At 74.1% G+C, this 56,607-nt stretch carries 53 protein-coding genes, 1 pseudogene and 2 riboswitches (1 of these 56 running past the window's edge); of the genes and pseudogenes, 26 read left to right on the forward strand and 28 right to left on the reverse strand.

Annotation, left to right across the window (positions count from 1 at the left end):
- Positions 1–824: 824 nt before the first annotated feature.
- Genes qcrB through ctaE form a run of 4 tightly spaced genes read right to left on the reverse strand, consistent with a single transcriptional unit; the run spans position 825 to position 5,089 of the window.
- On the reverse strand, positions 825–2,507 hold the full coding sequence (gene qcrB / locus ACFSHS_RS11325; protein ID WP_376875510.1) for a cytochrome bc1 complex cytochrome b subunit: 1,683 nt from the start codon (positions 2,505–2,507) through the stop codon (positions 825–827).
- Positions 2,507–3,619 carry a cytochrome bc1 complex Rieske iron-sulfur subunit gene (qcrA, locus tag ACFSHS_RS11330; protein ID WP_376875513.1) on the reverse strand — a complete coding sequence of 371 codons (1,113 nt, stop codon included), beginning with the start codon at positions 3,617–3,619 and terminating at the stop codon, positions 2,507–2,509. The genes qcrB and qcrA overlap by 1 nt, the downstream gene beginning before the upstream one ends.
- Positions 3,616–4,437 carry a cytochrome bc1 complex diheme cytochrome c subunit gene (gene qcrC / locus ACFSHS_RS11335; RefSeq protein ID WP_376875516.1) on the reverse strand — a complete coding sequence of 274 codons (822 nt, stop codon included), beginning with the start codon at positions 4,435–4,437 and terminating at the stop codon, positions 3,616–3,618. Before qcrC ends, qcrA begins: the two co-directional genes overlap by 4 nt.
- Before the next feature lie 37 nt (positions 4,438–4,474).
- Positions 4,475–5,089 (reverse strand): aa3-type cytochrome oxidase subunit III, encoded by a 615-nt coding sequence (gene ctaE / locus ACFSHS_RS11340; protein WP_458199714.1) that lies wholly within the window; start codon positions 5,087–5,089, stop codon positions 4,475–4,477.
- A 134-nt stretch (positions 5,090–5,223) separates the two neighbouring features.
- On the opposite strand from ctaE, the gene ACFSHS_RS11345 reads away from it, so the two are divergent.
- Entirely contained in the window at positions 5,224–5,655 is a 432-nt protein-coding gene (locus tag ACFSHS_RS11345) for a hypothetical protein (RefSeq protein ID WP_376875522.1), read from the forward strand.
- Positions 5,656–5,662: 7 nt separating this feature from the next.
- The gene (trpD, locus tag ACFSHS_RS11350; RefSeq protein WP_376875525.1) at positions 5,663–6,718 is read left to right on the forward strand and encodes an anthranilate phosphoribosyltransferase; all 1,056 of its coding nucleotides are present in this window, start codon (positions 5,663–5,665) and stop codon (positions 6,716–6,718) included.
- A gap of 59 nt (positions 6,719–6,777) precedes the next feature.
- On the opposite strand, the gene ACFSHS_RS11355 is transcribed toward trpD, so the two are convergent.
- Together ACFSHS_RS11355 and ACFSHS_RS11360 are read right to left on the reverse strand one after the other, a co-directional pair.
- A complete protein-coding gene (locus ACFSHS_RS11355) occupies positions 6,778–7,065 on the reverse strand; it encodes an Lrp/AsnC family transcriptional regulator (protein ID WP_376875528.1) in 288 nt (95 codons plus the stop codon).
- On the reverse strand, positions 7,062–8,879 hold the full coding sequence (locus ACFSHS_RS11360) for a DEDD exonuclease domain-containing protein (protein ID WP_376875531.1): 1,818 nt from the start codon (positions 8,877–8,879) through the stop codon (positions 7,062–7,064). Before ACFSHS_RS11360 ends, ACFSHS_RS11355 begins: the two co-directional genes overlap by 4 nt.
- Positions 8,880–9,088: 209 nt before the next feature.
- Between ACFSHS_RS11360 and ACFSHS_RS11365 the strand changes: the two genes are divergently transcribed.
- The 5 genes from ACFSHS_RS11365 to ACFSHS_RS11385 all read left to right on the forward strand — a co-directional run bounded on the left by ACFSHS_RS11365 (position 9,089) and on the right by ACFSHS_RS11385 (position 15,467).
- A complete protein-coding gene (locus tag ACFSHS_RS11365; RefSeq protein WP_376875534.1) occupies positions 9,089–10,831 on the forward strand; it encodes a D-alanyl-D-alanine carboxypeptidase family protein in 1,743 nt (580 codons plus the stop codon).
- Positions 10,832–10,912: 81 nt separating this feature from the next.
- Positions 10,913–11,233: a hypothetical protein gene (locus ACFSHS_RS11370; RefSeq protein ID WP_376875537.1), complete on the forward strand. Its 321-nt coding sequence runs from the start codon at positions 10,913–10,915 to the stop codon at positions 11,231–11,233.
- Between the two features lie 187 nt (positions 11,234–11,420).
- Positions 11,421–11,601: riboswitch (cyclic di-AMP (ydaO/yuaA leader) on the forward strand.
- A 16-nt stretch (positions 11,602–11,617) separates the two neighbouring features.
- Positions 11,618–12,700: a C40 family peptidase gene (locus ACFSHS_RS11375; RefSeq protein ID WP_376875540.1), complete on the forward strand. Its 1,083-nt coding sequence runs from the start codon at positions 11,618–11,620 to the stop codon at positions 12,698–12,700.
- Between the two features lie 291 nt (positions 12,701–12,991).
- Positions 12,992–14,272 (forward strand): M48 family metallopeptidase, encoded by a 1,281-nt coding sequence (locus ACFSHS_RS11380; protein WP_376875543.1) that lies wholly within the window; start codon positions 12,992–12,994, stop codon positions 14,270–14,272.
- 73 nt (positions 14,273–14,345) lie between these two features.
- A complete protein-coding gene (locus ACFSHS_RS11385) occupies positions 14,346–15,467 on the forward strand; it encodes a glycosyltransferase family 4 protein (protein ID WP_376875546.1) in 1,122 nt (373 codons plus the stop codon).
- Between the two features lie 61 nt (positions 15,468–15,528).
- On the opposite strand, the gene ACFSHS_RS11390 is transcribed toward ACFSHS_RS11385, so the two are convergent.
- Positions 15,529–17,262, reverse strand: a complete 1,734-nt coding sequence (locus tag ACFSHS_RS11390; protein ID WP_376876467.1) for an AMP-dependent synthetase/ligase — start codon at positions 17,260–17,262, stop codon at positions 15,529–15,531.
- A 214-nt stretch (positions 17,263–17,476) separates the two neighbouring features.
- Between ACFSHS_RS11390 and ACFSHS_RS11395 the strand changes: the two genes are divergently transcribed.
- From ACFSHS_RS11395 to ACFSHS_RS11410, 4 genes are read left to right on the forward strand one after another with little or no spacing between them, the layout of a single operon-like run.
- On the forward strand, positions 17,477–17,908 hold the full coding sequence (locus ACFSHS_RS11395) for an SRPBCC family protein (protein ID WP_376875549.1): 432 nt from the start codon (positions 17,477–17,479) through the stop codon (positions 17,906–17,908).
- Between the two features lie 6 nt (positions 17,909–17,914).
- On the forward strand, positions 17,915–19,057 hold the full coding sequence (locus ACFSHS_RS11400) for an ArsA family ATPase (protein WP_376875552.1): 1,143 nt from the start codon (positions 17,915–17,917) through the stop codon (positions 19,055–19,057).
- Entirely contained in the window at positions 19,054–19,386 is a 333-nt protein-coding gene (locus ACFSHS_RS11405) for a hypothetical protein (RefSeq protein WP_376875555.1), read from the forward strand. Before ACFSHS_RS11400 ends, ACFSHS_RS11405 begins: the two co-directional genes overlap by 4 nt.
- A complete protein-coding gene (locus ACFSHS_RS11410) occupies positions 19,383–20,441 on the forward strand; it encodes an ROK family glucokinase (RefSeq protein ID WP_376875558.1) in 1,059 nt (352 codons plus the stop codon). The genes ACFSHS_RS11405 and ACFSHS_RS11410 overlap by 4 nt, the downstream gene beginning before the upstream one ends.
- Before the next feature lie 19 nt (positions 20,442–20,460).
- Here the strand turns inward: ACFSHS_RS11410 and ACFSHS_RS11415 are convergent, their stop codons facing one another.
- The 3 genes from ACFSHS_RS11415 to ACFSHS_RS11425 all read right to left on the reverse strand — a co-directional run bounded on the left by ACFSHS_RS11415 (position 20,461) and on the right by ACFSHS_RS11425 (position 23,513).
- Positions 20,461–21,702, reverse strand: coding sequence for an ornithine cyclodeaminase, nickel-pincer nucleotide-dependent (locus tag ACFSHS_RS11415; protein WP_376875561.1), 1,242 nt, complete (start codon positions 21,700–21,702; stop codon positions 20,461–20,463).
- A 291-nt stretch (positions 21,703–21,993) separates the two neighbouring features.
- Positions 21,994–22,689, reverse strand: coding sequence for a hypothetical protein (locus tag ACFSHS_RS11420; RefSeq protein ID WP_376875564.1), 696 nt, complete (start codon positions 22,687–22,689; stop codon positions 21,994–21,996).
- Positions 22,686–23,513, reverse strand: coding sequence for an alpha/beta hydrolase (locus ACFSHS_RS11425; protein WP_376875567.1), 828 nt, complete (start codon positions 23,511–23,513; stop codon positions 22,686–22,688). The genes ACFSHS_RS11420 and ACFSHS_RS11425 overlap by 4 nt, the downstream gene beginning before the upstream one ends.
- A 126-nt stretch (positions 23,514–23,639) precedes the next feature.
- Here ACFSHS_RS11425 and ACFSHS_RS11430 point away from each other — a divergent pair, with 126 nt between their 5' ends.
- Positions 23,640–24,401: a lysophospholipid acyltransferase family protein gene (locus tag ACFSHS_RS11430; RefSeq protein WP_376875570.1), complete on the forward strand. Its 762-nt coding sequence runs from the start codon at positions 23,640–23,642 to the stop codon at positions 24,399–24,401.
- A gap of 66 nt (positions 24,402–24,467) precedes the next feature.
- On the opposite strand, the gene ACFSHS_RS11435 is transcribed toward ACFSHS_RS11430, so the two are convergent.
- From ACFSHS_RS11435 to ACFSHS_RS11455, 5 genes are all read right to left on the reverse strand, one after another.
- Entirely contained in the window at positions 24,468–25,055 is a 588-nt protein-coding gene (locus ACFSHS_RS11435) for a TetR/AcrR family transcriptional regulator (protein WP_376875573.1), read from the reverse strand.
- Between the two features lie 16 nt (positions 25,056–25,071).
- On the reverse strand, positions 25,072–26,022 hold the full coding sequence (locus tag ACFSHS_RS11440; protein ID WP_376875575.1) for an alpha/beta fold hydrolase: 951 nt from the start codon (positions 26,020–26,022) through the stop codon (positions 25,072–25,074).
- On the reverse strand, positions 26,019–27,551 hold the full coding sequence (locus ACFSHS_RS11445; protein ID WP_376875577.1) for a flavin-containing monooxygenase: 1,533 nt from the start codon (positions 27,549–27,551) through the stop codon (positions 26,019–26,021). Before ACFSHS_RS11445 ends, ACFSHS_RS11440 begins: the two co-directional genes overlap by 4 nt.
- Positions 27,552–27,796: 245 nt before the next feature.
- Entirely contained in the window at positions 27,797–28,453 is a 657-nt protein-coding gene (locus ACFSHS_RS11450; protein WP_376875580.1) for a response regulator, read from the reverse strand.
- A complete protein-coding gene (locus tag ACFSHS_RS11455) occupies positions 28,450–29,583 on the reverse strand; it encodes a sensor histidine kinase (protein WP_376875583.1) in 1,134 nt (377 codons plus the stop codon). The genes ACFSHS_RS11450 and ACFSHS_RS11455 overlap by 4 nt, the downstream gene beginning before the upstream one ends.
- Positions 29,584–29,741: 158 nt before the next feature.
- Here ACFSHS_RS11455 and ACFSHS_RS11460 point away from each other — a divergent pair, with 158 nt between their 5' ends.
- Positions 29,742–30,176, forward strand: a complete 435-nt coding sequence (locus ACFSHS_RS11460) for a hypothetical protein (RefSeq protein ID WP_376875586.1) — start codon at positions 29,742–29,744, stop codon at positions 30,174–30,176.
- A gap of 31 nt (positions 30,177–30,207) precedes the next feature.
- Here the strand turns inward: ACFSHS_RS11460 and glpK are convergent, their stop codons facing one another.
- Positions 30,208–31,683 (reverse strand): glycerol kinase GlpK, encoded by a 1,476-nt coding sequence (gene glpK, locus ACFSHS_RS11465; RefSeq protein ID WP_376875589.1) that lies wholly within the window; start codon positions 31,681–31,683, stop codon positions 30,208–30,210.
- Between the two features lie 90 nt (positions 31,684–31,773).
- Here glpK and ACFSHS_RS11470 point away from each other — a divergent pair, with 90 nt between their 5' ends.
- The gene (locus ACFSHS_RS11470) at positions 31,774–32,265 is read left to right on the forward strand and encodes a polyadenylate-specific 3'-exoribonuclease AS (protein WP_376875592.1); all 492 of its coding nucleotides are present in this window, start codon (positions 31,774–31,776) and stop codon (positions 32,263–32,265) included.
- Positions 32,266–32,333: 68 nt separating this feature from the next.
- On the opposite strand, the gene ACFSHS_RS11475 is transcribed toward ACFSHS_RS11470, so the two are convergent.
- From ACFSHS_RS11475 to ACFSHS_RS11485, 3 genes are all read right to left on the reverse strand, one after another.
- Positions 32,334–32,726 carry a PaaI family thioesterase gene (locus ACFSHS_RS11475; protein WP_376875595.1) on the reverse strand — a complete coding sequence of 131 codons (393 nt, stop codon included), beginning with the start codon at positions 32,724–32,726 and terminating at the stop codon, positions 32,334–32,336.
- 82 nt (positions 32,727–32,808) lie between these two features.
- Positions 32,809–34,959, reverse strand: coding sequence for a methyl-accepting chemotaxis protein (locus ACFSHS_RS11480; RefSeq protein ID WP_376875598.1), 2,151 nt, complete (start codon positions 34,957–34,959; stop codon positions 32,809–32,811).
- Positions 34,960–35,099: 140 nt separating this feature from the next.
- Positions 35,100–35,240: a hypothetical protein gene (locus ACFSHS_RS11485; protein WP_376875601.1), complete on the reverse strand. Its 141-nt coding sequence runs from the start codon at positions 35,238–35,240 to the stop codon at positions 35,100–35,102.
- Positions 35,241–35,902: 662 nt separating this feature from the next.
- On the opposite strand from ACFSHS_RS11485, the gene ACFSHS_RS11490 reads away from it, so the two are divergent.
- Genes ACFSHS_RS11490 through ACFSHS_RS11500 form a run of 3 tightly spaced genes read left to right on the forward strand, consistent with a single transcriptional unit; the run spans position 35,903 to position 39,300 of the window.
- Positions 35,903–36,928, forward strand: coding sequence for a 6-phosphofructokinase (locus ACFSHS_RS11490; RefSeq protein WP_376875604.1), 1,026 nt, complete (start codon positions 35,903–35,905; stop codon positions 36,926–36,928).
- Between the two features lie 28 nt (positions 36,929–36,956).
- On the forward strand, positions 36,957–38,294 hold the full coding sequence (locus ACFSHS_RS11495) for a class II 3-deoxy-7-phosphoheptulonate synthase (RefSeq protein WP_376875607.1): 1,338 nt from the start codon (positions 36,957–36,959) through the stop codon (positions 38,292–38,294).
- The gene (locus ACFSHS_RS11500) at positions 38,287–39,300 is read left to right on the forward strand and encodes a threonine aldolase family protein (protein ID WP_376875610.1); all 1,014 of its coding nucleotides are present in this window, start codon (positions 38,287–38,289) and stop codon (positions 39,298–39,300) included. Before ACFSHS_RS11495 ends, ACFSHS_RS11500 begins: the two co-directional genes overlap by 8 nt.
- A gap of 189 nt (positions 39,301–39,489) precedes the next feature.
- Here ACFSHS_RS11500 and ACFSHS_RS11505 read toward each other — a convergent pair whose 3' ends face one another.
- From ACFSHS_RS11505 to ACFSHS_RS11520, 4 genes are all read right to left on the reverse strand, one after another.
- Positions 39,490–40,395: a deoxyribonuclease IV gene (locus ACFSHS_RS11505; protein ID WP_376875613.1), complete on the reverse strand. Its 906-nt coding sequence runs from the start codon at positions 40,393–40,395 to the stop codon at positions 39,490–39,492.
- 2 nt (positions 40,396–40,397) lie between these two features.
- On the reverse strand, positions 40,398–42,374 hold the full coding sequence (gene pknB / locus ACFSHS_RS11510; protein WP_376875616.1) for a Stk1 family PASTA domain-containing Ser/Thr kinase: 1,977 nt from the start codon (positions 42,372–42,374) through the stop codon (positions 40,398–40,400).
- Positions 42,375–42,593: 219 nt separating this feature from the next.
- Positions 42,594–44,078 carry a glycine hydroxymethyltransferase gene (locus ACFSHS_RS11515; RefSeq protein ID WP_376875619.1) on the reverse strand — a complete coding sequence of 495 codons (1,485 nt, stop codon included), beginning with the start codon at positions 44,076–44,078 and terminating at the stop codon, positions 42,594–42,596.
- Between the two features lie 21 nt (positions 44,079–44,099).
- A riboswitch (ZMP/ZTP riboswitch) is annotated at positions 44,100–44,183 on the reverse strand.
- 4 nt (positions 44,184–44,187) lie between these two features.
- Positions 44,188–45,315, reverse strand: coding sequence for an alpha-hydroxy acid oxidase (locus ACFSHS_RS11520; protein ID WP_376875622.1), 1,128 nt, complete (start codon positions 45,313–45,315; stop codon positions 44,188–44,190).
- A gap of 13 nt (positions 45,316–45,328) precedes the next feature.
- Here ACFSHS_RS11520 and ACFSHS_RS11525 point away from each other — a divergent pair, with 13 nt between their 5' ends.
- The 3 genes and pseudogenes from ACFSHS_RS11525 to ACFSHS_RS11535 all read left to right on the forward strand — a co-directional run.
- Positions 45,329–45,652 carry an Rv2175c family DNA-binding protein gene (locus ACFSHS_RS11525; RefSeq protein ID WP_376875625.1) on the forward strand — a complete coding sequence of 108 codons (324 nt, stop codon included), beginning with the start codon at positions 45,329–45,331 and terminating at the stop codon, positions 45,650–45,652.
- A 43-nt stretch (positions 45,653–45,695) separates the two neighbouring features.
- Positions 45,696–46,040 (forward strand): lycopene cyclase domain-containing protein, encoded by a 345-nt coding sequence (locus ACFSHS_RS11530; protein ID WP_376875629.1) that lies wholly within the window; start codon positions 45,696–45,698, stop codon positions 46,038–46,040.
- 44 nt (positions 46,041–46,084) lie between these two features.
- A pseudogene (locus ACFSHS_RS11535) lies at positions 46,085–46,246 on the forward strand (lycopene cyclase domain-containing protein); the annotation flags it as partial.
- On the opposite strand, the gene ACFSHS_RS11540 reads toward ACFSHS_RS11535, so the two are convergent.
- From ACFSHS_RS11540 to ACFSHS_RS11550, 3 genes are read right to left on the reverse strand one after another with little or no spacing between them, the layout of a single operon-like run.
- On the reverse strand, positions 46,243–47,196 hold the full coding sequence (locus ACFSHS_RS11540) for a phytoene/squalene synthase family protein (RefSeq protein WP_376875632.1): 954 nt from the start codon (positions 47,194–47,196) through the stop codon (positions 46,243–46,245). The pseudogene ACFSHS_RS11535 and the gene ACFSHS_RS11540 sit on opposite strands and share 4 nt — an antisense overlap.
- Positions 47,193–48,689 (reverse strand): phytoene desaturase family protein, encoded by a 1,497-nt coding sequence (crtI, locus tag ACFSHS_RS11545; protein ID WP_376875635.1) that lies wholly within the window; start codon positions 48,687–48,689, stop codon positions 47,193–47,195. The genes ACFSHS_RS11540 and crtI overlap by 4 nt, the downstream gene beginning before the upstream one ends.
- Positions 48,689–49,813, reverse strand: a complete 1,125-nt coding sequence (locus tag ACFSHS_RS11550) for a polyprenyl synthetase family protein (RefSeq protein ID WP_376875638.1) — start codon at positions 49,811–49,813, stop codon at positions 48,689–48,691. The genes crtI and ACFSHS_RS11550 overlap by 1 nt, the downstream gene beginning before the upstream one ends.
- A 259-nt stretch (positions 49,814–50,072) precedes the next feature.
- Between ACFSHS_RS11550 and metF the strand changes: the two genes are divergently transcribed.
- Complete coding sequence (gene metF / locus ACFSHS_RS11555) at positions 50,073–50,975, forward strand: methylenetetrahydrofolate reductase [NAD(P)H] (protein WP_376875641.1); 903 nt, start codon at positions 50,073–50,075, stop codon at positions 50,973–50,975.
- Here the strand turns inward: metF and ACFSHS_RS11560 are convergent.
- On the reverse strand, positions 50,965–51,600 hold the full coding sequence (locus ACFSHS_RS11560) for a hypothetical protein (RefSeq protein WP_376875644.1): 636 nt from the start codon (positions 51,598–51,600) through the stop codon (positions 50,965–50,967). The genes metF and ACFSHS_RS11560 overlap by 11 nt on opposite strands.
- 162 nt (positions 51,601–51,762) lie before the next feature.
- Here ACFSHS_RS11560 and ACFSHS_RS11565 point away from each other — a divergent pair, with 162 nt between their 5' ends.
- The 3 genes from ACFSHS_RS11565 to ACFSHS_RS11575 are packed head-to-tail and all read left to right on the forward strand — an operon-like array spanning position 51,763 to position 54,595.
- The gene (locus ACFSHS_RS11565; RefSeq protein WP_376875648.1) at positions 51,763–52,869 is read left to right on the forward strand and encodes a LolA-like protein; all 1,107 of its coding nucleotides are present in this window, start codon (positions 51,763–51,765) and stop codon (positions 52,867–52,869) included.
- Entirely contained in the window at positions 52,866–53,786 is a 921-nt protein-coding gene (locus tag ACFSHS_RS11570; protein ID WP_376875651.1) for an ABC transporter ATP-binding protein, read from the forward strand. The genes ACFSHS_RS11565 and ACFSHS_RS11570 overlap by 4 nt, the downstream gene beginning before the upstream one ends.
- Positions 53,783–54,595 (forward strand): ABC transporter permease, encoded by an 813-nt coding sequence (locus ACFSHS_RS11575; RefSeq protein ID WP_376875654.1) that lies wholly within the window; start codon positions 53,783–53,785, stop codon positions 54,593–54,595. The genes ACFSHS_RS11570 and ACFSHS_RS11575 overlap by 4 nt, the downstream gene beginning before the upstream one ends.
- A gap of 59 nt (positions 54,596–54,654) precedes the next feature.
- Here the strand turns inward: ACFSHS_RS11575 and ACFSHS_RS11580 are convergent, their stop codons facing one another.
- Positions 54,655–55,458, reverse strand: coding sequence for a lipase family alpha/beta hydrolase (locus ACFSHS_RS11580; RefSeq protein ID WP_376875657.1), 804 nt, complete (start codon positions 55,456–55,458; stop codon positions 54,655–54,657).
- A gap of 74 nt (positions 55,459–55,532) precedes the next feature.
- On the opposite strand from ACFSHS_RS11580, the gene ACFSHS_RS11585 reads away from it, so the two are divergent.
- Positions 55,533–56,207 (forward strand): CDP-alcohol phosphatidyltransferase family protein, encoded by a 675-nt coding sequence (locus tag ACFSHS_RS11585; protein ID WP_376875660.1) that lies wholly within the window; start codon positions 55,533–55,535, stop codon positions 56,205–56,207.
- Between the two features lie 121 nt (positions 56,208–56,328).
- Positions 56,329–56,607, forward strand: partial view of a carbohydrate kinase family protein gene (locus ACFSHS_RS11590; protein WP_376875663.1) — the 5' end (the start) only. It continues 696 nt past the right edge of the window; 279 of the gene's 975 nt are visible here — the first part of the coding sequence; it begins with the start codon at positions 56,329–56,331; the stop codon falls past the right edge of the window.

Genomic DNA, 56,607 nt, shown 5'->3' on the forward strand with positions numbered 1-56,607 from the left:
CCGCACCTGCGGCGAGGGCCCTCGTCATCGGCCGGGTACGCCGATCCTGGGCGGTTCCAGCGCTCCCGTGGGCGGGGCGGTGTGCCGGAGGAAACAGCTCACGTGCCGGTGGCGCACGCCCGGCTGCTCGCTCACCGTGTCGGGCGCGTGGGGGGCGGTCCGGTGCGCAGGCAGCGCGGCACGTGGCGCCGCACCACGGGGGTGGGTCGACCGGCGATCGGGTGCGGGTACCCGGCGCCCATGACCGACACCGTGACGACCGCGGCGAGCAGTGCCGCAGCGGCGAGGGCGAGGACCAGCGCGGTGGGGTGGGGTTCCGGGTGCCGGTATAGGAGCCACCCGGCGCGCGAACGCTGTGCGGTACGGCCGGTCGAGGGCGAGCGCGATCAGTCCGGGGGGCACGGCCCCGAGCAGGAGCCCGATGCCGATCCGGGTGCTGGTCGACTGCTGCACGCTGTCCCGGAATGCGCCGCTGTCGGGCGCCACCGCGCTGACGAGACGGAACGCGCCCAGAAGGAGCACCACCCCGGCTCGATCCGGCGACGGCCCGGCCGATGTCGCTCGACACCCTCACACCGCCGTTCCCGGCCTGAGCGTGAACCCATGACGTGACGGGGGAGGCGCCCTCCGCACCAGGACTGCCCGACCGGAGGGCGACGGTGCTCCCCGGCTCGTGCCCGGGCCTCCGAAGTGCCGCTGACGGCACGGGGACGAAGAAGACCGGGGGACGGGCGTGTGGCCCCGAGCCGGACCTGCACAGCAGCAGGGCCCCAGGTGGAAGATCCACCTGGGGCCCTACTGGGACGTGCTGTGGCGACCAGCGATCAGTCGCGCGGCTCCTGCGGCCGGCCACCGTCGGACGGCCGCCCGCCGTCGGAGGGACGACCGGACGTGGTGAGCTCGCGGTCCTGCTCGCCGGCGGCCAGGCCGCGTCCCTCGGCGCGCTGCTCGAACTCCACCTGGGCCGGCTCCTCGATCGGCGAGAAGAAGCCCCGGATGGCGCGGCGTGCACCGCCGACATGGTTCATCCGCTTGGGCACCGGGGCGCCGCCGTAGGCCAGCTGCCCGTGGCCGTGCTCGTCCACCGGGCCGAGGGGCTGGTGGACCTCGATGAACTCACCGCTGGGCAGCCGGCGGATGACGCCGGTCTCGATGCCGTGCTCGAGCACCTCGCGGTCGTGCATCTGCAGACCGAGGCAGATCCGGTAGGTGACCATGTAGGCGATGGGCGGCAGGATGATCACGCCGATCCGGCCGATCCAGGTCATCGCGTTCAGGCTGATGTTGAACTTGTCGGCGATGACGTCGTTGCCGCCGGCCAGGAGCAGCCAGACGTAGAAGGTCAGCGCCATGGCCCCCAGCGAGGTGCGCACCGGGACGTCGCGCGGCCGCTGCAGCAGGTGGTGCGAGGCCGTGTCCCCGGTCATCTTGCGCTCGATCATGGGGTAGAGCGCGAGGACGGTGAACATGAGCCCGGCGACGACGACCGTCGGCCAGAACAGCGCCGGGATGGTGTAGTCGCCCGGCAGGTTGATGTCCCACGGCGGGAAGATCCGCGTCGAGCCGTCGAGGAACATGATGTACCAGTCCGGCTGGGACGCCGCCGACACCTGCGCGGGGTTGTACGGACCCCACAGCCAGACGGGGTTGATCTGCACCAGTCCACCCAGGGCCGCGCACACACCGAAGACCACGAAGATCAGGCCGGTGGCCTTGGCCGCGAACGTCGGGAAGAGGCGGTTGCCGACCACGTTGTGCTCGGTGCGGCCCGCGCCGGGGAACTGGGTGTGCTTCTGCTTCACCAGGACCAGCAGGTGCACCGCGATCAGCGCCAGCAGGATCGCCGGGAAGAGCAGCACGTGGGCGATGTAGAAGCGTCCGATGATCTGCTCGCCGACGAAGTCGCCGTTGAAGATGGCGAAGTGCGCCCAGGTGCCGATCACCGGGATGGAGAGCAGGATCGCGCTGATGATCCGGAGCCCGGTGCCCGAGAGCAGGTCGTCCGGAAGCGTGTAACCGGTGACGCCCATGAGCAGCGCCAGGACCAGCATCACGACACCGATCAGCCAGTTGCTCTCGCGCGGCCGGCGGAAGGCGCCGGTGAAGAAGATCCGCAGGAGGTGGATCACGATGGCGGCGACGAACAGCAGCGCCGCCCAGTGGTGCAGCTGCCGCATGAACAGGCCGCCGCGGACGTCGAATGAGAGCTGCAGCGTCGAGTCGTAGGCGGCCGACATCTCCACGCCGCGCAGGGGTGCGTAGGACCCCTCGTAGACGACCTCCCGCATCGAGGCGTCGAAGAAGAAGGTCAGGTACGTGCCCGACAGCAGGAGGATGAGGAACGAGTAGAGGGCGATCTCGCCCAGCAGGAACGACCAGTGGTCGGGGTAGACCTTGTTGAGGGTCCGCCGCAGCCACGGGGCGACGATCAGCCGGTCGTCGAACTCGAGCGCTGCCTTGCCCAGCCTGGTGGTGGGGGCGCCCGGTGCAGTGGCGGTGCGAGCCATCAGATGCGCTCCCGGTTCCAGTAGGTGGGGCCTACGGCCTCAATGTAGTCGCTGCGGGCGATGAAGAAGCCCTCGTCGTCGACGTCGATCGGCAGCTGCGGCAGGGCTCGCGTCGCGGGCCCGAACACCGGCTTGGCGCCCTGCGTGACGTCGAACTGCGACTGGTGGCAGGGGCACAGGATGCGGCTGGTCTCCTGCTCGTACAGGGAGACCGGGCAGCCGGCGTGGGTGCAGATCTTCGAGTAGGCCACGTACTCGCCGTAGGCGAAGTCGCCGTGGCCCTCACGGGGCCGCAGGGACTCCACCTGCTCGGGCCGCAGCCGGATGAGCATGGTCGCGGCGTCGGCCTGCCGGTTGCCGCCAGGGACCGCCGGGAAGACCGTCTCCAGCGAACCCGGCTCCTGGTCGCCCGGGCGGATCGGCGTGCCGTCGTCGCGGACGAGACGGACACCGCGGGCCCAGTTCGTGGTGCCCAGCGGGTCACCGGTGTTCGGGTTCTTGATCAGGCCGCCCAGCGGCATGATCAGCATCAGGCCGACCCCGCCGCCCATGAACAGCAGGGAGCGGGTGATCAGCTTGCGCCGACCCAGACCGCTGTTGTGGTAGCCGCCGACCAGGGTGGCGCCGGTGGTGACGCGGTCGAAGTGCGACCCGTCGTGCTTGTCCTGGACCGCGGTCTCGTGGGGCAGGAGCTTCTTGGTGTAGAGCACCAGACCCACACCGAACAGCGTCAGCGAGAGCCCCATGAACAGCCCCAGCATCGGGGTGAACAGCGCGCTCCAGCCGCGCTCGGTGATCTCCCACTGCCAGTCGGGCAGGAACCAGCCGGAACCGGCGTAGACGACCACGAAGAGGAACGCGAACACGCCGGAGAGGGCGAAGGTCCAGCCGACCTGCCGCACCGCCCGCTTCTCGAGCGCCGAGCCCGGTTCGGGCCCGGGCTCGACGTGCAGGATCTCGACGCCGTCGTACCGAGCGCCGAGGCGGTCGAGCTCCTGACGGTTCATCGCCGCGAGCTGCTCCGGGGTGTAGTCGTCGTCCGGGCCGCCGTGCAGCGGTCCCGGGACGTCCGCGCCGCCGGTCGAGCCGGGGCGGGTGTCGCGCGCAGTCACGCCTTGCTCCCCATCCAGAAGATGCCGAACATCAGTGCGGCCACGCCGACGACCCAGATGACCAGGCCCTCGGCGACCGGACCCATGCGTCCCACGCCGGCGCCGCCCGGGTCGAGCTGTTCGTTGACCGTCTGCACGTAGTTGATGATGGAGCGCTTCTCCTCCGGCGTGAGCTGGTTGTCACCGAAGACCGGCATGTTCTCCGGCCCGGTCAGCATCGCCGTGTAGATCTCCAGGTCGGTCGCGTCGTCCAGGCTCGGCGCGTACTTGCCCGAGGAGAGCGCGCCGCCCTCGCCGACGAAGTTGTGGCAGGAGGCGCAGTTGAGCCGGAACAGCTCGCCGCCCTCGGCGAGATCGCCGTCCCGCAGGTCACCGGAGGGCAGCGTCGGGCCGCCGCCGTTGGCCTGCACGTAGGCCATCAGCTGGTCGATCTCCTCGTCGGAGAACACGACAGGCTTGTCGGGCGCCTGTGCCTCCTGGCGGACCAACGGCATGCGGCCGGTGTGCACCTGGAAGTAGACCGCCGCCTCGCCGACGCCGATCAGGGAGGGCCCGCGGTTGGCCACACCCTGGAGGTTCTCACCGTGGCAGGTGATGCAGCTGCGCTCGTACAACTCCCGGCCGGCGGCCTCGGCGGCCGACTCCGTGGTGTCGTCAGCGGCCTGAGCGGGGGCGAACACGGAGTACAGGCCGCCGGTCAGGACCAGGGCTGCCATCAGGCCGGCGACGTTGGCCAGCCGCCGGCGGTACTTGGAGCGGCGCCGGGCACGGGCCCGGCCGGCGGGATTGCCGTCGTCGGGCCCCGTTCCAGCGGGCATGGCCGAGGACTGCGTGTTCGTGGTGGACACCGGTTCCCTAGCGGATCAGGTAGATCGTGGCGAAGAGCCCGACCCACACGACGTCGACGAAGTGCCAGTAGTAGGAGACCACGATCGCGGCGGTCGCCTGCGCGGGCGTGAAGCGGCCCATGGTGGACCGGATGAGCAGGTAGACGAAGGCGACCAGACCCCCGATGACGTGCAGGGCGTGGAAGCCGGTCGTCAGGTAGAAGACCGATCCGTAGGTCGACGACGAGATCGACGTGTGGTGGTCGGTCACCAGGACGCGGTACTCGTTGACCTGCGCCAGGACGAACACCAGGCCCATCACGAACGTGATCGTGAACCAGCGCCGGAGGCCGTAGACGTTGCCGTTCTCCGCCGCGAAGACGCCGAACTGACAGGTCACCGAGGACAGGACCAGGATGATCGTGAAGACCGTGGCGTAGGGCAGGTTGAGCTCCGTCGGCTCCGGCGGCCACCCCTCGGTGGCGCGGGCTCGCGCGGTGAAGTACATGGCGAACAGACCGGCGAAGAACATCAGCTCGCTCGAGAGCCAGATGATCGTGCCGACGCTGACCATGTTCGGTCGGGTCAGGGAGTGCACCCGCGAGGTGTCGAAGGTGCTGCTCGCGACGGGGGCCGTTGTCACGAGGCTCATCATGGCATCGGCGGGGGGTCGTCACGACCGCGGGTGCGACGGGCGTGGCGGCAAAGTGATCAGCTCTTTACCGACGCCCCGTGCCTGCCCGGGGAATGTCCCCCGCAGGCACTAGGCTCGCCCGCGTGAGCGCCGCCTCCGACACCTCCTCGACACCGGCCACGGTGCTGGTCTACAGCCACCGCCCTGAGGTCCGGGACGCCGTCCGCACCGCGGTCGGCCGCCGCCCGGCCGGCGACGTCGGCCCCCTCACCTGGCTCGAGTGCGAGAGCGGCGACGAGGTCGTGGCCGTCGTCGACGCCGGGGGTGTGGACCTGTGCATCCTCGACGGCGAGGCGCAGCCCACCGGAGGCCTGGCCCTGGCCCGTCAGCTGGACCAGGAGGTCCCCGACCGGCCGGCCGTGTGCGTGCTCATCGCCCGGCAGCCCGACCGGTGGCTGGCGCACTGGTCGCGGGCGGAGGGAACCCTCCCGCTGCCGATCGACCCGCTCACCGCCCCGGCCGTGGTGGCGGACCTGCTGCGCGCCCACGCGCGGCGCGCCGTCGTGCGCCGGTGAGCCGCCGGTGAGCGCGGCCACCGCGGGGCGCCCGTCCTGGCCGGCGCTGTTCAACCGGCTGCTGGCCGGTGAGGACCTGACGGTCGAGGACACCTCCTGGGCGATGCGTGAGGTGATGACCGGCGAGGCCACCCCCGTCCAGGTCGCCGCCTTCGCCGTCGCGCTCCGCGCGAAGGGGGAGTCGGCCGCCGAGGTCACGGGTCTCGCCGCCGAGATGCTGGTCCAGGCGACCCCGGTCCAGCTGTCGGTCGACTGTGTCGACATCGTCGGCACCGGTGGAGACGGCGCCCACACGGTCAACATCTCCACGATGGCCGCGGTGGTCACCGCCGCGACGGGGGTGCCGGTCGCCAAGCACGGTGGTCGCGCCGCGTCGTCGTCGTCGGGCGCTGCGGACGTGCTCGAGGCGCTGGGCGTGGCGATCGACCTGCCGGCGCTGGCCGTGGCGCGTTGCGTCCACGAGGCCGGCATCGGCTTCTTCTTCGCGCCGGTCTTCCATCCGGGCATGCGGCACGCGGCCGCACCGCGCCGCGAGATGGGTATCGGCACCGTCTTCAACTTCCTCGGTCCGCTGACCAACCCGGCCCGGCCGGTGGCCTCGGCCATCGGGTGCGCCGACCCGCGCATGGCCCCGGTGATGGCCGACGTCGTCGCCGCGCGGGGCGACCGGGCACTGGTGTTCCGGGGCGACGACGGCCTGGACGAGCTGACGACCGCGACGACGTCGACCGTGTGGATGGTGCGGGACGGGGAGGTCGAGCCCGACCGGCTGGACCCCGCCGCCCTGGGCATCCCCACGTCGGCGCCGGACGCGCTGCGCGGGGGCTCGCCCGACTTCAACGCCGACGTCTTCCGGCGGGTGCTGGCGGGTGAGCGGGGGCCGGTCCGCGACGCGGTGGTGCTGAACGCGGCAGCGGCACTGGCGGCCTTCGACGAGCGGCCCGCCCGGCTGCACGACGCGATCGCGGCGGGCATGGCGCGGGCCGAGGCCGCCATCGACGACGGCCGGGCGGCCGCGAAGCTCGACCGCTGGGTGCAGGTCAGCCGGGCCGCCCGGGCCTGAAAGAGGTCTCCGTCCCCCTCACCGCTCGCGAGCTCGCGGCGAGCCTCTGGACGGGGCCTTCAGTCGGCGGTGTCGAAGCCGATCGAGAACGCCGCCTCGAGGTCGTGCCGCGAGTACGCGCGGAAGGCGATGTGCGTCTCTGTCTCGAGCACGCCTGGCACCTTGTTGATGCGGCCGGCGATGACCTCGGCGACCTGCTCGAACTCGCGCACCCGGACGATCGCGATGAGGTCGACCTCGCCGGCGGTGGAGTAGACCTCGCTCACCCCGTCGAGGTCGGCGATGGCCGCCGCCACCTCGGGGATCGCATCGGTGGCCGCGTCGATCATCACGATGGCGGTGATCACGCCGGCGAGCCTAGCCGTGACCGCACCGGACCGCCCGCACCCGCCGCGACCCGTTCCGGGCGGGCACGGGTGCCCAGGGCCCGGTCGTCGGCGAAGGGATCACGGCGGATCCGTCCGGTCTCGACCCGGGCCAGGAAGGCGCTGAACGCGCCGGTGCCGGGGGCCGGGCTGGCGAGGGTGCCGGTCAGCTCGACCAGCCGGGTCCCCGGTTTCTCCATCCAGCGGAGGATCAGTTCTGTCTCGTCGACGGTGGCGGCCAGTTCGTCGTGCGGCCCGGACGGCGTCTCGGCGGTGGCGAGCAGGCCGGGCAGCATGCCCCGCACGGAGGTGCCCTGCGGCGCGCCCCCCGCGGCCACCAGCCGGCCGCGACGGACGACGGACAGGTGCCAGCCGCCGCCCCCGTCGGCCCGGGCCAGGACCAGCTCCGGGACGGCGGCCAGCGACTCCAGCCGCTGACGGCGCCGCACCGCGCGCACCAGGACCGCGATCCGGTCCCGGAGCACGGCCGCGTCCTCGTACCGCTCCTCGCCCGCGAGCCGGTCCACCCGGGCGAGCAGCGGCGCCACCAGCGCGCGCGGGTCGGAGTGGACCGCGGCCCGGAAGACGGCCGCGACCGACGCGTACTCCTCTACCGACTGGGCGCCGGTGCACGGGGCGCCGCACCGTCCCATGCCGGCCAGCGCGCACGCCGTGGTGGGCACCCGGGGTGAGATCCGGGTCGTGCACTGCCGCAGCGGCAGCGCCTCGTGCACGGCGGCCACCGCCGCGTCGGCGGCGCGCCGGTCGGGGAACGGGCCCAGGAACACACCGGCCCCCGGGCGCACCCGGCGGACCACCGACAGCCGGGGGAACGCCTCCTCGGTCAGCCGCACCCACAGCGCGCGCTCCGGGAACCGGGACCGCCGGTTGTAGCGGGGCTTGTGCTCGGCGATCAGCCGCAGCTCCCGGACGGCGGCCTCGAGGTCGTGGGCGCAGGGGATGGCGTCGACCCGCTGGGAGAGCGCCACCATCTCGGTGATCCGGCTGCGCTGCTCACTCGAAGAGAAGTAGCTGCGGACGCGGCTGCGCAGGTCGTTCGACGTGCCGACGTAGAGGGGCTCGTCGCGGGGCCCGCGGAAGAGGTACACGCCCGGCCCGCGCGGGATGCCGTCGGCCAGGTGCCGCTTGCGCAGGCGCTCGGGGTCGACCTGGCGGGTGAGCCCGGTCAGCTCCTCCAGGGACGTGATGCCGAGGGGGCCGAGCCGCTCGAAGAGACCGTGCAGCACGTCGACCGTGGCGCGGGCGTCGTCGAGCGCCCGGTGGGTGGGGGAGGTGGTGGCGGAGAAGTAGGGCGCCAGCGTCGCGAGCTTGCAGTTGGGCACCTCGTCGCGGGTGAGCAGCCGGCGGGCCAGCACGGCGGTGTCCACCGACGCCGCCGCCGGCCAGGCCAGGCCGTTCTCGGCGCAGGCCGCCTTGAGGAACCCGAGGTCGAAGGGGGCGTTGTGGGCGACGAGGACCGCGCCGCGGGCGAACTCCAAGAAGGACGGCAGCACCGTGCCGATCCGCGGGGCGGCGGCGACCATCGTCGACGTGATGCCGGTCAGCACGCTGATGTAGGGCGGGATCTCCCGGCCGGGATCGACCAGGGTCTGGAACTCCCCGAGGACCACGCCGCCGCGCACCTTCACCGCACCGATCTCGGTGATCGCGCTGTCGTTGGGCGATCCGCCCGTCGTCTCCAGGTCGACGACCACGAACGTGACGTCGGCCAGGGGCGTGCCGAGGTCGTCGATCGCGACCTGCCCGTAGCGGGGTGGAGCGGGGGAGGAGGGCACGGGCGGGACGGTAGGTCGGGGTAATGACACTCCTGTGATGCCGCGCCGGTGCGGCAGGCGCCGCGCCGCGCAGCGGGAGGGGTCACCCCTCCGTCGGACGTCGCCCGGGAGGAGGGCCGCGGCCCGATCTCCTGGCGGAACGGGCATCGGCGCGACACCATCACCCCGGGTGGGGCCAGGGCGGCCCCGGCGCACGTGAAGGCGGTGTGATGCTCCCGCGGTCCCGGTGGCGCCCCCGTGGGACGGCGGTCCGCAGGGCGCTCACCGTGCTGGCGGCGACCACCCTCGCGGCCGCGGCGGCCCAGCCCGCGGCCGCGGCGCCCAGCGACCAGCCCGGCGGCACGTCGGCGGTGCTCGACAGCCGCGCGCTCGACCAGCTGCAGCAGCGGGCCGCCGAGGTGCAGGCCGATCTCCAGGAGCAGCACGCGGAGGTCGCCGCCGCACGGGATCAGCTGGCGGACGCCGAGCAGGCCGTCGCGGAGGCCCGGGCGGTCGTGGCCGACGCCGAGGCCGAGCTCGCCGTCCACCAGGCCGTCGTCGCGAAGTACGCCGCGGCGGTGTACCGGGACGGTGGTGCCCTCACGCCGCTGACGCTCCTCCTCTCCGGGGGTGATCCCGGCGACGTCGTCTCGGCGATGGGCTTCCTCGACGCCGTGGACGCGCACGCCGCCCAGGTGATCGGCGCGGCGGAGGAGCTCCGCCGGGGCGCCCTCGACCAGCAGCAGCGGGCCACGGCGGCTCTGGCCCGGGCCGAGGAACGCGCGGACGCGGTCGCTGCCCGTGTCACCGAGCTCGAGGCCGCGGCGGCAGCCGTCACCGACGAGCTGGATGCGGCGCTGGGCACGGTCGACCGGCAGCTGGCGCAGCTGCAGCGCGAGCAGCTCGAGGTCAACGAGCGGACCGCCGCCAACTGGCGGGCGTACCTGGACCAGCTGGCCGCCGCCGGGATCACCGCACCGCCCGCGTCCGCCCTGCTGAGCCCCCCGGCAGGGCTGCCCGCCGGGCTGGTCCCGGTGGGCGGCAGCGGTGGAGGCGCCCAGCGGGGAGCGGCGCAGCTGCCGCGACAGCCGACGTCGCTGCTGGTGCTGCCCGCGGAGACCCTGTCCGCGGTCACTGCCGCGATGGACGCCCTCGGCCTGCCCTACGCCCCGGGCACCGCCGGACCGGAGTCGTGGGACTGCGGGTCGCTGGTGCAGTCGGTCTACGGCGCGGCGGGCCTCCCGCTGCCCGGCACCCAGGCCGAGCTGTTCGCCGTCACCACGCCGGTGGCGCCGGCCGACGTGCTGCCGGGGGACCTGGTCTTCCTGGGCACGGCGGAGTCAGGTCTGGGCCACGTGGGGATCGCCCTGGACCCCAGGACGATGCTCGCCGCGGACGCCCGGGCCGGCGCGGTCGTGGTCCGCGCGCTGCCGGCCGACCAGGTTCTCGGGATCGGTCGTCCCAGCCTGGGGCAGCGGGCACCGGTGGCGGCCCCCGGTCCCACCGGCGGTGCCCTCCGGGTGGAGTGCGGCAACGCCGTCTACCCGCCGAGCTACGACGGTGCGCGGGCGTGGGGCGGCTATCCGAACGGGCTCATCCCGCCCAGCGCCATGTGCCCGCTGGGAGTGGCCGGCCACACCCTGCGCTGCGACGCGGCAGCGGCGTACCGGGCGATGTCCGGGGCATACGCCGGCGCGTTCGGGGCGCCCCTCTGCATCACCGACTCCTACCGCACCTACGCCAGTCAGGTCCGCCTCTACGGGCAGAAGCCGGCGCTGGCCGCCGTGCCGGGGACCAGCAACCACGGGTGGGGACTGGCGGTAGACCTCTGCGGCGGGATCGAGTCCTTCGGCACGCCGCAGTACGCGTGGATGAAGGCCAACGCCGGCCGTTTCGGCTTCCTCCACCCCGACTGGGCCGAGCCGGGCAACGGGCGCGAGGAGCCGTGGCACTGGGAGTACGCGGGATCCTGACCGGACCGCCCGGGGTGGGGCGGGCGGAATTGTCGGTGGCTGCTCCTACCGTGCGGGGCGACTCACGGAGGAGAGACAACCATGCTGATCGACTGCGACACCTGCACCGCGCGCCCGGCCGGCTGCGCCGACTGCGTCGTCACCGTCCTGCTGGGCGCTCCGCCGGGCTGGCAGAGCGCCGATCCCGTCGTCGTGCCGATGAGCGGACGCGCCCGCACGTCCCCCGGAGAGGCAGGCATCACGGCCGAGGACGTCGTCGTGCCACCGGCCGGGGTCGTCGTCGAGTTCGACGACGTGGAGCGCCGTGCCGTCCGGGCCCTCGCCGACGTCGGTCTCGTGCCGCCGTTGCGCCACCGGGAGGGGTCCGGCGACGGCGCCGACGGGGACCGGCGCACCGGCTGAGCAATACGGACGGAACAGTCCGCTACAGGTCACACCTTTCCGTGGCGGTGCGCTGACCAGCGCGGATGCCCCGCCCCGGGGGTGTCCGCCACACCCGTCCCACGACCGTCCATTTGTCACGGCAACATCACGGTCGTAGGGTCAGCCGGTCCGCCCGAGCGGTCGTCGCCCGCAGAGGGGTGACCTCGGACGGACACCGCCTAATCGCCCGACGGCGCCTGTGAGGTGCTCGACGGCGAGCCGGGGACCCACCGCAGTTCTGGGGTGAGTTCTCCTGCCGGGCCGGTTCGCCGGTGCGCAGGGGATAGGGCCAGTCTTCCCAGCCCGAACCCGTCAGCTAACTCGGTCGGCGGTTGCAGAGGAAGAAACGGAGAGCCGCCGCTCGTGGCGACCCCACACGCTGTACTGCCGCACGCCCTCGAACAGTCCGTCACCGCTCGTCCGTCCGACCCCCGGGCCGGACACGTCGGATGGCTCCGCTCGGGCCTCCTCCTCGGACTCACCGCAGCCCTCACCTTCACCGTCCTCCCCGGCACGGCGACCGCCGTTCCCGGCGAGGTGACCGACCCGGCGCAGGCCGCCCGCCTCGTCGCCGACGCCGAGCACGAGCTCGAGGTCGTCACCGAGCAGCTGAACGAAGCCAAGGTGCAGCTCGAGCAGCAGCAGGCGGCCGCCGCCGGCGCCACGCAGGCCGCCGCCGAGGCCCAGGCCCAGCTCGATGCGCTGGACGGCCAGGTCCGGCAGCTGGCGCGCACGGCCTACACCAGCGAGGGCTTCTCGCGGCTCGACGTCCTCCTGACCAGCGACTCGGCCGACGAGTTCGTGCACCAGCTGGGCACGCTGGACGCCATCGCCGGCCACACCAACGACCAGGTCGCCGAGGTCGCGGAGGCTGCGGAGGCGGCCGATCGCGCGCAGGCCGAGGCCGACCGGGCTCAGGCCGAGGCGCAGGAGGCGGTCGACGACATCGCCGCCCAGCAGGCCCAGCTCGAGGACCGGATCGCCGACTACCAGCGCCAGTACGACGCCCTCAGTGCTCCGCAGCAGGCCGAGGTCGCGCGTGCCCACGGCGGCGAGGCAGCGGCCGCCCCGAGTGGCGTCGTCGCCCCGAGCGCCGCGGCGCAGGCCGCGGTGGACACGGCGCTGGCCCAGGTGGGCGACGCCTACGTCTGGGGAGCCGGCGGCCCCGACGCCTTCGACTGCTCGGGCCTGACGCAGTACGCCTACTCCGCGGCCGGCGTCAGCCTGCCGCACTCGAGCCGGAGCCAGTCGCAGATGGGCGCGCCGGTGTCGGTCGCCGACCTGCAGCCGGGCGACCTGCTCTTCTACTACAGCCCGACCAGCCACGTGGCGATGTACGTGGGCAACGGCAAGATGGTCCACGCGTCGACGTCGAGCAAGCCGGTCATGGTGGTCGACTTCAACTCGATGAGCGGCTTCACCCACGCCCGCCGCATCGCCGGCTGACAGCCTCGGGAGCATCGCAGCGAGGAACGAGCGAGGAGCGGACCTAGGTGCGGAAGTCGGCCGGTGTGATCGCCGGCTGACAGCCTCGGGCGCATCGCAGCGAGGAACGAGCGAGGAGCGGACCGAGGTGCGGAAGTCGGCCCGTGTGATCGCCGGCTGACCTCCGCACCACCTCGGCCAGGGCCGGTGACTTCGATGGGTCACCGGTCCTCGCCGCGTCGGAAGCTGCCGGCGGGCCGCCTAGGATCGGTCCGTGGCGCGGAGCGGCCGACCGGCGGGGCGAGGGGGACGGTGAGCCGGGCGGGTCGGACAGGTGCTCGCGCCGCACTGCTCACCGCGGTCGTCCTGGGCATCGCGGTCGTGGTCGTCATCGCCGTCCGGACGCCGTGGGTGCCGCTGCCCGAGCCCGCCGGGGGCCACACCCCGGTGGATCCCACCGCGGGTCTCTCCGCCGCGCAGGTGGAGCGCGCCGAGGCGTTCGCCGCGGCCCTGCGGCCGGCCTCCCTGGTCTCGTTGCTGCTGGCGCTCGGCGTCTCGGGCGTCCTGGGACTGACCCCGCTCGGGGCCCGGCTGGTCCGGACGGTGGCGCGGCCGGTCGGCGGGGGCTGGGTCGCGCAGGCACTGCTCGGCACTGCCGCACTCACGGTCGTCGGGCGGCTGGCGACCCTGCCGGTCTCGGCCTACGCGGAGAGCGTGCGTCACCGGTACGGCCTCTCCACCCGCAGCTGGGGCCTGTGGCTCCGTGACGTGGCGGTGTCGACAGCGATCAGCGCGGTGCTGACGGCCCTGGCGCTGTTGTCGTTGCTGTGGCTGGCCCGCCGGGCGCCCCGCACCTGGTGGGCCTGGTCGGCGGCGGCCGCCGCCGGCTTCGTGGTGGTCGCGTCGTTCCTGTACCCGGTGGTCGTCGAGCCGGCGTTCAACAGCTTCGAGCCGCTGGCGGCGGGGGAGCTGCGCACCGACCTGCTGGCCCTGGCGGAGGAGAGCGGCGTCCCCGTGCAGGACGTCCTGGTGTCGGACGCCTCGCGACGGACGACGGCGCTCAACGCCTACGTCTCGGGGTTCGGCTCCACCCGGAGGATCGTCGTCTACGACACCGTGCTGGCCGAGCTGCCCGATGACGAGATCGAGTCGATCGTGGCCCACGAGCTCGGCCACGTCGTGAACCGGGACGTCCTCACCGGCACGCTGACCGGCGCCCTTGGCGCGGCCGGCGCCGTCGCCCTGCTGGGCTGGCTCCTCTCCTCGACGCCGCTCCTGCGCCGGGCGGGGGCGGAAGGAGCCGGGGACCCGCGCGTGGTGCCGCTGGTCGTGTTCCTCCTGTCGGTGGGCACCCTGGTCTCGACGCCGGTGCAGAACCTCGTGTCCCGGCAGATCGAGGCGCGGGCCGACCTCCACGCGCTGGACCTCACCGAGGACCCTGGCGCTTTCATCGACATGCAGCGCCGGCTGATCCGCACCAACCTCGGGGATCCTGATCCCCCCGCCGCCTGGCAGTGGTTCTTCGGGTCCCATCCGACCGCCGCGCAGCGGCTGGCGTTCGCCGCCGACTGGGCGAAGCAGGACCGGCCGTGAGCCAGTGTGCGAGCTCCCGCATGGGCACCGCACTCCCGGGCACGGGCGGAACGACCGCCGGCGAGGAGCGGCCGTGACCAGGACCCTGGTCGTCACCAACGACTTCCCGCCGCGCCAGGGCGGGATCCAGACGTTCGTCGCGGCCCTGCTGGCCCGCCGTCCCGCGGGGTCGGTCGTGGTCCTGGCCTCCGACTCCCCGGGCTCGACGGAGTACGACAAGGCCCTGCCCTATCCGGTGGTGCGGCGGCCCACCGGCATGCTGCTGCCCACCCGCGCCACCGCTTGTGCGGCCGCGGAGCTGGCCCGCCGGCACGGCTGCGACAGCGCCTTCTTCGGGGCCGCCGCGCCACTCGGACTGCTGGCGCCGGCGCTGCGGGAGGCCGGTGTGCGACACCTGGTGGGCGCGACCCACGGGCACGAGACGGGCTGGGTGGCGCTGCCGGGCAGCCGGCAGCTGATGCAGCGCATCGCCTCGCACCTCGACGTCGTGACCTATATCAGCGACTACACCCGCGACCGTCTCGCTCCTGCCCTCCGCGGTCGCACCCGGCTGGCCCAGCTGTCGCCGGGGGTCGACCTCGACTTGTTCACCCCCGGTGCCGACGGCGGTGCGGTCCGGCGTCGCTACGGCCTGGGTCGGGCACCGGTGGTCGTGTGCGTGTCCCGACTGGTCGCCCGCAAGGGTCAGGACGTCCTCGTGGCCGGGTGGCCACGTGTCCTGGACCGGCACCCGTCCGCGCGGCTGCTGCTGGTCGGAGGCGGACCCGCGGAGTCCGGGCTCCGCCGGGCGGTCACAGCCGCAGGGCTGGAGCGGTCGGTGACCTTCACCGGTCCGGTCGCTCCCGGGGAGCTGCCGGGGCACTACGCGGCCGGCGACGTCTTCGCCATGCCGTGCCGCACCCGCTGGGCGGGGCTGGACGTCGAGGGACTGGGGATGGTGTTCCTGGAGGCGGCCTCCTGCGGCCGGCCGGTCGTCGCCGGCACCTCCGGCGGAGCTCCCGAGGCGGTGCGCGAGGGCGTCACGGGTCACGTCGTCGACCCGCGCTCGCCCACCGCGGTGGCGGACACCATCGCGGGCCTGCTGGCCGATCCCGGCCGCGCCCGGGCCATGGGCGCGGCCGGCCGGGCGTGGATCGAGCAGCGGTGGTCGTGGACGCGGATCGCCGAGACCTTCGCCGAACTGCTCGAACCCTGAAGGCCCCGCTGCAGGGTCCCGCCCCGAGCCTGCGAGGGGTGGGGGGCAGCGGGGTCCTCTTTCAGCGGGCGTAGAGGCCCTCGACCTCCGAGTCGAACTCCTTCATGACGACGGCGCGCTTGAGCTTCAGGCTCGGGGTCAGCATGCCGTTGTCCTCGGTGAAGTCGGTGCCGAGGATCGTGAACTTCTTGATCGCCTCCGCCTGGGACACCGCCTTGTTGGCCTCCTTCACCGCGGCCTCGATCTCGGCCTTGAGGTCCGGGTCCTCCTTGACCTGCTCGGCGGTCTGGTCGGCCGGCTTGCCCTTGGACTCCAGCCACAGGGGCAGCGCCTCTGCGTCGAGGGTGATCAGCGCGGCGATGTACGGGCGCTGGTCTCCGACGACGATGCACTGGCTGACCAGCCGGTGCGCGCGCAGCCGGTCCTCGAGCACGGCCGGGGCGACGTTCTTGCCGCCCGCGGTCACCAGGATCTCCTTCTTGCGGCCGGTGATCTTCAGGAAGCCGTCGTCGTCGAGCTCACCGAGGTCGCCGGTGTGGAACCAGCCCTCGGCGTCGATGGCGTCCTTGGTCGCCTCCTCGTTGCGCCAGTAGCCGCGCATCACGATGCCGCCGCGGATGAGCACCTCGCCGTCGTCGGCGATGGCGAACTCCACGCCGGGGAGGGGCCGGCCGACGGTGCCGATGCGCAGGGCGTCGTCGTGGTTCACCGAGGCGGCGGCCGTCGTCTCGGTCAGGCCGTAGCCCTCGTAGACGGTGACGCCGATGCCGCGGAAGAAGTGGCCCAGCCGCTCACCCAGCGGCGCCCCGCCGGAGATCGCGCCCTGGCAGCGGCCGCCCAGGGCCGCCCGGAGCTTGCCGTAGACCAGCTTGTCGAACAGCGCGTGCTGCGCCCGGAGCGCCAGCCCGGGGCCGCCCTTGTCGAGGGCGCGGGACCAGTCGATGGCCACCTGGGCGGCCTTGTCGAAGATCTTCCCCTTGCCGTCGCCCTCCGCCTTGGCCTTGGCGCCGTTGTAGACCTTCTCGAAGACCCGGGGGACGGCGAGGACGAAGGTCGGCTTGAACTCGCCGAGGTCCTCGACGAGGTTCTTCACGTCGGGGGTGTGCCCGATGACCGTGCGGGTCTTCACCGCACCCACCTGCAGCACCCGGGCGAGCACGTGGGCCAGCGGGATGAACAGCAGCAGCGAGCCCTGCATGTTCATGAACCGGCCCAGCAGGCTCATGCCGTTGCCGATCTCGAAGAGGAAGTTGGCGTGGGTGAGCTCGCAGCCCTTCGGGCGTCCGGTCGTGCCGCTGGTGTAGATCAGGGTGGCGAGGCTGTCGGCCGACAGCGTGGCGCGCCGGGCGTCGAGCTCGCTGTCGGGCACGTCCTTGCCCGCCTGGGTCAGCTGGTCGAGGGCGCCGTCCTCGATCACGTGGACCGAGCGCAGCTCGGGCGCCTGGTCCCGGACGGACTCGACGGCCGCGGCGTGCTCGTCCCGCTCGACGATCACGGCGGTGGCGCCGGAGTCGGAGAGGATCCAGGCCACCTGGTCGGGGCTGGAGGTCTCGTAGATCGGGACGACGACGCCGCCGGCCGTCCAGATCGCGAAGTCCAGGACGGTCCACTCGTAGCGGGTCTTGGCCTGCAGGGCGACCCGGTCGCCGGCGGACACCCCGGCCGCGATCAGGCCCTTGGCGACGCCGCGGACCTCCTCGCCGAACTGCTTCCAGGTGACGTCGTGCCATTGGCCGTCGCGACGGCGCCGCAGCCCCACCTGGTCGCCGTGCTCGGCGACGTTGGTGGCCAGCATGTCGGTCAGGGCCTCGTCCGGGCCCACCTGGGTGGTGGCAGGAACGCTGAACTCGCGCACGCCTGGTCCTCTCCTCCCTGCCGTCCGGGGGCACCGTCGCCCACGGCCCCGGCCAGGGACGTCGTGTCGAATCTAGCCGCAATCCCTACCCGGGAGTAGCACAGTTCCGAGGCGGCGGCTGGCTGAAGGGTGGGCAACGGCTAGCCTGCTGCCCATGGCGGACCAGTCCACCCAGTCGATCGTCGTCGACGCAGCCGCGGCCGACGTGATGGCGGTGATCGCCGACTTCGCCTCGTATCCGCAGTGGGTCGCCTCCGCCAAGAAGGTCGAGGTCCTCGAAACCGGGCCGGACGGGCGCGCGCGGCGGGTGCACTTCGTCCTCGACGCCGGGGCGGTCAAGGACGACTACGTCCTCGAGTACACGTGGGACGGCGACCGCAGGGTCTCCTGGACACTGGTCGAGGGTCAGATGCAGAAGCGCCAGGAGGGCAGCTACACGCTGACCGAGCGGGACGGTGCGACGGAAGTGACCTACGCGATCACCATCGACCTTTCCATCCCCATGCTCGGCATGATCAAGCGCAAGGCGGAGAAGGTCATCCTGGACACGGCTCTCAAGGAGCTGAAGAAGCGCGTCGAGGGCTGAGCGGGCGTGCGCACGCTGCTCCTCACCGGCCCCGGCGGGGCCGGAACCTCGACGCTGTCCGCCGCCGCGGCGGTCCGGGCCGCCCGCTCCGGGCGGCGCACCGTCCTGCTCACTCGGCAGCCGCCGCCCGCGGGGGTGGAGGCGGTGCCCGGCCTGACCGTGCTGCAGGTGGATCCGCAGGCGGCCCTCGAGCGCCTCTGGGCGGGGAGGGCCGACGCGGTCGGGTCCCTCCTGCCGCAGCTGACCCTGCCGCCGGCCAGCTCGGTCGTCCCGCTGCCAGGGAGCGCTGATCTGGCGCTCCTGGCCGAACTCGCCCGCGCCGACGCCGACCTCGCGGTCGTGGACGCCGGCCCGCTCGAGTCCGCCGTGGCGCTGGTCGCCCTGCCGGTGACCCTGCGCTGGTGGCTGGACCAGCTGATGCCGCCCGGGATGCGGGCGCTGGGCGCCGTCCGGACCGCCGCGGTCGCCTCCGGAGTCGTCCGCCGGGGGCCGGTCGACGCAGCGCTGTCCGCCGTCCCGGCCGTGGAGGCGCTCCTGGCCGGCAACCGGCTGGCCGATCCGGCCACGACCGCCCTCGTCCTGGTCGCTCCGCCCCGCACGTCCTCCGGGCCGGCCCTGCGTGCCGCGGCCACGGTCCTGGGTCTGCACCGGCTGCGGGCCGCGGGGGTGCTCAGCCGGGTCCTTCCGCTGGACCGGGGCAACGAATGGACGACGCGGCGCGCCGCGGAGCAGGAGGACACGCTGATCGCCCTGGCCGAGGTCGCGCCGGTGCACCGCGTCCCGGAGCTGTCGGTGACCCCGACCGGTGCGGGGGAGCTGGCCGGGCTGCTCGACGGCTTCGCCCCGGAGACGACCGGCTTCCCGGCCCCGGCCCCCGAGCGCGCCGAGGGCGGGTGGCAGCTCTCCCTGCCGCTGCCGTTCGCCGACCGCGGGCAGGTGCAGCTGACCCGGTGGACCGACGACCTGGTGCTGACGGTCGGCGGTGCCCGCCGGTCGGTCCGTCTCGATCCGCTGCTGCGCCGGTGTGAGGTGACCGGCGGCCGGCTCGCGGCTGCCGGAACCGCCGGCGCCCGCCTCCAGGTCGGCTTCCGCCCCGATCCGCAGCTGTGGCCCGCGGACCTGCTCAGCGCCGAGAGAAGGACCTCATGACACCCGGAACCGACTGGATCGACTCTGCGCAGCGTCTGGTGGAGGCCCTGCGGGGCGGCCTCGCCGCGGTGGCTCCTGCGGCCGACAAGGGCACCGGTGACCAGCACCCGTCGGACTGCCGCTGGTGCCCGGTCTGCCAGGTCGCGGCGGTCGTCCGCGGCGAGCGGCCCGAGGTGACCGCGGCACTGGCCGACGTCCTCGCCTCGGCCGCCACCGCGCTGCGCACGGTCGCCGCCGCGGGCCACCCCGAGGGGACCACGCCGGCCGCCGAGCCGGTCCAGGAGGAGGCCCCGCCGCCCCCACCGGTGCAGCAGATCGACATCGCATGACACCACCTCGCACGACAGCACCTCGCACGACGCCACCGCGGACCGCCACGGCCGGGCCGGCCGCGCTGGGCATCGACATCGGCGGCACGAAGGTGGCCGGTGGGGTCGTGGCCGCTGACGGGACCATCGTCGCAACTGCGCGGCGGGCGACCCCCGGTGCCTCCGTGTCGGACACCGAGGACGCGATCGTCGCCGTGGTGGACGAGCTCGCGGCCGGGTACGACGGCGAGCTGATCGGCGTCGGCGTCGGCGCGGCGGGCTGGTTCGACCGCACCGGCGACACCGTGCTGTTCAGCCCCCACCTGGCGTGGCGCAACTCGACGCTGCGCAAGGACCTCGCCGCCCGGCTGCAGCGGCCGCTCTGGGTCGGCAACGACGCCGACGCCGCGGCGTGGGCCGAGTACCGCTACGGCGCTGCCCGGGGGGCCGACCTCGCCCTGATGATCACCCTCGGCACCGGCATCGGGGGCGGCATCGTGCTCGACGGACAGCTGCGGCGCGGGTCGCACGGCGTCGCGGGGGAGTGGGGGCACATGCGCGTCGTCCCCGACGGGCGGCTGTGCGCCTGCGGCAACCGCGGCTGCTGGGAGCAGTACGCCAGCGGCACGGCGCTGGGGCAGACCGCCCGCGAGGTGGCCCGCACGTCGCCGGCGGCGGCGGCCCGGCTGCTCGAACGCGTCCACTGCGAACCCGACCGGCTCACCGGCGAGGACGTCGCCCGCGCCGCCGCCGACGGCGACCCGCTGGCCCTCGAACTGGTGACCGAGGTGGGCATGTGGCTCGGCCAGGGGATCGCCGACCTCGCCGCCGTCCTCGATCCCGAGGTCGTGGTCATCGGCGGCGGCGTCAGCAAGCTCGGCGAGATGGTGCTCGGCCCGGCGCGGGACCGACTGGATCGCGCCCTCCCCGGCCGGGGCTTCCGCCCCGGTCCCCGCGTCGTCGCCGCCGAGCTCGGTCCGCAGGCGGGCATGGTCGGCGCCGCCGACCTCGTGCGACACGACCTTGCTGCCCTTCGGGCGGCACCGCCTCCAGGAGCCGATCCCCTGCTGCGTTGAGCCGTTCCCGGCCCCCTCGTCACTCCGGGGCCAGCTCGCGGGCCAGCTGCTCCAGGAACAGGCCGATGTCGGTGATGATGCCCATCGCCTGGGCGCTGCCGCGGTCGGCGAGCTTGGTCACCGTCGCCGGGTTGATGTCCACGCTGACCAGTGGGATCGACGCCGGCAGGATGTTCCCCGTCGCGATGGAGTGCAGCATCGTGGCGACCATGATCGCGAAGCCCACGCCGGGCAGCTGCGCGCGCATCGCCCGCTGACCCTCGATCACGTCGGTGTAGACGTCGGGCAGCGGGCCGTCGTCACGCACGGACCCCACCAGCACGAACGGCTTCCCGGCCTGCACCATCGCGTGCATCACGCCGCCAGTCAGCACACCCTTCTCCACCGCCGCCCGGATCGAGCCGGCTGCGCGGATGGTGTTGATCGCCCGGATGTGGTGCTCGTGCCCATGGGGCACGCCCGAACCCTTGGCCAGGTCGACGCCCAGGGACGTGCCGAACAGCGCGGACTCGATGTCGTGCGTGGCCAGCGCATTGCCGGCGAAGAGGACGTCGACGTACCCCGCGCGGACCAGCCGGACCATGGCCGGCGAGGCGCCGGTGTGCACGACCGCGGGGCCGCCCACCCACAGGATCCGCCGGCCGGCCGCCTTCACCTCGCGCATCCGCTCGGCGATCTGGCGGACCAGCAGGGCCTGCGGCTTCTCGCTCGACACCGCCGAGGACATGAACCCGAAGTCGTCCTCCTCACCCCGCGGCGCCTGCGGCGGCAGCTCGACCCGGACGCCGTGGGCGCCGCAGACGACGGCGTCGCCGGCCTTCACGTCGCTGACCGGGACGGTGCGCACGGTGACTCGCCCGCCGTCCTCCGTGACCACGAGCCCGCAGTCCATCTCCGGCTGCTGCACGCGGATCCAGTCGCGGTCGAGCCGGACGAGCGTCTCCAGGTTCGTGGTGGAGTAGAAGTCGTCGGGGAAGACGCCGTCGGCCGGGGCCGGCCGCGTCGTCGCCGTCCCGGGGTCGACGGCGTTGGCGCCGTGGATCTGGACCCGCATGAGGATGCGCTCCAGCCGCTCGGCCTCGTCGGCCCGGATCGCGATCAGCGCCCGTGACTCGTCCTCGTGCTCGCGGCCCAGATCGAGGTCCTCGATCCGGTAGTCCCCGCCGTACTCGAGGACGTCGTCGAGGATGCGGGCCAGGATCCCGGTGTCCATCAGATGGCCGGTCACGGTGACGGTCGCGGAGTGCGCTGCGGTGCTCACGAGCCGCACTATGTCATTCGTCGTCCTCCGGACGACACCGCCACCAGGAGCCGTCCCCCGGCAGGGTCGAGCCGTTCCGTCGCCGCTGCGCGGAGCCCTCCGGGCCCCACTCGCGACGACACGACGACACCCCCACCAGGAGCCGTCCCCCGGCAGGGTCGAGCCGTTCCGTCGCCGCTGCGCGGAGCCCTCCGGGCCCCACTCGCGACGACACCCCCACCAGGAGCCGTCCCCTGGCGGGGTCGAGCCGTTCCGTCCCGCTGCGCGGAGCCCTCCGGGCCCCGCTCGCGGCTACACGACGGCGCCGTCGTCGCCGTCGTCGTCGTCGGAGCGGTCGCGCATGCGGGAGACCAGCATCGCCGCCCCGCCGGCGATCGCCGCGACCCCGAGGACCAGACCCAGGTCCGCCGAGAGGCTCAGGATCCCGGGAGCGCCCACCAGCAGGACGCCGGCTGCGACGAGGAGCACCGCGTACAGCGACGCCGGCGCGGGGGCCGGGATCGGGGGAGGGGGTGGGGGTTCGTAGTGCTCGTCCGGCTGGTCGAGCACGGGCAGCTCGTGCGGCGCCGGCGCGGGCACGTCCGCCGGCCCCTCGACGGCGGTGCGCCCGTTCTCGGCCTCGAACGCCGACACGATCCGCGCCCACTCGGCGTCCTCGTCGAGGTCCCGCGGGATGCCGGCCCGGCCCGCGCCGGGGCGCGTCGTCCGGACGTCGCCGGGTCCCGGGACGTGCTCGTCGACGACCGAACGGGCCTCGGCCCGGCGGGACCGGTCGACGAAGAGCCGGTCGGACGGCGGGCTGGGCAGGCTGACCGTCCGCGTGTAGGGCTCCACGTCGGCCGACGGCTCCAGGTAGGCGGCGATGCCCGCGGCGTGCAGCAGGTCGAGCAGGTGCTCGCCGACGCGGGGGTCGACGTCGCGCAGCGGGCTCCAGAGCGCGGCGTCCAGGCCGTTGTCGCGGCGGCCGCGTCCGCGGCGGGAGGTCATCGCGTCTCCGCGGCGGGGATCTCCGTGCCCGGGCTCCGGCCGGCCGCCGTGCGCTCACGGATCCACTCCACGGACCGGGCGAAGATCCGCGGGGCGTCGTTGTCCAGCGTGGCGACGTGGTAGCTGTCCTCGAGCAGGACCTCGCTCGTGTCGGTGCTGCTGACGCCCGCCAGGAGGATGGTGCTGTTGACCGGCTCGACGACGTGGTCCTCGACGCTGTGGAAGACGATGACCGGAGCGGTGACCCGCGCCAGGTCGGCACGGGTGGCCGCCCAGAGCGAGCGGACCTGCATCATCGCCCGGGTCGGCAGCTTGGGATAGGCCAGCTCGGTGACGCCGGGCTTCTTGATGTCGCTGGCGATGGGGGCCCAGCTGCCGGTCAGCCGGGAGAGCATGGGCAGCAGCTTGGCGTCCAGGCGCTGGGTGAGCAGGGCCGGGTTGACCAGCAGCAGGCCCGCGACGTCGTCGGGACGGACCTCCGCCAGCCGGGTCGCGAGCGTGCCGCCCAGCGACAGGCCCGCGACGAACACCCGGTCGCACCGCGCGGCGAGCTCGCCGAAGGCGTCGCCGACCGTCGTCGTCCACTGGTCGTGGGTGCTGGCGTTGCAGTCCTGCCAGCGGGTGCCGTGGCCGGGCAGGAGCGGGCACCGGACGGCGAACCCCTCGGCGGCCAGGTGCTCGCCCCACGGCCGCATGCTCATGGGAGTGCCGGTGAAGCCGTGCACCAGGAGGACCCCGGTCCGGCCGTCTGGGCCGTCGCCGCCCGGGAAGGCGAACGGCTCCGCGCCGGGCATCACGGCATCGGGCGCGGTCGGTCCAGACACGGGTGGTCCTCCTCGGCGTGCGGCGGCGGTGCCGACCGGCAGGGAAGTGCGGCGGAACACGTCACACCTGCGGCCGATTGTGAATCGGTCGCGCGGCTCCTTAGTCTGGCAGCTCACGAGGGAGGCGTGTTGTTCTACTGGTTCCTCAAGTTCGTCGCGATCGGCCCGGTGGTCCGCGCGATCTTCCGCCCTCGTGCGGAAGGCACGGAGCACGTGCCCGCGACGGGTTGCGCGATCCTGGCGAGCAACCACCTCTCCGCCGCTGACTGGATCTTCATGCCCCTGTCGCTGAAGCGGCGGGTCACCTTCCTCGCCAAGGCCGAGTACTTCACCGGCACGGGCATCAAGGGCGCGGCGCAGCGGGCGTTCTTCTCGGCTGCCGGTCAGGTGCCGATCGACCGGTCCAGCGCCTCCGCGGCCGAGAACGCCATCCAGACCGGCCTGCGCATCCTCCGCGAGGGGAAGCTGCTGGGCATCTACCCGGAGGGCACGCGCTCGCCGGACGGGCGCCTCTACCGGGGCAAGACCGGCGTGGCCCGCATGGCGCTCGAGACCGGCGCCCCGGTCGTGCCCGTGGCGATGATCTACGGCAAGCGGAAGCTGCCCTTCGGCATGGGCATCATGCGCGTGCGGGTGAGGTTCGGCGCGCCGCTGGACTTCTCGCGCTACGAGGGCATGTCGGGAGACCGGTTCGTCGAGCGGTCGATCACCGACGAGATCATGTACGAGATCATGACGCTGTCGGGCCAGGAGTACGTCGACGTCTACGGCGCGACGGTGAAGAAGTCGATGGACGCCACGGGCAAGAGCGCCCCCGAGGTCGTGTCCCGCCTGCAGCCGCCCGTCGACGAGTCCGGTGACCGGCTGCCCGACACCCTCGCCAGCTGACCCGGCGCCCCGCTTTCCGTACCGGAAGCTGAGGAGACCTGACCCGCTTTCGGTACCGGGAGCGGGTCAGGGGGCCGTCAGGCGGGCGAGGACGTCGCGGAGCAGGGCCAGCAGTTCTGCACGGCTCATGGTCGGCTCCTGCACCCAGTGGCCGACCAAGTCCTCGGTGAAGGCGAACCAGGCGAGCACCAGCTGCCGCCGGCGCGCGTCGTCGGGCAGGTCGAGGGCCGACAGCGCCACCTCGACCAGCCGCCCGCGGGTCTCCTCGTAGATCTCCGACACCCACGGGTCCCCGCCGGCGGCACCGCGGACGAACGCCAGGTGGCTCTCCCGGTAGGTCTCCACCCATCCGACGTAGCGGTCGAGCATGCCGCTGATCTGCTGCTCCGGTGCCGTGCCCGGCGCCGGGATCAGGTGATCCCACAGCAGGTCGGCCGCGGCACGCGTGACGGCGGTGTAGTAGTCGCGCTTCGACGGGAAGTAGTGGAAGAGCAGGCTGCGGCTGATGCCCGCCCGCCGGGCCACCTCGTCGATGGTGAGTTCCTGGACCGGCGTGGTGGGCAGCAGCTCCAGCCCGATCCGGACCAGTTGCGCGCGCCGGTCACCGGCCGAGCGGCGCATGCGGGCCGGCTCGGCGGCGGGCGATGCGGTCACGCCGCCGATCGTCCCCTCACGCGGCGGCCCGGTGGGCGGTCGCCGCTGCGAGGAGGCGCTCGATCGCGTCGGTGACCGGTCTCGGACGCTCCTGCGTCAGCATGTGCCCGCTGCGCTCCACCAGGTGCAGCCGGGCGTCGGGGAGCGCCTCGGCCAGGTGCCGGCTGTGCCGCTGCGGGGTCAGCTTGTCGCTGTCGCCGACCAGGATCTCGACGGGCACGCGGCGCAGGGCGTGCAGCTCCGCGCGCTTGTCGTGCGCCCCCAGTGCCGGGTAGAAGGCGGCGAACGCCCGCACCGTGGACGCGTGCATGATCTCGGCGCCGGCGAGCACCATCTCGTCGGTGGCGTCGGCGCCGTACAGCAGCTCGCGGACCAGCTCCCGGTGACGCGGGTGGGACGGCGGCAGCAGCTGCCGCATCCGCTCGAGGGCCCGGGCCGCGCCGAGGGCGACGGTGACCATGCCCGGGGCCAGCTTCAGTTGCAGCCTCTCGGCGACCGTCTCCCCTGCGGGGGCGAGGTCGCCCGCGGACGTCGACACCAGCGCGACCCCGCGGACCCGGTCGCCGAACAGCTCCGGTCGGGCGGCGGCCAGGCACATGATCGTCATACCGCCCATCGAGTGCCCGGCCAGCACCACGGGGCCGGTCGGCGCCAGCTCATCCAGCAGCGCACCCAGGTCGTCGCCGAGCTGGTCGATGGTCAGGTCCGACACGTCGTCGGCGTACCGGCCCCAGGTCGAGCGGCCATGCCCCCGCTGGTCGTAGCGGATCAACCGGAGCCCCCCTCCGGCGATCCGCGGCGCCAGGAGCTCGGCGACGTCGTCCCAGGCCGCCTGGGCGAGGGTCCAGCCGTGCGCGAGAACCAGGGTGACGGGTGCCTCGTCGGAGCCGTCGACGACGGCGTGCAGCAGCGCGCCGTCCGGCGTGCGGACGGCGGCGACGCGGCGCAGCACGGTGGCGGCGCTCATGCCGCCACCTTCGTGCGGTCGGCCGCGGACGCGGGGATGCCGACGTAGTTCTCCCGGTCCAGCTTCCGCGTCAGCCTGCGGAACCGGAACGTGAAGTCGGGCCACAGCGTCGTGTTGTGCCCGTGCTCGTCGAGGTACCAGCTGGCGCAGCCGCCGCCGAGCCAGACGGTGCCCTTCGACTTCTCCGCGATCAGCTCCCGGTAGGCCTGCTGGGCCTGCGGCGTGGTCTCCAGCACGGCCAGGCCCTCGGCGTCCATGGTGCGCAGGGCGTCGTCGACGTAGGCCACCTGCGACTCGATCATGTAGACCATCGAGGTGTGCCCGACGCCGACGTTGGGCCCGACCAGCAGGAAGAGGTTCGGGAATCCGGCGACGGCAGAGCTGCGGTTGCTCACCATGCCGCCGGACCAGACGTCGGCCAGGCTGCGCCCGTCCCGGCCGCAGATCTTCTCCGCGATCGGAAGGTCCGTGACGTGGAAGCCGGTGGCCAGCACGATCGTGTCGGTGGGCCGCTCGACGCCGTCCCGGGTCACGATCGAGTGCGGCCGGATCTCGGCGATACCGGCGATCACCAGCTCCGCATTGGGCGCCGCGACCGCCGGGAAGTAGTCGTTGCTGATGAGGATCCGTTTGCAGCCGATCGTGTAGTCCGGTGTCAGGGCGGCCCGGAGCTTGGGGTCACGGACCTGGCGTCGCAGGTGGGCCTTCGCTAGCGTGGCCACCGGCCTCAGGAACCGCGGCCGCTTGGCCATGCCGATGACCAGGCACTCGCGGAGCAGGTAGAGAAGGGCCCGGATGCCCTTCTGCAGTCCGGGCACGAACCGGTACAGCCGGCGCATCCACGGCTTGACCGGGTGGTCGGTGCGGGGGATGACCCAGGCGGGCGTGCGCTGGTAGACCGCGATGCTGCCCACGATCGGCTGGATCGCGGGGACGATCTGGATCGCCGAGGCGCCGGTGCCGATGACGGCGACCCGTTCCCCGGTGAGGTCGTGGGAGGAGTTCCAGCGCGCCGAGTGCATGACCGTGCCGGCGAAGGTCTCCAGCCCGGGGATGTCGGGGAAGGCCGGGTCGGCCAGCGCGCCGGCGGCGGAGATCAGGACACGGGCCCGGAAGTCGCCGGCGGTGGTGGAGACCAGCCACCGCTGCGCGGCGTCGTCCCACCGGGCGGAGGTGACGTCGGCGCCGAAGACGCAGTGCCGGCGGATGCCGAATCGGTCCGCGGTCCGCTGCAGGTACGCCTGGATCTCCGGCTGCTGCGAGTAGGAGCGCCCCCAGTCGGGGTTCGGCGCGAAGGAGAAGGAGTAGAGGTTCGACTGCACGTCGCACGCCGCGCCGGGATAGGTGTTGTCCCGCCACGTCCCGCCGACGTCGGCGGCCCGCTCCAGGACGACGAAGTCGCTCTCCCCGCGCCGCTCGAGCGCGCTCGCCATGCCGAGGCCGGCGAAGCCCGATCCGATGATCGCCACCCGGACCTCGTGGACGGTGCGCGTGGCCGGCGCGGCGGGCGCGGTCTGTGTCGTGGTCACCGATCGGGCTCCTTCGCTCGGTTTCTTGAGCAACGCTCAACAAACTACAACCGCTGTCGAGCAGTGCTCAATCTGAGATCGCCGAACTCCCATGGCCCGCGCCGGCGTCAGCCCCGCACGTCCTCGTCCGGGAAGTCCCTCCGCATCACCGGCGCGGCCCGCGGGACCGGCGCCGAGCTCGCCCGCCGCGCCGCCGCGCGGGCGCCCGGGTCCCGAAGGTCGGCCTCGAGCACCGCTGACCCGGATCAGCGGCCGTCGCCGGTGACCAGGCCGTGCTCGTACGCGTGCACCACCGCCTGCACCCGGTCGCGCAGGCCCAGCTTGGCCAGCAGGCGCGCCACGTGTGTCTTCACCGTCGTCCGGCTGACGAACAACTCGGTGGCGATCTCGTCGTTGGTCAGCCCGCGGGCCACCAGCCGGAGCACCTCCAGCTCGCGCGCGGTCAGCCGCTCGTGGGCACCTCGCCTGGCCGGCGCCGGCCGCCGGGCGAACTCCTCGATGACCCGCCGGGTCACCGAGGGGGCGAGCAGTGCCTCGCCGGCCGCGACCAGCCGCACGGCGGTGACGAGCTCCTCGGGAGGCGCGTCCTTGAGCAGGAAGCCGCTCGCCCCGGCCCGCAGCGCGTCGAAGACGTACTCGTCCAGGTCGAAGGTCGTGAGCATCAGGGCGCGGGTCGGTGCGCCCGAGGCGACGATCCGGCGCACCGCGGCGATCCCGTCCAGCCGCGGCATGCGGATGTCCATGAGGACGACGTCCGGCCGCAGGCGCTGCACGGCCGCAGCCGCCGTCTCCCCGTCGGCGGCCTCTCCGACGATGGCCAGGTCCGGCTCTCCCTCCAGGATCAGCCGCAGCCCGTAGCGCATGACTGCCTGGTCATCGGCCAGGAGCACCCGGATGGTCACCGCGTCTCCAGGGGGAGCCTGGCCCGGACGGCGAACCCGCCGGAGGGCAGGGGGCCCACCGTCAGCTCGCCGCCGAACACGGCGACCCGCTCCCGCATGCCGAGCAGCCCGTGGCCGCTGTCCCCGGTCGGGACGCCGCCGCGGCCGTCGTCGACCACCTCCACGACGACAGCGCCCGCGGGGAAGCGCACGCCGACGTGGACCGACGCCGGTCCAGCGTGCTTGATCACGTTGGTCAGCGACTCCTGCACGATCCGGAAGGCGCACAGGTCCACGCCGGGGCTGAGCACGGCGGGGGGCTCCTCGAGGTCGAGGGTCACGGGCACTCCCGCGGCCTCGGTGCTCCCGACCAGTTCGGGGATCCGTGCCAGCCCCGGCTGCGGGGCCAGCGGCACCCGGTCGTCGTCGTTCCGGAGCAGCCCCAGCATCCGGCGCAACTCGGCGAGGGCCTCCCGGCCGGTGCGCTCCACCGTTCCGGCGACGCCCAGCGCCCGGGCCTGGTCCGGTGGCAGCATCCTGCGCAGTGCGCCGGCCTGCATCACCATCACGCTGACCGAATGCGCGACGACGTCGTGCAGCTCGCGCGCGATGCGGTCGCGCTCGTCGGCGACGGCTGCCGCGGCGGCCCGCTGCTGCCGCTCCTCGGCCAGGCGGGCGCGCGTCTGCGCCGCCACCGCAGCCTCGACCCGGGCGCGGATCGAGGCGCCGGCCGCCCAGAAGGCCAGGCCGATGGCGCCGATGAACACGTAGTCACCGATCGGCACGTCCTCGACGAGGGCGCCGCATCCCAGCATCACCAGACCCGCCGCGACGCCGCCGATCGCCGGGCGCAGCGGCCGGTGCGCGCCCACGGAGTAGAAGGCCGGGTAGAGGACGAGCGGCACGTGGAGGGCGTCGAGGTCCAGCCCGCGCCACTGCTGGACGAGGATGGCGCCGAGCACGACGACCAGCACGGTCACGGGAGTGCGCCGGCGCCAGGCCAGCGCGCCGGTCATGACGACGACGACCGGGTACTGCCACAGCGGGGTCGCGGGCTCCCTCGATGCGACTTCCACGACCCCGAGCACCGACACCGACGCGGCGATCGCCGGGTCGGCCCATCGCGGCCAGCGTTCCTGCACGCCGCTCACGGCGCGGAACGTACCGACCGCCGGACGCCGTGCACATCCTCCTGCGGGCCGGTGCTCGTCATCCTCGGGGACGACCTCCGGAACGGTTCCCGCGGCCGACGACGGCTGAGAGCCGGGGCCCCACTCTCGGTGCACCGACCAGATCTCAGGAGGCCGACATGACACCGACCCGCGTCGCCCCGCTCGCCCTCGGCGCAGCCCTGGCGCTCACCCTGACCGCCTGCAGCGACGAGTCAGCCGGCAGGCAGCCGTCCGCCACGCCGGCGACCACCTCCGCCGGGGGCGGGGACGTCGACCGCTACTGCGAGTTGACCGCGGAGCTGGAAGCGCTGGGCGAGCAGATCTTCGCCGACGTACCGGAGGACGCCCCGCTGGAGGAGCACATGCGCCGGGAGCAGCAGCTCCTGGACCAGGCGTCGGTCCAGCTCGACGAACTCGCCGAGGTGGCTCCCGACGAGATCCGCGCCGACGTCCTGGTGTTCCTCGATGACATGCGGGCACGGGCGGCGACCGGGCAGCAGCCGGACGCCGAGGCCGCGTTGGCCGCCGAGGACCGGATCCTGGCCTTCGAGGAGGAGCACTGCCGGCCCTGAGCGGACCACCGGCGACGGGTGACGGCCGCGGTCACCGCGTCCAGCCCCCGGCGCGGGGGAGCGCCGAGCGCCAGCGGACGTGCCGGCCGTCGTCCCGGGCGCCGTCGGTCGGCTCGAAACGCCGGTCCAGCGCCCAGGTCCGCGCCAGCTCCTCCGTGCTGCCCCACACGCCGGTGCCCAGCCCGGCGAGGAAGGCCGCACCGAGCGCCGTCGTCTCGGTCACCTCGGGACGGCGCACCGGGACGCCGAGCTGGTCGGCCTGCAGCTGCAGGAGCAGGTCGTTGGCGCTGGCGCCGCCGTCGGCCGAGAGCTCCGGCACCTCCAGCCCGGCCTCGTCGACCATCACGTCGACGACGTCGCGGACCTCGAACGCGATCGCCTCGAGCGTGGCCCGGGCCAGGTGCGCGCGCGTGGTCCCGCGGGTGATGCCGAGGATCGCGCCGCGGGCGTGCGGGTCCCAGTGCGGCGCCCCCATCCCGGTCAGGGCCGGGACGAACACGACCTCGCCGGAATCGGGCACCGTCCGTGCCAGGCCCTCGATCTCGGCGGCCGAGTCGATCAGTCCCAGCCCGTCGCGCAGCCACTGCACCGCCGCGCCCGTCACGAAGATCGCGCCCTCGAGGGCGTAGACCAGCCCGTCGCCGAGGTCCCAGGCGACCGTCGTGAGCAGGCCGGCGTCGGAGCGCACCGGCGTCGTCCCGGTGTTGGTGAGCACGAACGAACCGGTGCCGTAGGTGCACTTGCTCATGCCGGGGGAGTAGCAGGCCTGCCCGAACAGGGCGGCCTGCTGGTCGCCGGCGATGCCGGCGATCGGCAGCGACAGGCCGAGGAACGCGTCGGGGTCGGTGGTGCCGACGACGCCGGAGCTGGGCACCAGCTCCGGCAGCGCCGACCGCGGGACGTCGAACAGCTCGCACAGCTCGTCGGACCAGGCGCCCTTCTCCAGGTCGTAGAGCAGCGTGCGGCTGGCGTTGGTCGGGTCGGAGACGTGCGTGGCACCGCTGGTGAGCCGGGCGATCAGGTAGGAGTCCACCGTGCCGAGGGCCAGCGTGCCGTTCCGCACCCGCGACCACGTCCCCGGCTCGTGCTCGGCGAGCCACGCGAACTTCGTCCCGGTGAAGTAGGGGTCGAGGCGCAGCCCGGTGAGCTCGGCGACGCGGGCCTCGTGACCGGCGTCCCGGAGCCGGTCGCAGATCCCCGTCGTCCGCCGGTCCTGCCAGACGATCGCAGGCCGCGGGGAGTGCAGCGTGCGGCGGTCCCAGACGACCGCCGTCTCCCGCTGGTCGGTGATCCCGACGCAGGTCGGCTCCACCTCGGTGGCGGCCAGGGCCCCCCGGCAGGCCGCCACCGTCGCCGTCCAGATGTCGTCGGGCTCGTGCTCCACCCACCCGGGCCGGGGGAACAGCTGCGCGAACTCGCGGTAGCCACGGGCCAGGACGTCGCCCTGCTCGCCCACGACCAGCGCGGTCACCCCGGTCGTTCCAGCATCGATCGCGAGAACCGGCATGAGGGGCAACGTAGCCCGGCTCTCGGGGGAGAGCATCGCAGCGGCCGCGGAGTCGGGCCCGCCGACGGACCGGCGCCTACGGTGGCCTGCGTGCGGCGCTTCTTCTACGACACGGAGTTCATCGAGGACGGCACCACCATCGACCTGGTGTCGATCGGCGTCGTCGACGAGACCGGGCGGGAGTTCTACGCGGTCAGCACCGAGTTCGACGAGCGCAAGGCCATTCCGTGGGTGCGCCGCAACGTGCTCGACCAGCTGCCCCCGCCGGCGGACAGGGCGTGGCGCAGCCGGGAGCGCATCCGCGAGGACCTCCTCGCCTTCCTCACCGGCCCGGGGGAGGAGATCGAGCTGTGGGCCTGGTTCGCCGCCTACGACCACGTCGCACTGGCCCAGCTGTGGGGGCCGATGCCCGCGCTGCCGCGGCCCATCCCGCGCTTCACCCGTGAACTGCGCCAGCGGTGGGACGACCTGGGGCAGCCGCCGCTGCCGGCGAAGCCCACGGGCACCCACGACGCCCTGGTCGACGCCCGCTACAACCTGGCCCGCTGGCAGGCGATGGAGGCCGCTCGTCGCTCAGCGTGACCGTGCGCTGGTGGGGGAGACCGGGCCGACGTCACCACCACCAGCGCACGCCGGCGCACCGGGGCCGGTCAGCCGGAGAGCACCGCCTGGGTCTGGGTGACCTGCGCGACCCGCCGTCCGTCGTCGTCGGTGACCTCCACCGACACCACGACGAAGGACCGGCCCGTGTGCAGCGGGCGGGCGGTCGCGTGTGCGGCGCCCCCGCGTACGGCGCGCATCAACGACGCCGAGGAGGCGACCGTCGACGTCGACGCCCCTTCGGGAAGGTTGAGGAAGGCGCACGCCGCCCCCACCGTGTCCGCGAGGGTCATCAGCGCCCCGCCGTGCAGCACGCCGCCGGCCGTGCAGCGGTCGGGACTCCACGGCAGCCGACCGGTCACCTCGGTCGGGTCCGCGCGGTCGAGGACGATCCCGGTCGCGACGGCGAACGGCATGGCGGCGAGCAGGTGGGCGGGGTCCACGGCCCCATCCTGGCCGCTGCACCGTGGCCCCGCCCCGGGGCCCGCCCTGAGCGTGCGACGGGTGGGGTGGGCGGGACCCCTCTCAGACCGTGAAGACCCCCAGCAGGCGGTTGAGGTCACCGGACAGGGCATCGAGCTCGCGGGCCGCGGTGCGGGCACGCTGCACGTCGGCGGCGCTGTCGTCGGCGTCCCGGCTCACGGCCGTGAGGGTCGTGGTCACGCTGCCCGCGCCGTCGGCGGCGGCGGCCACGCTCCGGGTCAGCTCGCTGGTCGTCGCCGTCTGCTCCTCGACGGCGCTGGCGATCGTCGTCTGGTGGTCGTTGATCGTGCGGACCACCTCGGCGATCTGGGCGATCGCGCGCACCGCGGCCGAGGTCTCGGCCTGGATGCCCTGCACCCGCTGGGCGATCTCCTCGCTCGCCTTGCCGGCTTCCTGGGCCAGCTCCTTCACCTCGTTGGCGACGACGGCGAAGCCCTTGCCCGCGTCACCGGCGCGCGCGGCCTCGATCGTCGCGTTGAGGGCGAGCAGGTTGGTCTGCTCGGCCACGCCCGAGATCACCTTCACCACGTCACCGATCTCGGCCGAGCTGGTTCCGAGGGCGGCGATGGTGGTCTCGGTGCGCTGGGCGAGCTCGGCGGCCTGCCGGCCCACCTCGGCCGCCTCGGTGGCGCTCCGGGCGATCTCGGAGATCGACGCGCCCATCTCCTCCGCACCCGCGGCCGCGGACGTGACGCTCGAGCTGATCTCGGCCGCCGAGGAGTGCGCGCCCTGTGCCTGGTCGCGGCTGCGCGCCGCCCGCTCGGCCAGCCCGTCCGCGACGGTGGCCACGCCGGCCGCGGAGGAGGCGACCTCCTGAGCGCACCGGCCGACGTCGCGGATGGTGCCGGCGACCTTGTCGACGAAGCGGTTGAACGCCGCGGACAGCTGGCCGACCTCGTCCGAGCGGGAGTCGTCCATCCGCTGGGTCAGGTCGCCCTCCCCGTCGGCGATCTCGGCCATGCGGTCGCGCAGGTGCTCCAGGGGCCCGGTCAGCCGGCGGCCGACCCAGTACGCGAGCAGCCCGCCGAGGACGCCGATGACGCAGGCGGCCACGACCAGCGCCAGCAGCATCGAGGAGCGCCCGTCGTCCATGGAGTCGACCGGCCCCCAGTAGTCGGCGTCGCGGGCGACGGTGGCGATCACCCAGTCCCACGGGGCGTAGTAGGTGAGGCGCACGGTCGTCGCGCCCGCCTCCGGGTCCACGTACCGCACGGTCGCCTGCTCGCCGGCCTGGAGGCCGACGGCCGCCTCGACCATCTGCTGCACGTAGGGCGTGCCCTCGGCGTCGGTGGCCTCGAGCAGGTTCTCGCCGTCGCGCGCGCCGTCAGGGCTGACGAGGACGGTGCCGGCCCGGTCGCCGGTGCCGCCCAACACCTCGACGTGCCCGTTCTGCCCGACGACGGTGGCATCGAGGCTCTCCCGCAGCGCGGGCAGGTTCTCCTGCTTCTGGCCCACGTAGAGCATGCCGACGACGTCACCGGCGGGGCCGGTCAGCGGGGCGTAGGCGGAGACGTACCAGGAGTCGACGACGAAGGCGTTGCCGCGGTACACCTGCCCGCCGCTGACCGCCGACGCCACGGGGTTGGGCCGGCCGTCGGGGTTGACGGCAGGGATGTAGGTGCCGATCGCGCGGGCACCGGAGGCGGCCTGGACGTTGGTCGCCACACGCAGGAAGTTGCCCTCGGGGGTCTTCTGGAAGATCGTCGCGGTGCCGCCGACCATGGCCTTGATCTGGTCGACGACCGGCGTCGGGACGGCGGCGTCGCTGTTCTGGCCGAGCCACGTGCCGCCGGCCAGCACCCGGGGAAGGGCGATCGGGGTGACCTCACCCGTCAGCTGGTTCTTCGCCTCCCAGGTGACCAGACCCTTGCGCGGCTCGTCGAGCGTGAACCCGCCCGCCTGGGCCAGCACGTACTGGGCGACGGCGAGGTCGGAGTCGACCTTCGCGGCCGTCGACGCGCCCTGGGTGGAGACCACGTCGTGCACCCCGGCGGCGGTGCGGGAGACGTCCTCCTCGACGAGCGCCCACACGTCGGCCTCGGCATCGTCGGCGAACCGGCCGCTCTGCCAGGCGCTGACCCCGCCCATGGCGACCCCCGTCACGGCGACGCTCGCCACCGCCAGCGCGACCACCTTGGTCCTGATGCCCCAGGCCGTAGGGTTCGCCCAGGTGGGCATCGTCGTCCAGCGCATGTCGGGTCCCTCGTCTCGAGTCCTGCTGTCCCTCCCTTCCTCGGCAGGCCAGTGGTGGGCCGGCACGCGGGCACCGGGTTCGTGACCACACCGACATGTTGGAACGGCTACACGGAAACCCCTCGCCGGCGTGGGACAGCTCAGGGCAGCAGGTGCGACCAGTCGCCGGGGTGGGTGCGCAGGTGCTCGGCCACGGTCCGCGCCGGGCGCCCGGTGAGCCAGGGGACGACGTCGCCGACCTGCGCGAGCTCGCCCGCGGCTATGGCCAGGTAGCTGCTCACCCACCCCTCGATCTCCCAGTCGGGGTGCCCGGACGGACGACGGGTGGGCGACGTCCTCCCGGGACACGAACCCGGTCCGCCCCTGCCCGGCCGGCGCCGCGATCACCGCGCGGCCGTCCTCGCGGACGGCGAAGAACGGCACGAAGTCCGCGCACATGCTGTGCCGCAGGAAGGTGTTCCGGACGCCGGTGGCGGCGATGGACGCCTCCGTGGCACGGCCACCCTTCAGGGCCCGCGCCGAGCGTGCGAGGCGCGGGGGGAAGGGTGGTCCTCCTGGAGACGATCCGCTCGACCCCCGCCGCGGCTGCCGCCTCCACCGCGGTGAGGTGCTGGCGCAGCCGGTCCCCGGCTTCCGCGGCCGACACCAGGTAGAGGGTCTGCACGCCGGCCAGCGCGGCCCGCAGTCCCTCCCCGTCCGCGTAGTCCCCGGGGGTTCTCCACGACGCGGGCGCCGTCGAGCCGCGGCGCCCGCGTGGCGTCGCGGACGACGAGCCGGAGCGACACCTCCGACCTCCCGGCGAGCCGCGCGACGACCCGCCCGCCGACGGCGCCGGTGGCACCGGTGACGGCGATCACGCGTTGCATACGACTACGGCCCTCACCTGCGGCATCATGACGCCGTCCAACCACGTGAGGCCCCGACTCCTTCCGGAGGAACAGCAATGCGGATCGGCATCCTGACCGGCGGCGGTGACTGCCCGGGGCTCAACGCCGTCATCCGGGCGGTGGTCCGCAAGGGCATCGGTGAGCACGGCGACGAGATCGTCGGCTTCCGCGACGGCTGGCGCGGGGTGCTGGAGGGCGACACCGTGCACATGGACCTCGGCTCGGTGCGGGGGATCCTGCCCCGGGGCGGCACCGTCCTGGGCACCTCCCGCACGAACCCGTACTCCGTCGACGGCGGGCCCGAGCGCCTGCTCGCCGCGCTGGAGGAGCACCGCATCGACGCGCTGGTGCCGATCGGCGGCGAGGACACCCTGGGCGTGGCGACCAGGCTCGCCGAGGCCGGGGTCCGCGTGGTCGGCGTGCCGAAGACCATCGACAACGACCTGGACGCCACCGACTACACCTTCGGCTTCGACACCGCCGTCGGCGTCGCGATGGAGGCCATCGACCGGCTGCACACCACCGGGGACAGCCACCACCGCACCCTGGTCGTGGAGGTGATGGGGCGTCACGCCGGCTGGATCGCGCTGCACGCGGGGATGGCCGGCGGCGCCAACGTGATCCTCATCCCGGAGAAGCCCTTCGACGTCGACGGCGTCGTGGCGCACTGCCGGCACCGTTTCGGGTCCGGGTACTCGCCGATCGTCGTGGTCTCCGAGGGGGCCAAGCCCAAGGACGGCGAGCTCATCCTGTCGACGGGGGAGAAGGACGCCTTCGGGCACGTCCGCCTGGGCGGGATCGGTGCCGCGCTGGCGTCGCTGATCGAGGAGCGCACCGGCCGTGAGGCGCGGGCCGTCGTCCTCGGGCACATCCAGCGCGGCGGCACCCCGTCGCCGTTCGACCGCGTCCTCGCCACGCGGTTCGGGCTGGCCGCCGTCGACGCCGTCCACGACGGGCAGTCGGGCGTCATGGTGGCCCTGCGCGGCACCGACATCGTGCGGGTGCCGCTGAGCGCGGCGACCGCCCGGCTCAAGCTGGTCCCACCGGAGCGCTACGCCGAGGCGGAGGTCTTCTTCGGGTGATGGGCCCGCGCGCCGTACCCTCGACGGCGTGAGTCTCCCCGAACCTGCTGAGCTGGTCCCCGGTCTCGACCGGTGGAAGGGCCTCCCCGCGGCCCAGCAGCCGAAGTGGCCCGACCGTGCTGCCCTCGACGCCGTTCTCGAGACCCTGTCCACGGTGCCGCCGATCGTGGCGCCGGCCGAGGTCGACCACCTGCGGTCCCAGCTCGCCGACGTGGCGCAGGGCAAGGCGTTCCTGCTGCAGGGCGGCGACTGCGCGGAGACCTTCGACCTCAACACCGAGCCGCACCTGCAGAGCACCACCCGCACGCTGCTGCAGATGGCCGTCGTCCTCACCTACGGCGCGAGCGTGCCCGTGGTCAAGGTGGGCCGCGTGGCCGGGCAGTACGCCAAGCCGCGCTCGTCGGACACCGATGCGCTGGGCCTGCCCTCCTACCGGGGCGACATGGTCAACTCGCTGGAGCCGGTCCTCGAGAAGCGGATCCCGGACCCCCAGCGGCTGGTGCGCGCCTACGCCAATTCCGCCGCGGCGATGAACATGATCCGCGCCTACGCCCGGGGTGGCCTCGCCGACCTGCACGCCGTCCACGACTGGAACAAGGACTTCGTCGCCAACTCGCCCGCCGGCGTGCGCTACGAGGTGATCGCCCGCGAGATCGACCGGGCACTGGCGTTCATGAAGGCCTGCGGTGTCGACTCCAGTGCGCTGCACCAGGTCGACCTCTACAACAGCCACGAGGCGCTGATCCTCGACTACGAGCGCGCCCTGCTGCGGGTGCACGACGGCCGGGCGTACGCCACCTCGGCGCACTTCGTGTGGGTGGGCGAGCGGACCCGCCAGATGGACGGCGCGCACATCGAGTTCGTCTCCAGGCTCGCCAACCCGATCGGCGTGAAGATCGGCCCGACGACGACGCCCGAGCAGGCTGCTGAGCTCGTCGAGCGGCTCGACCCGGACGGCGTCCCCGGCCGGCTCACCCTGATCAGCCGCATGGGCAACGGCAAGATCCGCGACGTGCTGCCCCCGATCGTCGAGAAGGTCACCGCCGGCGGCCACCAGGTCGTGTGGCAGTGCGACCCGATGCACGGCAACACCCACGAGTCCTCGACCGGTTACAAGACCCGCCACTTCGACCGGGTCGTCGACGAGGTCCTGGGCTTCTTCGACGTCCACCGCGCGCTGGGCACCTGGCCGGGCGGCATCCACGTCGAGCTGACCGGTGAGGACGTCACCGAGTGCCTCGGCGGCGCGATGGAGATCAGCGACGAGGACCTCAACAGCCGGTACGAGACCGCCTGCGACCCCCGCCTGAACACCGGGCAGTCGCTGGAACTGGCCTTCCTGGTGGCGGAGATGCTGCGTGGCTGAAGGGCTCGTCGACCTGCGGTCGGACACCGTCACCCGGCCGACGCCGGGCATGCGCCGGGCCATGGCCGAGGCCGAGGTGGGGGACGACGTCTACGCCGAGGACCCGACCGTCCGCGCCCTCGAGGAGCGGACGGCGGAGTTGTTCGGCCACGAGGCCGCGCTGTTCGTGCCGAGCGGCACCATGGGCAACCAGATCGGCATGCGGCTGGTCTGCGAGCCCGGCCAGGAGGTGCTCTGCGACGCCGACGCGCACGTCGTCACCTACGAGATGGGCGCCGCCGCGGCGGTCTTCGGCATCTCCACGCGCACGGTGGTCTCCGATCGAGGCCTGCTCGACGCCGACCAGCTGATCGCCCAGGTGCGACCGAAGGGCGACTGGCACCTGACGTCCACGGCGGCGGTCGCCGTGGAGAACACCCACAACCGCGGTTTCGGCCGCGTCCAGCCGCTCGGTGAGCTGCAGCGGCTGTGGGACTGGTCCCGCGGCGCTGGCGTCGCCGTCCACCTCGACGGCGCCCGGATCTGGAACGCGCACGTCGCCTCCGGCGTGCCGCTCGAGACCTACGGCAAGCTGGCCGACACGGTGTCGGTCTGCTTCTCCAAGGGGCTGGGGACGCCGGTCGGCTCGGTGCTCGTGGGCTCGGCGGAGCGGATCGCGACCGGCCGGCTGTGGCGCAAGCGGCTGGGCGGCGGCATGCGTCAGGTCGGCGTGCTGGCCGCGGCCTGCCTGTACGCGCTCGACCACAACCTGGCCCGCCTGGCCGAGGACCACGAGCACGCGCAGCTGCTGGCCAAGCGGCTCGGCGTCGACCCGTCGTCGGTCGAGACGAACATGGTGGTGCTCGACGGCGTCGAGGCGCCGCTGGTCGCCGAGGCGGCCAAGGCGAAGGGCGTGCTGGTCAGCCAGGTGAGCCCCTCGCGGATCCGCCTGGTCACCCACCTCGACGTCGACCGGGCCGGCATCGACCGCGCCGCCGACGTCCTCGCGGAGCTCCTCGACCGCTGAGGTGCCCGTGGCACGGCCGGCAGACCCTGCGCTTCAGCAGCTCCCGTCTGACGCGGTCACCTGAGGCGTGCCGCCGGGACATGCGCGCAGTTCACGAGGCGCGACTCCGGCTGCTGCGTGGCAACACTGGGCGCGGATGCGCAGACTGCGCGCCGCGAACTGCGCATCGGTGCACGCTCTCGCGCCGGTTCAGGCGGCGAAGGACTTCAGCGTGGCCTCGTCGCGCAGGGAGCAGAGCAGCGCGATGTCCGCGGCGTGGCCGGCGGTGGGCACGCCGTCGCGTTCGCTGGGCGTCTCGACGACCACGGGGACGGCGGCCATCGAGGGGTGGGCGAGCAGCTCCGCGAAGGGGGCCACCCCGATCGACCCCTCCCCGATGGTGGTGTGCCGGTCCCGTCTGGAGCCGCACCCGTCGAGCGAGTCGTTGGCGTGCACGAGCCCCAGGCGGCCGGGACCGACGGTCGCCTCGAGCGCGTCGAGGGTCGCCGTCATCCCGCCCGGCGCGGTCAGGTCGTGGCCGGCCGCCCAGGCATGGCAGGTGTCGAAGCAGACCCCCACCAGCGGGTGGTCGTCCAGCGCGGCCAGGTAGGGGCCCAGGTCCTCCACCGTGGCGGCCAGCGACCTGCCCCCTCCGGCGGTCGGCTCGACGAGCAGCCGTGGCCCGTCGGCCGGGGCGGCGTCGAGGACCGGCAGCAGCCGCTCGCGCAGCTGGCGCAGCGCCGCCTCGTAGCGGTCCTCGCCCACCGCGGACCCGGCGTGGACGACGACGCCCCGGCACCCCAGCTCCGCCCCGCGGGCGAGGTTGTGCGCGATCGAGGAGATCGACTGCTCGACGGTCGCCTCGGTGGGGGAGCCGACGTTCACGAGGAAGGGCGTGTGGATGAAGGACGGCACACCGCGCTCGGCGCAGCCCTCGACGAAGAGCGCGTCCTGCCGCGGGTCGCCCGCCGTCAGGCGCCAGCCGCGGGGGTTGCCCACGAACACCTGCACGGCGCGGGCGCCGACGGCGTCGGTGTAGGCCAGCCCGCCCTTGGCGAGGCCGCCCTTGATCTGGATGTGCGCTCCGATCGGATGCGCGGGAGGAGCCTGCCGCACGGCTAGAAGGCCACCAGGATCTTGACGCTGGTGCCCTGCTCGACGCTCTCCCCGGCCGCCGGCTGCTGCTGGCGCACCTTGTTGCCGAAGAACTTCGTCGCGTCGACGGTCAGACCGGCCGCCTGCAGCGCGGCGGTGGCCTCGTCCTCCTTCATCCCGGTCACGTCCGGCACGATCACCAGCGGCACGCCGGCGGAGACGGTGACGGTCACCTCGCTGCCGAAGGGAGCCGGGCCGTCGTCCGGGCCGGGGCTCACGGCCATGACCTCGCCCTTGTCCACCGCGGCGCTCCGCCCGTCCTCGCCGCGCTTCACGGTGAAGCCCAGCGCCTCCAGGTTGACCTTCGCCTGCTCCGGGCTCTGCCCGGTGACGTCCGGGACGTCGACCGGCGCGTGGCCGCGGCTGACGACCACCGTGACGACCTGGTCGCGCTTGAGCTCCGTGCCCGCCGGCGGGTCGAAGCGGACCACGAGGCCCTTGGCGACGTCGTCGTCGTACTCCTCGGCGGTGGCCACCTGCAGGGCCGAGCGCTGCTCCTGCAGGAAGGTGACGACGTCGTCCACCGGCTGGTGCACCAGGTCGGCCGGCACCGTGAAGCGCTCGGGGCCCTGCGAGACCACCAGGCGGATGTCGGTCCCTCGGATCGCCTCCCCGCCGCCCGCGGGCTCGGTGGACATGACCGCGCCGGCCGGGAACTCCTCGCTCCAGACCTTCTCGCAGCAGTCGGGGTCGAGCCCCGCCTCCTGGAGCAGGTCGATGGCGGCGGCCTGGTCCTGGCCGACCAGCTCGGGGACCTGCGTCCACCGCCCGCTGCCCAGCCACCAGCCGATCGCGCCGATGGTGACGACGAGGAGCAGGACGACGGCGATCGCGAAGCGGGCCCGGCGGCGGCGGATGTGCTGCGGCACCCCGGGGCGCGGCCGGTCGAGGGCGGGCTTGCGGCCGTTGACGTTCATCGTCGGGCCGGGGCCCATGCCCGGGAGCATGCTCGTGCGCCCGACCCGCTGCGCGCCCATGACGGCGGTGCCCGGGTCGCTGGGGTGCCGCGGCCGGGTGGGCCGGTTGGTCGGGCGCAGCGTCTGCGGGCCGGCGCTGCTGCGGCCGGTGGGCACCGGGACCGGCTCGATGCCGAGGTCCCTGCGCACGTGCCCCAGCTCGGCGAGGAAGGCGCCTGCGTCCAGCGGCCGGCCCGAGGGGTCACGCCGCGTGGTGCGGGCGACCAGCTCGTCGACCTGCCACGGCAGCCCGGGCACCTCGTCCGACGGGGCGGGGACGTCGTGGTGCACGTGCTGGTAGGCCACCGCCAGCGGGGTGTCCCCGCCGTAGGGCGGGTGCCCGGTCAGCATCTCGTACAGCACGATGCCGGCGGCGTAGATGTCGCTGCGGGCGTCGGCCCGGCCACGCTCGAGCTGCTCCGGCGAGAGGTAGGCCACGGTGCCGATGAGGACGCCGCCGGTCTGGCTGGTCTGGCCCGTGCCGACGACGGCCCGGGCGAGCCCGAAGTCGGCCACCTTGACCACGCCGTCGATGCCGATGAGCACGTTCTCGGGCTTGATGTCGCGGTGCACGATGCCGGCCCGGTGCGCGGCGGTGAGGCCGGCCAGGGTGGGCTCGAGGACGGCGAAGGCCTCGGCGACGGTCAGCCGGCCCCGGGCCGTCAGGAGGTCGCGCAGCGTGCGGCCCCGGACCAGCTCCATGACCAGGAACACCAGGCCCTGGTCGCTGCCCTGGTCGCTGACACCCACCACGTTGGGGTGGCTGAGCATGGCGGCGGCCCGCGCCTCGCGGGTGAACCGGTCGACGAACGTGGGGTCGTGGGCGAGGTGCTCGGCCATCACCTTCACTGCGACCGTCTTGTTCAGGCGCAGGTCGGTGGCCGCGTAGACGGTGGACATGCCGCCCCGGGCGAGCCGCTCCTCGAGGCGGTAGCGCCCTTCGAGGACCACACCCACGACGGGGTCGGTCACGGCGGTGTCCACTCTGGCGAGTGTAGGTAGGACTGCCGGCCCGGTCTCCCAACGACGCGGTACGGGAGGCCGCCGGGGCCCCTGTTGCAAATGGTCAGGTGCGGCTGGTCACGGCCTGCTCACCCTCCGCCGCCCGTGCCCCTCCGCAGAGCCTCCGCGGCCCCGCCCCGGTGGCCCCGTCCGGAGGCTCACCCCGAGCGCGCGAGGGGTGAGAGGGACGGGTCCTCTTTCTCAGCCCAGGTCGAGACCGGGGTAGAGCGGGTGCCGGGCCAGGAGCTCCGCCGCGGCGGCCCGCGTGCGGCCGGCCAGTCCGTCGGCCAGCGTGTACTTCGCGCGGGACGGCTCTCCCGAGGACGTCGTCGTCGGCGTCGTCCCGGCGAGGACGCCGGCGATGAGCTCGGCCACGCGGTCGAACTCGGCGGCGCCGCAGCCGCGGGTGGTGAGCGCGGGCGTGCCGATCCGGACGCCGGAGGTGTACCAGGCGCCGTTCGGGTCGGCCGGGACGGCGTTGCGGTTGGTGACGATGCCGGCGTCCAGCAGCGCCGACTCCGCCTGCCGGCCGGTGAGGCCGAAGCTGCTCACGTCGAGGAGCACCAGGTGGTTGTCGGTGCCGTCGGTGACCAGCCGGACCCCGCGCCGGCGCAGCCCGTCGGCGAGGGCGACGGCGTTGTCCACCACGGCCTGGGCGTACGCGGCGAACCCCGGCTGCCGGGCCTCGGCGAACGCGACCGCCTTGGCCGCCATCACGTGGGGCAGCGGCCCGCCGAGCACCATCGGGCAACCGCGGTCGACCGCGTCGGCGAACTCGGGCTGGGCGAGCACGAAACCGCCCCGGGGGCCGCGCAGCGACTTGTGGCTGGTGCTGGTGACGACGTGGGCGTGCGGCACCGGGTCGAAGTCGCCGGTGAGCACCTTGCCGGCCACCAGCCCGGCGAAGTGCGCCATGTCGACCACCAGGGTGGCGCCCACCTCGTCGGCGATCTCTCGCATGGCGGCGAAGTCGACGCGGCGCGGATAGGCGGAATAGCCGGCCATCAGGATCAGCGGCCGGAACTCGCGGGCGCGGGCGCGCACGGCGGCGTAGTCGAGCAGGCCGGTACCCGGGTCGGTGCCGTAGGAGGACTGCTCGAACATCTTGCCGCTGATGTTGGGCCGGAAGCCGTGCGTGAGGTGGCCGCCGGCGTCCAGCGACATGCCGAGCATCCGCTGGTCGCCGAGGGCGCGGCGCAGGGTGGCCCAGTCGGCGTCCGTGAGCTCGTTGACGTGCCGCACCCCGGCCCGCTCGAGCGCCGGCAGCTCGACGCGCTGGGCGAGCACCGCCCAGAAGGCGACCAGGTTGGCATCGATGCCCGAGTGCGGCTGCACGTAGGCGTACGGGGCGCCGAACAGCTCGCGGGCGTGCTCGGCGGCGAGCCCCTCCACCGTGTCGACGTTCTGGCAGCCGGCGTAGAAGCGGTGCCCGACGGTGCCCTCGGCGTACTTGTCGCTGAACCAGTTGCCCATGGTGAGCAGCACGGCGGGGCTGGCGTAGTTCTCACTGGCGATGAGCTTGAGGGAGGCGCGCTGGTCGGCCAGCTCGGCACCGATCGCGTCCGCGACCCGGGGCTCGACGGCGCCGATCACCTGGAGGGCGTTGCGGTAGGCGGCCGAGGCCGCGGTGCCGTCGAAGCCGGCGCGGGCGGTCGCGGAGACGGGGGCGGTGGACGAGGCGGTCATGAGGGGCTCCTGCGCGTGACGTCGGTGTGCCCAGGCGCACGGCGGGATGGTGCGGACCGCTCCCCGGTGGTGGTCCACCTCGATGCGCCAGTCACGGCCCGCGGGCAGGTTATCGCGCCGGGGTGACGGTGTCGCGGGGCACCGATCGGACGTCGTCGAGGCCGCAGAGCACCATGGTGCGCTCCAGCTCCTCGGTCAGGGCGGCCAGCACCCGGGTGACGCCGTCTGCGCCCCCGGTGGCCAGCCCCCAGATCGTGGGTCGGCCGACGAAGACCGCCGACGCCCCGAGCGCCAGGGCGACGAGCACGTCCGAGCCGGACCGGATCCCGCCGTCCGCGTAGACCTCGACGTCCCCGCCGACCGCCTCCACCACCTCGGGGAGGGCGTGCGCGCTGGCGATCGCTGGGTCGACCTGGCGCCCGCCGTGCGTGGAGACCCAGACGGCCGCGGCGCCGGCCTGCACGCACCGGACGGCGTCGTCGCCACGCAGCACGCCCTTCACCACGACCGGCAGTCCCGAGACCTGCCCGAAGCGGGCGATGTCCGCGAACGTCCAGGCCGGCATGGGCTGGGCTGCCCGGTCGTCGGGCGGGTGGTTCGCCAGCCGGACGTCGGCCGGCAGCGCGAAGTCGTGCCGCAGGTCCCGGCGTCGGCGGCCGAAGAGCGGCAGGTCGACGGTGAGCACGAGGGCCCGGTAGCCGGCATCCCCGGCGCGCCGCGCCAGGTCGTCGGTGTGGCCGCCGGAGTGCAGGCGGTAGAGCTGGAACCAGGCGGGCGAGCCGGTCGTCTCCGCGGCCACCTCCTCCACGGTGTGCGTCGCGCTGGTCGACACGGTCATGAGCGCGCCGGCCGCTCCCGCGCCGCGAGCGGTCGCGCGCTCACCGTCGGGATGCGCCATGCCCTGGTAGGCCCACGGGGCGACGGCGATCGGCGTGCGGACGCCGCTGCCGAGCAACTCGGTTCCCAGCCGAACGGCGGTGACCCCGCGCAGGACCCGCGGCCGCAGCCGCCACGACCGCCAGGCCCCCGTGGCTTCCCCGAGCGTGGTCTCGCTCTCCGCGCCGCCGGCGTAATAGTCGAAGACCGGGCCGGGCAGCCGGTCGCGCGCCCGTGCCTCCAGCAGGTCGAGGTCCAGGAACGGCGGCTCGCGGCCCGGGTCCTCGGGGGTCTCCGGCTCACCAGGGGCGCGCCGCCGCTGGCCCGGCACCGGGCTGTCCGCTGGTCCGACGCTCGCCATAGGCTGGGAGCCTATGGACACGCTCACGCCCGCGGAGGCGGCTCAGCTGCTGGGCACCTCGCCGAACCGGGTCCGACAGCTCATCCGCGACGGCAAGCTCATGGCCGTCCCCGGTAGCGGGAACGGGAAGATCCCCGCGGACTTCCTGCAGGACGGCGCGGTCCTCAAGCACCTCCCCGGGCTGCTGACCGTGCTGCGGGACGGCGGCTTCAGCGACCAGGAGGCCTTCGACTGGCTGTTCCGGGAGGACGAGTCGCTGCCCGGCACCCCGGTGCAGGCGCTCCGCGACGACCGGCACACCGAGGTGACCCGCCGGGCCCAGGCCCTGGCGTTCTGACCGAGGTGCATCCGGGCGGCCGCGCCGGACGGAAGCTGAGGCCGTGGGGCACCTGACGTACCTGGCGTTGCTGGCGGCGTGCCTCGTGGTGACCGCGCCGCTGGAGCTGGTCCTGCGGGTGCGCGTCTACGCCCGCTGGCGGCGCCTGCTGCTGGCGGTGCTGCCCGAGTTCGTGGTGTTCGTCGTCTGGGTGCTCTACGCCATCGCCCAGGAGCACTGGGACTACAGCGACGAGCTGACCCTCGGGCTGCGTCTGCCCGGCGGCCTCCCGCTGGAGGAGGTCCTCTTCTTCCTCGTCGTGCCGCTGTGCTCGGTGCTCGCCCTGGAGGCGGTGCGGCGGGTGACCGGCTGGGACGCCGGATATCCGGCCGAGGAGGCCGGCCCGTGACGTACTCCTCTCTCGCGGTGCTCGCCGTCGTCGGCGTCCTCGCCGTGGACCTGGTCGGCTACCGCACCCGCATGGTGACCCGGAAGGTGTTCTGGACCGCCTACGCGATCATCCTGGCCTTCCAGCTGCTGATGAACGGCGTCCTCACCGGGCTGGACGTCGTCACGTACGACCCGGACGCGATCTGGGGTCCCCGGATCGCCTACGCCCCGGTCGAGGACCTGCTCTTCGGCTTCGCCATGGTCACCCTGACCCTCGCCAGCTGGGCCGCGGTCAACCGACGCGCGAACACGGCCAGACGGCGCGGCCTGGAGACCGACACCCGCCCGTCGAGCACCCGGTAGTCGGCCCGCTCGATCTCGGTGAGGATGCCGCCGTACAGGGCGGTGGCCGCCCGCACGCAGTCGCGCGACTCCGGTGCCAGCAGCGGCGTGCCCGGCGCGGCGTCGTCGTACCGGCGGCGCACGACGGCGACCATCTCGCGCATCAGCGCGGCGAAGCGCGCGTCGTGCCGCTTCTCGGCCAGCTGCTCGCGGTTCACCCCGTGCGCGGCCATCAGGTCGGCGGGCAGGTACACCCGGCCGCGGTCGACGTCCTCGGCGACGTCCCGCAGGAAGTTGGTCAGCTGGAACGCCTCGCCGAGGGCGATGGCGTGGGGCGCGGCCTCCTCCCGGGACACCCCGGGCGCCGTGCCGAGCACCGGCAGCACCTGCAGCCCGATCACCGCCGCCGAGCCCCACATGTACCGGTCCAGCGCGGCCAGGTCGGCGTAGGAGTCGACGGAGAGGTCGCTGGACATCGCGGCGAGGAAGTCGACGAGGTGCTCGACGGGGATGCGGTACCGCCGGTAGGTGTGCACCAGCGCGAGGCGGACCGGGTCCTCCGACCAGCCGGCGTCCAGCTCCGCCAGCACCGCGCGCGACCACTGCGCCAGGTCGCCTTCGGGATCGGCGCCGGGCAGGTCGACGAGGTCGTCGGCCGTCCGGGCGGCCGCGTAGAGGGCGTGCACGGCCGGCCGCCGGTCCGGCGTCAGCAACCGGGTCGCCAGGTGGTAGCTCTTGCCGTGCCGCGCGGCGATCGCCGCGCAGTGCGCGTACGCGGCGGTGAGCTGCCGCTGGCGGGCCGCCTGAGTGCCCGGGGGCGCCAGCAGGGTCACCGCGACACCGGCCCGATGATCCGCTCCGCGGCCAGCCGGCCGCTGATCAGCACCATCGGCACCCCGACCCCCGGCTGCACCGACGAGCCGGCGAGCACGACGTTCTCCGGCCCCCGCCGGGGGAGGGTGGGCGGCCGGAAGGGGCCGGTCTGGCCGAAGGTGTGCGCCAGGGCGAACGGGGTGCCCGCGGCCATGCCCTGCGCCGCCCAGTCCAGGGGCGTCGCCAGCTCCGCCACCTCGACCGCCCCGGTGAGCCCGCTCCAGCCGCGGTCCTCCAGGGTCGCGAGCACCTCGTCGCGGTAGCGCGGTCCGAGCCTCGTCCAGTCCAGGTCGGGGTTGCCGCCGCTGCGCCGGTCGAGATTGGGCGTGGGCGCCACGATGCTCAGCACCTGGCCGCCGTCGGGGGCGAGGCTCCGGTCGGTGCGCGAGGGCATGCTCACCAGCAGGCTCGGGTCGGTCATCGGCAGGCCCTCCCGCGTCAGCTCCTCGAACACCCGGCGCCAGGACCGGCCGAAGCTGATGGCGTGGTGCGCCTGGCCGGGTAGTTCCGCGCGGACGCCGACGTGCAGGGCCACGCACGAGGGGGAGTACACCGGCCGTCGCGGGGGACGCAGCCCGGGCACCAGCCGCCACGGCTGGTCGGCCGTGACGACGACGGCGTCCGCGGGCAGCCGGTCGCCCCCGCCGAGGCGCACGGCGGCGACCCGCCCGCCGGAGGTCTTCAGTTCCTCGACGGTCGATCCGTACCGGAAGGTCACCCCGGCGTCGGCGGCAGCGGCGGCGAGGGCCGCCGGGACGGCGGCGATCCCGCCCATGGGGTGCCAGACCCCAGCGCCGATGTCGAGCTGGGCGATGACCGCGTAGGCGGCGATGGCGCGGAACGGTGACACGCCGGCGTAGAGGGCCTGGAAACTGAACAGCCGTCTCAGCCGGTCGTCGGTGAAGTGCCGTTCCACGTGCCGCGACAGCCGGCCGAACCCGCCCCGGCGCGCGAGGGCGACCAGCTGCGGCCCCAGCAGGTCCCGGGGTGAATCGAGGTTGCGGTCGATGAAGGTCGACAGCTGCAGGCGGTAGAGCTCGGCGAGGTCGGCGAGGTAGCGGCGCAGCGCGTCGGCCTCGGCCGGGCCGCAGAGGGCGGCGACCTCGGCGGCGAAGGCGTCGGGGTCGGCGTGGACGTCGAGGTGCGACCCGTCGGCGTACTGCGCCCGGTAGGTCGTCTCCAAGGGCACGAGGGTCAGCCGCTCCTCGAGCTTCTCGCCGACCGCCGCCAGGGTGTCGGCCACGATCTCCGGCGCGGTGAACACCGAGGGACCGGTGTCGAGCGCGTAGCCGGCACGCTCCACGCGGCCGGCCCGGCCCCCGGGGCCGGCGGCGCGCTCGACGACGGTGACCTCGCGGCCGGCCCCGCGCAGCCGCAGGGCGGTGGCCAGTCCGGCCAGGCCGGCGCCGACGACGACGACGCGGTCGGTCGGTCCGGGAACGGTGCGGACCATCAGGCGGCGCGGGACGTGGCCGCGACCGCGAGGGCGTCGAGCGCGGCGCGGGCGTCGGCGGACAGGGGCGCGGCGGCGATGGCGGCTCGGGCCAGCGCGGTCCGCTCGGTGATCCGCTCCTCGACGCGGGCGCGGGCGCCCGTGGACTCGAGCAGGGCGCGCAGGACGTCGAACTCCTCGGGTCCGGCGTCGGCGTTGCCCAGCAGCGCGCCGAGCAGCCGCCGGCCGGTCTCGTCGGCCCGCTCCTCGGCGAGGGCGATCAGCAGGGTCTGCTTGCCCTCCCGGAGGTCGTCGTCGGCGGACTTGCCGGTCACCGCGGGGTCCCCGAAGACGCCCAGCACGTCGTCGCGCAGCTGGAAGGCCTCACCCAGCGGCAGGCCGATGGCGGTGTACGCCTCGCTGACCTCCGGTCCGGCGCCGGCGATCGCCGCGCCGAGCTGCAGGGGCCGCTGCACGGTGTAGCCGGCGCTCTTGTAGCGCGCCACGGTGAGGGCGCCGTCGGGGCCGGGCAGGCCTCCGGCAGCCCGCAGCAGGTCCAGGTACTGCCCCGCCGTGACCTCGGTGCGCATGGTGTCCCAGACCACGCGGGCCCGGCTGAGCGCGGCGGGGGAGAGGCCGGAGCGGCGCAGCAGCTCGTCGGACCAGACCAGGGCCAGGTCGCCGACGAGGATGGCCGCGCCGGTGCCGAAGAGCTCCCGGTCGCCGTCGAGGCCGTCGACGCAGTGGCGGGAGGCGAAGCCCACGTGGGTGGCGGGACGACCGCGGCGGGTGTGGGCGCCGTCCATGACGTCGTCGTGCACCAGGGCGCTGGCGTGGACGAACTCCAGCGCCGCGACAGCCCTCAGCACGGTGGCCTCGTCCTCGTCGGACCCGCCGTCGCGCGCCCCGCGCCAGCCCCAGTACGCAAACGCCGGACGCAGTCGCTTGCCGCCCTCGGCCAGCGCGCAGACCTCGTCGACGACCGGGACCAGGCTGGGATCCATCGCGGCGAGCGTCTCCCGCTGGCGACCGAGGAATACCGCGAGGGCCGCGCTGACTGCCGCGCGCAGCCGGTCCAGCTCCGCGGCGGCGAGGAGCGAGGAGGGCCCGGCCGAGGCCTGCACGTGCTGCGTCCCGGCGGTCACCCGCCCAGTATTGCCCAACCCGGTGGTGCCCGACCGCCGCAACAGGACAGGAGCGGGGCTCCGGCTCATCGTCTCTCCACCCTCCTCGCGCCCCTGCGCGACGTCGACGGCGGCGACGTCCGTCGTCCGCCCGTGGGCACGGCCCGAGCCGCTGCTCCTCCTCTTCCGCGGCACCCGGCCCGGTGGATGCACGACCGTGAGGAATGTCGTGGGGTCGGGACGGGCCTCCCACGGCGCGCCGCCCGTACCCTGGGTGCCCGTGACCCGGACCGTGCGCGAACTGCTCGCCGACGACCGGCCGACGTGGTCGTTCGAGTTCTTCCCCCCGAAGACGCCGGAGGCCGAGCCGCAGCTGTGGACGGCTCTGCGCGAGCTGGAGCGCCTGCAGCCCTCCTTCGTGTCCGTCACCTACGGCGCCGGCGGCTCGACGCGCGAGGGAACCGTCTCGGTGACCGAGCGGATCGCCACCGAGACCACGATGACCCCGATGGCGCACCTCACCGCCGTCGACCACAGCGTCGCCGAGCTGCGGCACGTGGTCAGCCGGCTCGCCGCGGCCGGGGTCCGCAACGTGCTCGCGCTGCGGGGCGACCCGCCCGGCGCCGACCCGCAGGCCGAGTGGCGGGCCCATCCGCAGGGCCTCCACTACGCCGCCGAGCTGGTCGAGCTCATCAAGTCGATGGGGGACTTCTCCGTCGGCGTGGCCGCCTTCCCCGAGCGCCATCCCCGTTCACCGGACTTCGAGACCGACGTCGCCCGGTTCGTGGACAAGTGCCGGGCGGGCGCGGACTTCGCGATCACGCAGATGTTCTTCCGGGCGGAGGACTACCTGCGGCTGCGTGACCGGGTGGGCAGCCGGGGCTGCGACGTCCCGATCATCGCCGGTGTCATGCCGGTGACCAACGCCCGCCAGATCACCCGGATCGTGCAGCTGTCCGGTCAGGCGTTCCCGGCCGAGCTCGCCGAGCGCTTCGCCGCCCTCGACGGGGACCGGCCCGAGGACAAGGCGGCCGTGCGGGCGTTCGGCGTCGAGGTGGCCACGGAGTTGTGCCGCACGCTGCTGGCCGAGGGCGTGCCCGGCATCCACTTCATCACCATGAACCGCTCGACCGCGACACGTGAGGTCTACGCCAACCTCGCGCACCTGCCGGCTACTCGCTGACCGGCCCCTCGAGGATCGCCGCCGTCTCGGCCGCCGCGAGTCGCAGCCCCTCACGCTCGGCGGCGTAGCCCCCGGCGACTCCGACGACGGGCAGGTTGGCCACGGCCCGGTGGAACAGTCTGCCCTTGGGGCGGGCGTCGAGGGTGTCGTCGATCCGGCCCAGGAGCCCGGCCACCCGCCAGAGCGTGCGCGCGGTGCCGCGGAGCCCCGCGCGCCCATCCCGTTTTCCCAGGGCCTCCTCGGCGTAGGTGCCCTTGGCCCGCTCCAGCAGCGGGCGCACCTGCTCGGCCGTCAGGGGACGGCGCAGGAGGACGCGGGACAGCAGCGATATCCGCGCGGCCGGGTCCTCTACCCCGTGCTCCGACGCCACGCCGAGCACCACCAGCGACTGCACCGCCGTCCCCACCGTGTTCTGCAGCGGGAGCACGTCGGCGAGCGCGCCGGCGAAGCGGGGCGCTGCCGAGACGCCGGCCGCCACCCGGGATACGCGATCGGCCCACCAGGCGTCGCGCTCGGCCGCCGGCAGGGCCGGGGGGCGGCCAAGGCGCCGCACGAGCGGTCCGGTCAGGCGGTCGACCCGGCGGAGCACGTCGACGACCACGGCGTCGCTGATGGGTGCAGCCATGGTCGGTGCCGTGCCCGGTCCGCCCTGCTCCCACGCTTCGCGGACGCGACAAGATCACCGCGCACCCACGGCGGTCATGCCCGCAGCCGAGGCGACCTCCGGCCGGTGCTGATCGTCATCGAGCGGCGGCTGCGACCGGGAGCTCCACGTACCGTGGCCGGTGTGGCGGCACGAGGACGCGGAGCGGCCGTGCGCTGGTCGGCCGTCGGCGCGCTGGTCGCCGCGCTCGTCGCGCTGCCGTCGCTGCTCGGGGCGCTGCCGGCGACGGACACCGGTGTCTCCGCCGCCGGGTTGCGCGCGGCCGTGCTGGCCAGCGACGAGGTCGGCTTCTCCGGTTACGCGGTGTCCGCCGGGGGACTGTCCCTACCGGTGACCGATCAGCTCACCTCCGTCGCCGACCTCTTCAGCGACCGCACGTCGATGCGGGTGTGGTGGCGCGGCCCGGCCGACCACCGGGTCGACGTGCTGACCGCCACGGGGGAGACGGGGACGCACCGTGACGCCCTGGGCACCTGGACGTGGGAGTACGAGTCGGCGACCGCCAGGCGCACCGTGCCTGGCCCCCTGGAACTCCCGGCGCCCCCGGATCTCCTGCCGAGCACGCTGGGTGCCCGGCTGCTGTCCGAGGCCTCCGCCGACGAGCTGTCCCGGGTCGGCGCCCGCCGGGTGGCCGGGCGCGACGGCCTCGGCCTCCGGGTGGTGCCCGCCGCCCGGGCCTCGTCGGTGGAGCGGGTCGACGTCTGGGTGGACGGCGACAGCGGCCTGCCCCTGCAGGTGGAGGTGTTCGCCAAGGGCTCCGCACGGGCGGCCCTCGACACCCGGTTCCTCGACCTGGAGCTGGCCGTGCCCGACGCCGAGGTGACCGCGTTCTCGCCGCCGGAGAGCGCCGGCCTGCGCGAGGACGGCGGGTTCGACCTGGTGGCGGCGGCCCGGCAGATCACCGGTCCCGCGCTGCCGCTGACCCTCGCCGGGCTCGACCGGCGTCCGGTGGAGGGGCTGCCCCGCGGGCTGGCCGTGTACGGCAGGGGCGTGACCCTGCTCGCCGTGGTGCCGGCCCCCGGCCGCCTGGCCGGCGAGCTGCGCCGTGCCCTCCACGCGTCACCGGGTGCGGTGGTGGACGAGCTCGGGGTCCGGGCCTCGGTCGGCCCGCTGGGGCTGATGGTGGTGGACCGTCCGGGCGGGCGCCCCTACGTGCTCACGGGCACGGTGACCACGGAGGCGCTGGCCGCCGCCGCGGCGGACATGCCGGAGCTTGGAGGCCGGCCGTGACCGCGGTCATCGCCACCTCGGCGCTGGTCAAGCGCTACGGCCGCCTGCGGGCCGTCGACGGCGTCGACCTCGACGTCCGCGAGGGTGACGTCTACGGCTTCCTCGGCGCGAACGGCTCCGGCAAGACCACCACCGTCCGCATGCTGCTTGGCCTGGTCCTGCCCACGAGCGGGGACGTCGAGCTGCTGGGGCAGCGCATGCCCCGCGCCGCCCGCCGCGTGCTGCCCCGGGTCGGCGCGCTGATCGAGGGGCCGGCCCACTACGGGCACCTGTCGGGGCGGGAGAACCTCGCCCTGCTCGACGCGGCAGGTCGCGGCGGGTCGTGGCGCACCCGCTCCCGGCGCGTGCGCGCGGCCCTGGAGCAGGTCGGCCTGGGGGGCGTCGGCCGGCGGCCCGTGAAGGCCTACTCCCTGGGGATGCGGCAGCGGCTCGGGCTGGCCGGCGCGCTGCTCCGCCGGCCCGAGCTGCTGGTGCTCGACGAGCCGACCAACGGACTCGACCCGCAGGGGATCACCGAGATCCGGGAGCTGCTGCTGGACCTGCACCGGGGCGGCACGACCGTCTTCCTCTCCAGCCACCTGCTGGCCGAGGTCGAGCAGCTGTGCTCGCGGGTCGGGGTGCTCGACCGCGGCCGGCTGGTGCTGCAGGACCAGCTGGCGACCCTCACCGCGCCGACCGGCTCGACGGTGGTGCACACGCCGGTGCCCGAGCGGGTGCGGGCCACGCTCGACGGCCGGGTGACCTCCGTCGACGGCCAGCGCGTGGTCGTCCGCGGCGCCGACCCCGCCGAGGTCAACGCGCTGTTGGTCGGGGCGGGCATCCCCGTCACGGCGCTGGCGCTGGAGCGCCCGACGCTGGAGCACGTGGTGCTGGCCGCGGCCGGCACGACGTCCGACCGGGTGGAGGCGCAGCGGTGATCGTCGTCGAGCTGCGCAAGATGTTCCGCCGCCCGCGCACCTGGGCGACCGTCGCCGTGCTCAACGCGCTGCCGGTGCTGGTCGCGGTGCTGCTGGTGCTGACCGATCTCGCCCCCCGGCCGGGGGAGGGCCCGCCGTTCCTCTCCGCGGTCCTGCGCAACGGCGCCCTCTACCCGCTGGCGGCCCTGGCCATCGTCCTGCCGTTGTTCCTGCCGATCGCCGTCGCCGTCGTGGCCGGTGACTCCATCGCTGGGGAGGCCCAGGCCGGCACCCTGCGGTACCTGCTGGCCCGCCCCGTCGGCCGGACCCGGCTGCTGGTGGCCAAGCTGATCGCGGTCATGGCGTTCGTCCTGGTCACCGTGGTCGTGGTGGCCGCGGTCGGCTACGTCCTGGGGACGACGCTGTTCGAGGCCGAGCCCGTCGCGGGCGGTTCCTCGGTGTCGGGCACCTCCCTGACTCCGGAGCAGATCAGCGGCCGGACGCTGCTCGCCGTCGGCTACGTCGCGGTGTCGATGCTGGGCGTCGCGGCGTTCGGGCTCTTCTTCTCCACCCTCACCGACTCGCCCCTCGGTGCCACGATGGGCGCGCTGGCGGTCCTGGTGGCGTCGTCGCTCCTGTTCACCCTGGACGCCGCGTCGCCGATCGCGCCCTACCTGCCGACCCGTTACTGGCTGGCGTTCGTCGACTTCTTCCGCGATCCGATCCTCTGGCGGGACATCACCCGCGGCATCGCGCTGCAGGCGGTGTACGTGGGAGTCCTCCTCGCGGCCGCCTGGGCGAACTTCACGACGAAGGACGTGACCAGCTGAACGAGGACCCCGTGCTCCCCACCCTCGGCACGCGCAGGGTGGGGAGCACGGGGCCACGCTCATCCGCTGAGGCGGGGGCAGTCGGCGGGGCCGAGCTCCGCCGGGTTCCCCGCGGCGAGCATGGTGACGACCATCGCCTGGACGATCGGGCTGCGGACCAGCTCGCCGTGTCGCACCTCGGCGTCCGGGCAGACCGACTGGACGGTCAGGTTCACCGCGCCGTCGAGCCGGGCGGAGTCCGGCGGCGTGACGGTCTCGTCCTGGGTGGTCCAGATGGAGACCCAGGTGGGGCCCGCCGGCGTCTCGTCGTCGCCGTTCAGTGCGGACAGCACGTCGCTGCCGGTCGTCAGCTGCCGGCAGCCGACGGGGCACCGGCCGGGCGCCAGCGCGCCGGCCAGGTCGGCGAGGGACGTGCCGTGGTGCGGCGACCCCAGCGTGAGCACCCGGCGGGTGATACCGGCGTGCCCGTCGGCCACCCACAGTCGGGCGATCACGCCGCCGGCGGAGTAGCCGACCACGTCGACGCTCGTCTCCCCGGTGCGCTCCAGGGCCTCGGAGGCGGCCTCGTCCAGCGCCCCGGCGGAGGCGCGCAGGTCGCCGGTCCCGTTCCCGGGCAGCCGGACGACGGTGGTGTCCCGCCCCTCCGCGGTCAGCCGGTCAGCCAGCTCCCGGAGCGCGCCGGTGCCGCCGCCGCCGTACCCAGGGACCAGCAGCACCGGCCCGGGACGGTCCTGCGCGACCGGCTCCGGCGCGGGGGACCCGGTCCGCGCGACCAGCACGGCGATGAGGACGGTCCCGACCACCACGAGGGAGAGGAGGGTGAGGACCAGCCGTCGGCGGGCGGGGGAGAGGCCGGCGAGCACCCCTTCACTGTGCCTGCTGTCGCCGCCGGCGCCACCCTTTGGTGGACTGCGCCCGTGGAGGGGCGGGAGACGGGGTGCTGAGCCGCGACGAGTACCTGGCCGCCTGGTCACGCTGGCACGGGGACACCGCCACCGACCGGCCGCTGGTGCGCGGCTGGCTGACCGCGGCCTGGACACTGGCCCGGCCGCTGGCCGGACTGCCGCCGATCGTGGCGACCGGCCTCGGCCTGCTGGTGGCGGTCGCAGCCGTCGTCCCGGCGTCGGCAGGAGGGCTCTGGCTGATCGCCGCGGGGCTCCTCGTCGGGCTCTCGGGTCTGCTGGACTCGCTCGACGGAGCGCTGGCGATCGGAACCGGACGGGCCTCGCGCCGCGGCTTCGTCCTCGACTCCGCCGTCGACCGGCTGACCGAGGCGGCCTACGCCGGGGCGCTCTGGGTGGCCGGGGCGCCGGGGTGGCTGGCCGCGTCCTTCGGTGCGCTCTGCTGGCTGCCCGACTACCTGCGGGCGCGAGCCGGCCAGGCGGGGGTGGCCGAGACCGGGGCGCTGTCGGTGTGGGAGCGGCCCAGCCGCGTCGCCGTGACCGGCATGACGCTGGGCGGCGCGGGGGTCGTCGCCGCGTGGGGCGGTGCCGGCCTGGTGGTCACTGCGGGCGCCGCGGCGGGCACGCTGCTCGGCGCCGTCGGCGTCGCGCAGCTCGGCGTCTCGCTGCGGCGGATGCTGGCCGACCGGCCGGCCGATGCGGCCGGATGAGAGCAGGGTGCGACGCAGCCATGTGCGGCCCGGGCTCTTAAGGTGAGCGGGTGCTCCGCTGCCTGCCGGGCACCCGACATCGTGCGGTGCGTTCCGCCGATCCAGCACCAGGGAGCCTTCCGTGCCCGTCGTCGTCACCGGCTCCATCGCCACCGACCACCTGATGACCTTCCCCGGGAAGTTCGTCGAGCAGTTCGTGGAGGGGCAGATGGAGAACGTCTCGCTCTCCTTCCTCGTCGACGACCTCGTGCAGCACCGGGGCGGGGCCGGCGCGAACATGGCGTACGGGCTGGGCCTGCTCGGACTCCAGCCCGTGCTCGTCGGCGCCGTGGGCAGCGACTTCGCCGAGTACGACGCGTGGCTGACCCGGCACGGCGTGGACACCGGCAGCGTGCACTGG

The organism is Blastococcus deserti, from assembly GCF_042682525.1.
Lineage (GTDB): Bacteria > Actinomycetota > Actinomycetes > Mycobacteriales > Geodermatophilaceae > Blastococcus_B > Blastococcus_B deserti.

Coding starts and splice junctions, on each gene's coding strand:
- glpK (WP_376875589.1), bottom strand. CDS start 31,683: ATGCCGGTTCTCGCGATCGATGCTGGAACGACCGGGGTGACCGCGCTG.
- ACFSHS_RS11440 (WP_376875575.1), bottom strand. CDS start 26,022: ATGAGCGCCGCCACCGTGCTGCGCCGCGTCGCCGCCGTCCGCACGCCG.
- ACFSHS_RS11420 (WP_376875564.1), bottom strand. CDS start 22,689: ATGACCTCCCGCCGCGGACGCGGCCGCCGCGACAACGGCCTGGACGCC.
- ACFSHS_RS11390 (WP_376876467.1), bottom strand. CDS start 17,262: ATGCTGGCCACCAACGTCGCCGAGCACGGCGACCAGGTGGGGCTGCGG.
- ACFSHS_RS11480 (WP_376875598.1), bottom strand. CDS start 34,959: ATGCGCTGGACGACGATGCCCACCTGGGCGAACCCTACGGCCTGGGGC.
- ACFSHS_RS11560 (WP_376875644.1), bottom strand. CDS start 51,600: ATGGCTGCACCCATCAGCGACGCCGTGGTCGTCGACGTGCTCCGCCGG.
- ACFSHS_RS11405 (WP_376875555.1), top strand. CDS start 19,054: ATGACACCCGGAACCGACTGGATCGACTCTGCGCAGCGTCTGGTGGAG.
- ACFSHS_RS11525 (WP_376875625.1), top strand. CDS start 45,329: ATGGACACGCTCACGCCCGCGGAGGCGGCTCAGCTGCTGGGCACCTCG.
- qcrB (WP_376875510.1), bottom strand. CDS start 2,507: ATGGCTCGCACCGCCACTGCACCGGGCGCCCCCACCACCAGGCTGGGC.
- ACFSHS_RS11490 (WP_376875604.1), top strand. CDS start 35,903: ATGCGGATCGGCATCCTGACCGGCGGCGGTGACTGCCCGGGGCTCAAC.
- ACFSHS_RS11520 (WP_376875622.1), bottom strand. CDS start 45,315: ATGGCGAGCGTCGGACCAGCGGACAGCCCGGTGCCGGGCCAGCGGCGG.
- ACFSHS_RS11395 (WP_376875549.1), top strand. CDS start 17,477: ATGGCGGACCAGTCCACCCAGTCGATCGTCGTCGACGCAGCCGCGGCC.
- ACFSHS_RS11370 (WP_376875537.1), top strand. CDS start 10,913: ATGCTGATCGACTGCGACACCTGCACCGCGCGCCCGGCCGGCTGCGCC.
- ACFSHS_RS11365 (WP_376875534.1), top strand. CDS start 9,089: ATGCTCCCGCGGTCCCGGTGGCGCCCCCGTGGGACGGCGGTCCGCAGG.
- ACFSHS_RS11460 (WP_376875586.1), top strand. CDS start 29,742: ATGACACCGACCCGCGTCGCCCCGCTCGCCCTCGGCGCAGCCCTGGCG.
- qcrC (WP_376875516.1), bottom strand. CDS start 4,437: ATGCCCGCTGGAACGGGGCCCGACGACGGCAATCCCGCCGGCCGGGCC.
- crtI (WP_376875635.1), bottom strand. CDS start 48,689: ATGGTCCGCACCGTTCCCGGACCGACCGACCGCGTCGTCGTCGTCGGC.
- ACFSHS_RS11515 (WP_376875619.1), bottom strand. CDS start 44,078: ATGACCGCCTCGTCCACCGCCCCCGTCTCCGCGACCGCCCGCGCCGGC.
- ACFSHS_RS11410 (WP_376875558.1), top strand. CDS start 19,383: ATGACACCACCTCGCACGACAGCACCTCGCACGACGCCACCGCGGACC.